General features: G+C 74.4%; 46 protein-coding genes and 2 pseudogenes (1 of these 48 running past the window's edge). 22 read left to right on the forward strand and 26 right to left on the reverse strand.

Annotated elements, in window-relative coordinates; translation table 11 throughout:
• The 6 genes and pseudogenes from QSK52_RS28430 to QSK52_RS28455 all read left to right on the forward strand — a co-directional run.
• Positions 1–102 (forward strand): annotated as a pseudogene (locus tag QSK52_RS28430) (IS5 family transposase); the annotation flags it as partial.
• A 91-nt stretch (positions 103–193) separates the two neighbouring features.
• Entirely contained in the window at positions 194–412 is a 219-nt protein-coding gene (locus tag QSK52_RS28435; protein ID WP_285739048.1) for an SDR family oxidoreductase, read from the forward strand.
• A gap of 37 nt (positions 413–449) precedes the next feature.
• On the forward strand, positions 450–881 hold the full coding sequence (locus tag QSK52_RS28440) for an NUDIX hydrolase (RefSeq protein WP_285739049.1): 432 nt from the start codon (positions 450–452) through the stop codon (positions 879–881).
• Between the two features lie 154 nt (positions 882–1035).
• Positions 1036–1938, forward strand: a complete 903-nt coding sequence (locus tag QSK52_RS28445) for a phosphotransferase (protein ID WP_285739050.1) — start codon at positions 1036–1038, stop codon at positions 1936–1938.
• 80 nt (positions 1939–2018) lie between these two features.
• Positions 2019–2486 (forward strand): NUDIX hydrolase, encoded by a 468-nt coding sequence (locus QSK52_RS28450; RefSeq protein WP_285739051.1) that lies wholly within the window; start codon positions 2019–2021, stop codon positions 2484–2486.
• Positions 2487–2535: 49 nt separating this feature from the next.
• Positions 2536–3456 carry a phosphorothioated DNA-binding restriction endonuclease gene (locus QSK52_RS28455; protein WP_285739052.1) on the forward strand — a complete coding sequence of 307 codons (921 nt, stop codon included), beginning with the start codon at positions 2536–2538 and terminating at the stop codon, positions 3454–3456.
• A 7-nt stretch (positions 3457–3463) separates the two neighbouring features.
• Here the strand turns inward: QSK52_RS28455 and QSK52_RS28460 are convergent, their stop codons facing one another.
• Positions 3464–6685 carry a hypothetical protein gene (locus QSK52_RS28460; protein ID WP_285739053.1) on the reverse strand — a complete coding sequence of 1074 codons (3222 nt, stop codon included), beginning with the start codon at positions 6683–6685 and terminating at the stop codon, positions 3464–3466.
• A 93-nt stretch (positions 6686–6778) separates the two neighbouring features.
• Between QSK52_RS28460 and QSK52_RS28465 the strand changes: the two genes are divergently transcribed.
• Complete coding sequence (locus QSK52_RS28465; protein WP_285739054.1) at positions 6779–6976, forward strand: hypothetical protein; 198 nt, start codon at positions 6779–6781, stop codon at positions 6974–6976.
• Positions 6977–7049: 73 nt separating this feature from the next.
• Positions 7050–7460: a hypothetical protein gene (locus tag QSK52_RS28470; RefSeq protein ID WP_285739055.1), complete on the forward strand. Its 411-nt coding sequence runs from the start codon at positions 7050–7052 to the stop codon at positions 7458–7460.
• Positions 7461–7652: 192 nt separating this feature from the next.
• On the opposite strand, the gene QSK52_RS28475 is transcribed toward QSK52_RS28470, so the two are convergent.
• On the reverse strand, positions 7653–7925 hold the full coding sequence (locus QSK52_RS28475; protein WP_285739056.1) for a hypothetical protein: 273 nt from the start codon (positions 7923–7925) through the stop codon (positions 7653–7655).
• Positions 7926–8219: 294 nt separating this feature from the next.
• On the opposite strand from QSK52_RS28475, the gene QSK52_RS28480 reads away from it, so the two are divergent.
• Positions 8220–9563: a GH1 family beta-glucosidase gene (locus tag QSK52_RS28480; protein ID WP_285739057.1), complete on the forward strand. Its 1344-nt coding sequence runs from the start codon at positions 8220–8222 to the stop codon at positions 9561–9563.
• Between the two features lie 75 nt (positions 9564–9638).
• A pseudogene (locus QSK52_RS39515) lies at positions 9639–9764 on the forward strand (family 1 glycosylhydrolase); the annotation flags it as partial.
• A 6-nt stretch (positions 9765–9770) separates the two neighbouring features.
• On the opposite strand, the gene QSK52_RS28485 reads toward QSK52_RS39515, so the two are convergent.
• The 10 genes from QSK52_RS28485 to QSK52_RS28530 all read right to left on the reverse strand — a co-directional run bounded on the left by QSK52_RS28485 (position 9771) and on the right by QSK52_RS28530 (position 17034).
• Positions 9771–10223, reverse strand: coding sequence for a universal stress protein (locus QSK52_RS28485; protein WP_285739058.1), 453 nt, complete (start codon positions 10221–10223; stop codon positions 9771–9773).
• Between the two features lie 433 nt (positions 10224–10656).
• Positions 10657–11505 carry a universal stress protein gene (locus QSK52_RS28490; protein WP_285739059.1) on the reverse strand — a complete coding sequence of 283 codons (849 nt, stop codon included), beginning with the start codon at positions 11503–11505 and terminating at the stop codon, positions 10657–10659.
• 143 nt (positions 11506–11648) lie between these two features.
• Entirely contained in the window at positions 11649–12089 is a 441-nt protein-coding gene (locus tag QSK52_RS28495; RefSeq protein ID WP_285739060.1) for a universal stress protein, read from the reverse strand.
• Positions 12089–13207 (reverse strand): CBS domain-containing protein, encoded by a 1119-nt coding sequence (locus QSK52_RS28500; protein WP_285739061.1) that lies wholly within the window; start codon positions 13205–13207, stop codon positions 12089–12091. The genes QSK52_RS28495 and QSK52_RS28500 overlap by 1 nt, the downstream gene beginning before the upstream one ends.
• Complete coding sequence (locus tag QSK52_RS28505; protein ID WP_285739062.1) at positions 13204–13449, reverse strand: hypothetical protein; 246 nt, start codon at positions 13447–13449, stop codon at positions 13204–13206. Before QSK52_RS28505 ends, QSK52_RS28500 begins: the two co-directional genes overlap by 4 nt.
• Before the next feature lie 155 nt (positions 13450–13604).
• Positions 13605–14351: an SDR family oxidoreductase gene (locus QSK52_RS28510; RefSeq protein WP_285739063.1), complete on the reverse strand. Its 747-nt coding sequence runs from the start codon at positions 14349–14351 to the stop codon at positions 13605–13607.
• Entirely contained in the window at positions 14351–15439 is a 1089-nt protein-coding gene (locus tag QSK52_RS28515) for a hypothetical protein (RefSeq protein WP_285739064.1), read from the reverse strand. Before QSK52_RS28515 ends, QSK52_RS28510 begins: the two co-directional genes overlap by 1 nt.
• Positions 15436–16101 carry a CBS domain-containing protein gene (locus QSK52_RS28520; RefSeq protein WP_352230320.1) on the reverse strand — a complete coding sequence of 222 codons (666 nt, stop codon included), beginning with the start codon at positions 16099–16101 and terminating at the stop codon, positions 15436–15438. Before QSK52_RS28520 ends, QSK52_RS28515 begins: the two co-directional genes overlap by 4 nt.
• A gap of 40 nt (positions 16102–16141) precedes the next feature.
• The gene (locus tag QSK52_RS28525) at positions 16142–16423 is read right to left on the reverse strand and encodes a dsRBD fold-containing protein (protein WP_285739066.1); all 282 of its coding nucleotides are present in this window, start codon (positions 16421–16423) and stop codon (positions 16142–16144) included.
• Positions 16424–16593: 170 nt separating this feature from the next.
• The gene (locus QSK52_RS28530; protein ID WP_285739067.1) at positions 16594–17034 is read right to left on the reverse strand and encodes a universal stress protein; all 441 of its coding nucleotides are present in this window, start codon (positions 17032–17034) and stop codon (positions 16594–16596) included.
• 397 nt (positions 17035–17431) lie between these two features.
• Between QSK52_RS28530 and QSK52_RS28535 the strand changes: the two genes are divergently transcribed.
• From QSK52_RS28535 to QSK52_RS28550, 4 genes are all read left to right on the forward strand, one after another.
• Positions 17432–18286 (forward strand): universal stress protein, encoded by an 855-nt coding sequence (locus QSK52_RS28535; RefSeq protein ID WP_285739068.1) that lies wholly within the window; start codon positions 17432–17434, stop codon positions 18284–18286.
• 509 nt (positions 18287–18795) lie between these two features.
• Positions 18796–18999: a cold-shock protein gene (locus tag QSK52_RS28540; RefSeq protein WP_285739069.1), complete on the forward strand. Its 204-nt coding sequence runs from the start codon at positions 18796–18798 to the stop codon at positions 18997–18999.
• Positions 19000–19236: 237 nt separating this feature from the next.
• The gene (locus QSK52_RS28545; RefSeq protein ID WP_285739070.1) at positions 19237–20697 is read left to right on the forward strand and encodes a DEAD/DEAH box helicase; all 1461 of its coding nucleotides are present in this window, start codon (positions 19237–19239) and stop codon (positions 20695–20697) included.
• 197 nt (positions 20698–20894) lie between these two features.
• Positions 20895–21275 carry a CBS domain-containing protein gene (locus QSK52_RS28550; RefSeq protein WP_285739071.1) on the forward strand — a complete coding sequence of 127 codons (381 nt, stop codon included), beginning with the start codon at positions 20895–20897 and terminating at the stop codon, positions 21273–21275.
• Positions 21276–21575: 300 nt separating this feature from the next.
• Here the strand turns inward: QSK52_RS28550 and QSK52_RS28555 are convergent, their stop codons facing one another.
• Both QSK52_RS28555 and QSK52_RS28560 read right to left on the reverse strand, forming a co-directional pair.
• On the reverse strand, positions 21576–21857 hold the full coding sequence (locus tag QSK52_RS28555) for a hypothetical protein (protein ID WP_285739072.1): 282 nt from the start codon (positions 21855–21857) through the stop codon (positions 21576–21578).
• 31 nt (positions 21858–21888) lie between these two features.
• Complete coding sequence (locus QSK52_RS28560) at positions 21889–22011, reverse strand: hypothetical protein (RefSeq protein ID WP_285739073.1); 123 nt, start codon at positions 22009–22011, stop codon at positions 21889–21891.
• A gap of 381 nt (positions 22012–22392) precedes the next feature.
• On the opposite strand from QSK52_RS28560, the gene QSK52_RS28565 reads away from it, so the two are divergent.
• Complete coding sequence (locus tag QSK52_RS28565) at positions 22393–22893, forward strand: DUF2231 domain-containing protein (protein WP_285739074.1); 501 nt, start codon at positions 22393–22395, stop codon at positions 22891–22893.
• A 180-nt stretch (positions 22894–23073) separates the two neighbouring features.
• On the opposite strand, the gene QSK52_RS28570 is transcribed toward QSK52_RS28565, so the two are convergent.
• The 3 genes from QSK52_RS28570 to QSK52_RS28580 are packed head-to-tail and all read right to left on the reverse strand — an operon-like array spanning position 23074 to position 27545.
• A complete protein-coding gene (locus QSK52_RS28570; protein WP_285739075.1) occupies positions 23074–24672 on the reverse strand; it encodes an N-acyl-D-amino-acid deacylase family protein in 1599 nt (532 codons plus the stop codon).
• 54 nt (positions 24673–24726) lie between these two features.
• Complete coding sequence (locus tag QSK52_RS28575) at positions 24727–26193, reverse strand: Na+/H+ antiporter NhaC family protein (RefSeq protein WP_285739076.1); 1467 nt, start codon at positions 26191–26193, stop codon at positions 24727–24729.
• Positions 26190–27545, reverse strand: coding sequence for a diaminopimelate decarboxylase (locus QSK52_RS28580; RefSeq protein ID WP_285739077.1), 1356 nt, complete (start codon positions 27543–27545; stop codon positions 26190–26192). The genes QSK52_RS28575 and QSK52_RS28580 overlap by 4 nt, the downstream gene beginning before the upstream one ends.
• A gap of 136 nt (positions 27546–27681) precedes the next feature.
• Here QSK52_RS28580 and QSK52_RS28585 point away from each other — a divergent pair, with 136 nt between their 5' ends.
• From QSK52_RS28585 to QSK52_RS28595, 3 genes are all read left to right on the forward strand, one after another.
• On the forward strand, positions 27682–28698 hold the full coding sequence (locus QSK52_RS28585; protein WP_285739078.1) for an Lrp/AsnC family transcriptional regulator: 1017 nt from the start codon (positions 27682–27684) through the stop codon (positions 28696–28698).
• Between the two features lie 321 nt (positions 28699–29019).
• Positions 29020–30369, forward strand: coding sequence for a ricin-type beta-trefoil lectin domain protein (locus QSK52_RS28590; protein ID WP_435053396.1), 1350 nt, complete (start codon positions 29020–29022; stop codon positions 30367–30369).
• Between the two features lie 256 nt (positions 30370–30625).
• The gene (locus QSK52_RS28595) at positions 30626–33247 is read left to right on the forward strand and encodes a glycosyl hydrolase (protein ID WP_285739079.1); all 2622 of its coding nucleotides are present in this window, start codon (positions 30626–30628) and stop codon (positions 33245–33247) included.
• A gap of 77 nt (positions 33248–33324) precedes the next feature.
• Here the strand turns inward: QSK52_RS28595 and QSK52_RS28600 are convergent, their stop codons facing one another.
• Together QSK52_RS28600 and QSK52_RS28605 are read right to left on the reverse strand one after the other, a co-directional pair.
• Entirely contained in the window at positions 33325–34041 is a 717-nt protein-coding gene (locus tag QSK52_RS28600; RefSeq protein WP_285739080.1) for an alpha/beta hydrolase, read from the reverse strand.
• A 110-nt stretch (positions 34042–34151) separates the two neighbouring features.
• Positions 34152–35162 (reverse strand): hypothetical protein, encoded by a 1011-nt coding sequence (locus QSK52_RS28605; RefSeq protein WP_285739081.1) that lies wholly within the window; start codon positions 35160–35162, stop codon positions 34152–34154.
• A 288-nt stretch (positions 35163–35450) separates the two neighbouring features.
• On the opposite strand from QSK52_RS28605, the gene QSK52_RS28610 reads away from it, so the two are divergent.
• The 3 genes from QSK52_RS28610 to QSK52_RS28620 all read left to right on the forward strand — a co-directional run bounded on the left by QSK52_RS28610 (position 35451) and on the right by QSK52_RS28620 (position 49698).
• On the forward strand, positions 35451–38672 hold the full coding sequence (locus tag QSK52_RS28610) for a glycosyl hydrolase 115 family protein (RefSeq protein WP_285739082.1): 3222 nt from the start codon (positions 35451–35453) through the stop codon (positions 38670–38672).
• 200 nt (positions 38673–38872) lie between these two features.
• On the forward strand, positions 38873–46954 hold the full coding sequence (locus tag QSK52_RS28615) for a hypothetical protein (RefSeq protein ID WP_285739083.1): 8082 nt from the start codon (positions 38873–38875) through the stop codon (positions 46952–46954).
• The gene (locus QSK52_RS28620; protein WP_285739084.1) at positions 46951–49698 is read left to right on the forward strand and encodes a serine/threonine-protein kinase; all 2748 of its coding nucleotides are present in this window, start codon (positions 46951–46953) and stop codon (positions 49696–49698) included. The genes QSK52_RS28615 and QSK52_RS28620 overlap by 4 nt, the downstream gene beginning before the upstream one ends.
• Positions 49699–49762: 64 nt before the next feature.
• Here QSK52_RS28620 and QSK52_RS28625 read toward each other — a convergent pair whose 3' ends face one another.
• Together QSK52_RS28625 and QSK52_RS28630 are read right to left on the reverse strand one after the other, a co-directional pair.
• The gene (locus tag QSK52_RS28625; RefSeq protein WP_285739085.1) at positions 49763–50398 is read right to left on the reverse strand and encodes a carbonic anhydrase; all 636 of its coding nucleotides are present in this window, start codon (positions 50396–50398) and stop codon (positions 49763–49765) included.
• 255 nt (positions 50399–50653) lie between these two features.
• On the reverse strand, positions 50654–50956 hold the full coding sequence (locus QSK52_RS28630; RefSeq protein WP_285739086.1) for a hypothetical protein: 303 nt from the start codon (positions 50954–50956) through the stop codon (positions 50654–50656).
• A gap of 234 nt (positions 50957–51190) precedes the next feature.
• Between QSK52_RS28630 and QSK52_RS28635 the strand changes: the two genes are divergently transcribed.
• Positions 51191–52084, forward strand: coding sequence for a class I SAM-dependent methyltransferase (locus QSK52_RS28635; RefSeq protein WP_285739087.1), 894 nt, complete (start codon positions 51191–51193; stop codon positions 52082–52084).
• 75 nt (positions 52085–52159) lie between these two features.
• Here QSK52_RS28635 and QSK52_RS28640 read toward each other — a convergent pair whose 3' ends face one another.
• From QSK52_RS28640 to QSK52_RS28660, 5 genes are all read right to left on the reverse strand, one after another.
• Positions 52160–52813: a YoaK family protein gene (locus QSK52_RS28640; protein ID WP_285739088.1), complete on the reverse strand. Its 654-nt coding sequence runs from the start codon at positions 52811–52813 to the stop codon at positions 52160–52162.
• A 128-nt stretch (positions 52814–52941) separates the two neighbouring features.
• Complete coding sequence (locus QSK52_RS28645; protein ID WP_285739089.1) at positions 52942–53385, reverse strand: hypothetical protein; 444 nt, start codon at positions 53383–53385, stop codon at positions 52942–52944.
• A 100-nt stretch (positions 53386–53485) separates the two neighbouring features.
• Positions 53486–55813: a SpoIIE family protein phosphatase gene (locus QSK52_RS28650; protein ID WP_285739090.1), complete on the reverse strand. Its 2328-nt coding sequence runs from the start codon at positions 55811–55813 to the stop codon at positions 53486–53488.
• Positions 55814–55943: 130 nt separating this feature from the next.
• On the reverse strand, positions 55944–57410 hold the full coding sequence (locus tag QSK52_RS28655) for an FAD-dependent monooxygenase (protein ID WP_285739091.1): 1467 nt from the start codon (positions 57408–57410) through the stop codon (positions 55944–55946).
• Positions 57411–57644: 234 nt separating this feature from the next.
• On the reverse strand, positions 57645–57671 hold the 3' end of the coding sequence (locus QSK52_RS28660; RefSeq protein WP_285739092.1) for a dihydrofolate reductase family protein. 546 nt of this gene lie beyond the right edge of the window; the window shows 27 of its 573 coding nt (coding positions 547–573); its start codon lies off the right edge, out of view; the stop codon is at positions 57645–57647.

Below are 57671 nucleotides of genomic sequence, written 5' to 3' on the forward strand. Positions count from 1 at the left end.
AACCGCCTCAAGCGCCACCGCGCGGTCGCCACGAGGTACGACAAACTCGCCGTTCGCTACGAAGCGACCGTGCTGGTCGCAGCCATCAACGAATGGCTGTGACCAGCACTTTCGAAACACCCCCTAGCCCGAGGCCGGGCTGATCGGGTTCACCAGGTCGCTGGCCAGGGAACTTGGCCCGGAGGGAATCTGCGTGAACACTATCCTCCCCGGGGCCATCCAGGTCGAGGCGGAGAACGACCTGCCCGCGCATCACCGCGCCCGGCCCGAGGACCAGATCCGCCGCCAGTGCGTCCAGCGCCGGGGCCGCCCCGAGGAGGTCGCCGCCGTAGCGGCCTTCCTCGCCGGCCCGAGCGCGTCCTTCATCACCGGCCAGTCGTTGCACGTCGACGGCGGCTGGATCCTCCACTGACCGCCCACCCGACCCACTGAGCCAGGAAGAGACCATCATGCAGCACCGCGTCCGAGCCGTCCTCCTCACCCCGAACAACACCACGCTGCTGATCAAGCGCATCCGCCCCGGCATCGACCCGTACTGGGTGATCGTCGGCGGCAAGATCGAACCGACCGACGCCAGCCCCGAGGACGCTCTGCAGCGCGAGGTCCGCGAGGAGGTCGCCGGTGAGGCCGAGATCGTCAGCCTCCTCCACACCATCGAGACCGACACCGACCACGAGGACTTCTACCTCGCCACCATCGACAAGTGGAGCTTCGAGGACCGCACCGGCCCCGAGTTTAGCCAGGAAGGCCGAGGCGAGTACCTCCTGGAGGAAATCCCTCTCACCACCGAAGCCCTCGACGCGATCAACCTCCTGCCCCAGGAGATCGCCTCCGTCCTCCGCGAGGCCGTTGAGCGGGGGGAACTCTTCGCAAGCAGGTAGCGCGAAGCGGGATGCGCGCTCGGCCGGACGCCTGCGAGGTGTCTGGCCGACCACGCTGGCGTCGCCGTGGACCGGCCCGAGGATGCTTGCTCGTCCAGGTGCGCACAAGCTTCATCTGCCCCATCCAAACTCGGCAGTGCGGAAGGATGGATGGATGAGTGACTGGGAGTTCGTGAAGGACAGAACCGCTACCGAGGGCGCGGTGTGGCGGTCAGCCGACGGCCTGCGTTACAAGCGGACCGGTGGCGAGGACCTACGGGCGGAGAGCGAGTTCCAGCAGCTGGCCGCCGGCCTCGGCTACCCGGTGCCGGAGATCGTCGACAGTGGCTCGGAGGACGGGCGCTACTTCGTCGTCGAGTGCGCCATCGGCGACACGTCGCTACACGAGGAGGCGCTGGCCGAAGCCGGGCGGGGCGGTCAGGTCAGCTACCAGGTCATCAGTACGGCGGCTGCCGTCGCGTCGAAGCTCCTGCAGGCCCAGGCTGGGCATCCCCTCCCCGCCACGCCGTGGTTCGATAAGGCGGCCTTCGCGGCAGAGGTGTTCGAGGAGAACCCGGACTTCGACACCCCGCGGGTCCATGAGGCGGTCAACCACGCCCTCGACCGGCTGGCCCGTCTCCCGATGGTGCACGGGCACCTGGACTACGGCCTGCCCAACGTCCTTCAGGCCGGCGTCATCGACTGGCAGCATCACGGACCGGTCCCGCTCGGCTACGACGTCTACCCCGCGCTCGACATCGTGGCGTTCAAGGGCGGCGGCAAGGGCTACAGCATCACCCCGGAACAACGCGCCGCCTACACCGCCGCCCTCGACGAGACCACCGCATCCCTGATCGGGCAGCGGGTGAGCGAGCACCTGGGCGACTTCCTGCTCGTCAAGTGCTTCTTCTTTCTCGCCCGCATGCGGCCTGCCGACCCCAGCCTGCACGACAAGCACATCAAGTGGCAGTACCGCCGTACCCTCTTCACGATGGGACTTGATCAGTATGAGTCGTCCGACAGGATCGACACTGGCACGTTCCCCACTCTGGAACGGTTCACCGCTGAACACCGGTAGGCGGGTACCCCCGCGACCGCGACTACTTGATGTGTCCTGAAGCGCCTCTTGAGCGCCCGACCATGAGGAGGCTGCCGCCCGTGGGCAGGATTGAGTACTACAACGATCCGAATTCGCCGAAGGCCAACACGCTCATCCCGGCCAGCAACCTGCTCGTTGTCGACGCCCAAGGCGCCATCCTGCTCCAGCGACGCCGCGACACCGGCCAGTGGGCCTTGCCTGGCGGGGCCCAGGACATCGGCGAGACCGCCGCCCAGTGCGCCGTGCGCGAGTGCCTGGAGGAGACCGGCGTCGTCGCCGAGATCACCGGCTTCCTCGGCGTCTACACCAACCCGAACCACATCGTCGCCTATACCGACGGCGAGATCCGCCAACAGTACGAGAACACCTACATCGGCCGACCCATCGGCGGCCAACCGACCATCAACGACGAGGCCGACGGAGTCCGCTTCATCCAGCCCGCCGACCTCGCCCAGTACGACATCCACCCCAGCATGCGCCAGCAGATCGGCGACTACCTCGCCGGCACCTACCCCTACCTCGGCTGATCGGCCAAAACGTGATTCGACGTTGGCACCGCGAACTACCCTTGCGGCCATGGATTGGTTCGAACGCGTGGCGAAGCTGAGGCGGTGGACGAACAACGAAGTCCGGGCTCCGCACAAGCCGTTGCTGCTGCTCTATGCGCTCGGCAGCTATCAGCAGGACGCCGACAGCGAACTGCGGTACAGCGTGATTGAGGAGGACCTCAAGCGACTGCTCGCCGAGTACGGACCGTCGCACCCAACGACCCCTGCCTATCCCTTCCACCATCTGGTCAGCGACGGGGTATGGGAAGTCAGGACTGACCAGGGGCAGGGGAGTCCCGGCAGCGCAGTCAGGATCCTTCGCTCCAGCGGAGCCACTGGCAGGCTTGCGCCAGCTTTGCGGGCCGCGCTCGCCAAGGAGCCGTCCTTGCTGGGCCGGCTGGTCAGGGTGCTTCTGGACACCCACTTTCCGCCATCCCTGCACATCGACCTGTGCGAAGCCGTTGGGCTCGACCTGGAACTCGCCGAGACCGCAGCTGTGAACGGCTCTGATGCCAGGGCTCGCCGGCAACGTGATCGACGGATGCGTGAACTCATACTCACGGCCTACGAGTTCCAGTGCGCCTTCTGCGGGTACGACGGGACGCTCGGCGCAAGCACGGTCGGACTGGAGGCCGCACACGTGCGCTGGTGGTCGCACGACGGGCCGGACGATGTCGACAACGGCCTGTGCCTGTGCTCACTGCACCACAAGCTCTTCGACAAGGGTGTACTGGGCCTTGGAGACGACCATCGAATCCTGGTCTCTCAACGTTTCGTCGGCCGCAGCCAGGCCAGCCGACAGCACGTGCTGGCTCTCGCTGGTCAGCCGGTCATTGGCCCGCAACTGGGCGTCCCGCCGGTCGCGCGGCAGCACCGCGAGTGGCACACACGGCAGGTCTTCCACGGCGCACCCCGCACGCCCGTCGCGCAGCCTGAGCGCTCACGTTGACAGCACGCTATCTCAGTTCGTCTCGGAGATCGCGCGCCTCCGTTATTACTTTTCGCTCAATGTCAGATCCTAGATGGAGGAACGAATCAAGATCAGGCCAGTCGAGGACTTCATTGAGCAATGCGACGGCGCGCATATCTCCAGATGCGAGGCCGACGGCACAGGCATAGCAGACGTTGCGAATCAAATCGAGGATGGAGGTGCGAAAGAGGCGGGGCGCGTCGTGGCTTTCCTTCCAGTAGCGCACTTCATCGATCGCCTGATCCCACTTCGCTTGCAAGGCCAGAGCCTCAATGAGTCGACGCCGTACCTCCGGGTCGACGGACCCTGAATGCTTTTCGCTGAGAAGCTCTCGACAGCACTGCTCTGCCTCGGCGTACCGATGCTGCCGGAGAAGATTCTCTGCCCTCTCGATGGTCCCGAAGGTGATGGAGTACGCGGTCGGAGCAATCCTCGACTCCAGATCGGTGAAGGCATCTCCGAGTAGCGTAAGCCTCGTTGACTCGGGCGCTGGAAAGTCTGAATTGCGAATAAGCGTCCGTCCATCGATTGCGAACTTGAGGGCCGCCTTGGGGTATTCATCCGCCCAAAGCCTCGCTTGATGCAGGACATACTCAAGATGTCGCACTGCTTCGTCGAATGTGGTTGTCAGTCTCGTATGTTGCGCAGTGCTGATATCTTGGGTCTGCAGGAATATTGTGGCCAGGGCGAATCGCGTCTGGGCGACGAGTGCGAGATTCGTGGGTTGCAGTCGAGCCAAGTGATCCAACTCGCGTAGCATTAGTTCTTCGGCGCGCAGGGCGTTGCCCTGAAGATAGTACGGGGAGGCGAGATTCCCATACATGAGGGCAACGCGCTCGCTCGTGAAGCCGTTTTTCTCGATGTGCCCGAGAAGAGTCTCGGCGTGAGATTGAAGAATCTGGACCCGCTCAAGTTCTCCCAGCTCCGAAGCTCCGCGCAGCCAGCGTTCGACATGCCCAGTCAACTGGTTCATGGCGCCTGGAAGCGCGGGATGGCCGTTGAGGCGATCCCGGATCAATGCCTGACTCACCGTATTGACGGTGATGGTTCGCTCAGCGCCCGGCAGGCTTTCGCCGTACGAGGGCGGGAGCGGAAGATCGTTCTTGATGAGAGAGAATCGATAGAGCTCGCGAAGGGCCTCGCCGAGGTTGGCCGTTCCAGTCGGCACCAGGACTGGGCCATGATGCCCGGGCTCAAGGGCTTCGATATCAGCAATTGCCGCCGCCAGAAGCAGGTGTGTGGGCATCTGGTGCGATGCCAGAAACGCGGACGCGAATAGCATCTGCAGGGCCACGGAAGGCGAGTCAGCTAGTACTTCGGGTCGGGTTCGAGCCTCAAGGCGATCGATGCAGAGGTTGAGCGCCGCGGCAAGCGTACGGGGATACCCGGGAGGGACCGAATCCTCGTCGGAGAACGAGCGGACTTTCAGCTCTTGCAGATAATGATCAGTGTAGTCGAGTCCCAGTCCCGTGCTATAGAGATAACCGGCCCCAAGCTCCAGTGCCAGCGGCCAGTCCCCCAATTCCTCGGCCAGGCGCTTCAGCGATGGCTGCCAGAATTCCCGCTCGTCTTCGGTGAGGTGAAGACGTCGGCTCAGTAGCTCAACGGACTCACCACGGCCCATCACTGAGACGTGAACGACGTCGCCGTTCCCCAGGTGGGATGCCGCGTTGAGGGTGGTGATGAGGGCATCGCCGCCTACCTTCGGGATCCACGGGTTGATCTCACGTGCAGAGTTCGCGTTGTCGCAGACCAAGAGCCAGCGGCCGGGCAGTTGGCCGAGCTCGCGTTGCACTGCCTGGAGGAGATCTTCGACCTGGGCCTCCGGCTGTTTGGCCGGCGAGTTCGGGTTGAGAGCGGCCACTGCGCGCTGGAAGGAAGCGCGCGTTGAGTACTCCGTCTCACAGTCGATCCAACCGACGAAGTCGTACGCGTCGGCACGGGCAGAGATGAAGAGAGTCGCGGCACTCGACTTCCCAATGCCGGACGGCCCGACCATCGTGGCCCGACGAGTCACTTGACTCTTCTTCAAGGGGAAGGATGCAAGCAAGCGGCCCAGAAGCTCAGGCCGGTCTACATCAGGGACTGTGGGAACCGGGCCCGCCATGGCTCCCCAGTCGCGCATCCCGATCGAACGCGCCAACGTTTCCCCGTCAACCAACACGAGCCTGCGTAGCTCTGCGACCGAGAAGCTCGCCCGCCGACCGCTGACGTCGGCGGCCCGGTCCAGGATCTCGGAGATCAGATAGCCGGTGAGCAGGCCAGCAGACTTCTCTCCTAACCCCTGGTGCGCATGGTTGCGGATGGTGCGGAGGGACTCGCGAAGCTGCTCGCGAATCTCGCCATCGTCGCGCGCGTCGTACTCCACCCTGCAACGTCCCAACCGCGCGAGACCGTTCTCGTTGAGTCCCTCCAGCTGGCTCCTTCGCTGAGGCGCATCGCGGAACAACTCCATGAGCCTGTCCCGCAACACCTGCGGCCCAGGCGTAGAGGCCAAGATCTCGTCAAGCTGGTCAGACTTGGGCCCGGGGCGCCCATTCGTCAGAAGACAGTAGGTACCCGCCTCGTGGTCGCCGTTGATCATCTCTAGAAGGATGCCCAGCGCGACTGCGGCGCTCATGGAGCCACCTGCAGCGCGGCTCTTGACCTGGGCCGCCAATCGAACGGCCCCCTCCAGATCAACCACGTCGAAGTCGACCTGATCTACCGCGCCCTCGCTTGCCGGAGGACCTTCCACGCGAACGCAGTCGATCCCCGGCTCGTCGAGCACCGTAACCAGCTGCTCGAGCGTGCGAAGGTACTGGTACTGAAACCCGCGTGCCGCTACGCGTCCCCCGTCCAAGGCCTCTCCCATCCGCCCCACCCAACGGAAGCCACTCTCACTCTGGGGTACAACCTTCCACACCTCGAGCCGATGCAACCCGCATACCGTGAAGATCGGGAGTGGGGACCCACCGCGGCTCGTGGTCGATCCGCCACCGCCCAGTGCGGAGCGGTCTTCGGCCGGCACCTCGACGAGCTGATGGCCGACCGACGCCGCTGTTTGTGTGATGCGGGCTTGGACGCCAGTCAGGAGGAAGGTCTGCGCGAGCGGACGGCGCAACACGTGCCGGTTCGAGCAAGATCGCGAATCACAAACCAGCGATCTGACCTGCGGTTTCATCGCCACGTGATCGATGCTGGCGCCAGCCATCATGATCACTCTCATGCTCGTGATGCGTAGGTTGCGGGTTCGAGTCCCGAAGCAAGGACAACGGAACCCGACAACACGGGCTCCCGGTTTGTCCAATCCGAAACTCCGATGGCGGGAGTGTGGGTGCCGGCCGACGGCAGCGCCCGGTGGTTCGTGGTCCCGCACGGGACGGACCAGCGGCTGCTGGTGGAGCGGCGGATCCAGCACGCGTTGCCCGCGTACGTGCCCGGCACGCTGACCCGCGCCCGCTCGACCCTGGTGCGCGACCCGGCGCTCGCCACCAACACCGAAGCCCGGCTGGTTTAGTCGATTCCCGGAGAGCAGCGCGCCCACGAGCAGCGGCAAGCCGAGCTGCATCTGCACCTCGACGCGTTGCGGGATGTGGCCGATGCGCTGCGCGGCGCCCTGCTGTTCGGCACCGGCCCGCCCGCTGGAGGACGCGGTGCACGATGTCTTTGTGGTGGCCGGTGCCGCGGTGACCCGCCTCGACGATGTGTACGGCACCGAGTCGGCGGACCTGCTGGCCGAGTACGGCGGCCGCCGAGTCCTTGTCGGGGTGAAGTCGGCGAACAACCGACTGCCGCACAGCCTGCCTGACAAGCTGCTCAAGCAGCTGAACACTTGGCCCCACCTGACCGACACCGAGCCCGTGGACGGCGGCATCTTGGTGGTCAACCGCCAGAGCAAGCTCCCGGCAGCGCGGCGGGACGCTGAGCTTTACACCGACCGGGTGTTCGCCGAGGCCCTGACCGTGCCGGTGATCGGAAGCACCTGTCCGTTCGGCTGGTAGCGCCGGGAGGAGTGAGAGGCCATCCGACGCGTCGTCTTCGGCGGCACCGACGAGGTGCAGCCCGCCGATGGCGCAGCCCCGGAAGTGGCGCGAAGCCGTCCGGGCCGTCCGGCTTGTTCGTGCGCCTGCGCGGATAGCCGGCGGCCGCCGGAGCGCGGCGGGCCTGTCAGTCCTGCTTCGACGTAGGCGACGTCACTGCCAGGCGTGCTCGGCTGCCGCTACCCATTGCGTCAGCTTGTCGGCGTCGACGGCCTCCTCCCAGCGGACTTCCCGGCCGGGGTGGGCGCCGCACTCCAGCCGGGCGAGGAAGCCTCCTTCTGGCAGCTGCTCCAGTCCGGCCGAGGGCTCGGCTGCGCAGCGGTCGTGCCGCGTAGTGGCGCGGATCCGGGCGGCGGCCAGCGCGGACAGGTGCCGGGGCGGAAGGGTGGTGGTGCGGCGGCTGTTGCACTCCAGCAGGTTTCGCACCGCCGCCCGTCGTTCCAGAAGGTCCGCCAGAGCCCGTGCTGCGAGCGTTCGGCCTGGTTGCAGCTCGCGCACACTGGCCGCGGACAAAGTTGTGTGCGGGCTCGACATCACGTCCAGCGTGGACGTTGTCGGCCGGACTACCTCCCCGCGCTTCCCGACCACCCACAACGACACCCGATCGCGCTGTCCGAGTCTGCTGCCACGTTTCATCGGAACGAGTGTGCGGCCTCTGGTGTTTCGACGGCCAGGCACTAACATGAGTATTCCTCATGTTTAAGGAGAGGGTGTGGCAAGGTGTCGAATCGGCGTGATTTTCCGGCGGGCTTCCGGTGGGGTGTCTCCACGGCGGCGTACCAGATCGAGGGAGCGGTGGAGGAGGACGGGCGTGGGCTGTCCGTTTGGGACGTGTTCGCGGCTCGGCCCGGGGCTGTCCTGGACGGCCAGAGCGGGAGGGTCGCCTGCGACCACTATCACCGCTATCCCGAGGACATCGCTCTGATGAAGGACCTCGGCCTGGACGGCTACCGCTTCTCGATCGCCTGGCCCAGGATCCAGCCCGAGGGCACCGGCCCAGCCAACCCCGTCGGACTCGCTTTCTATGACCGGCTGGTGGACGCCCTGCTCGCCGCAGGCATCACCCCGATGCCCACTCTCTTCCACTGGGACCTGCCCCAAGGCCTCGAAGATCGCGGCGGCTGGCTCGACCGGGACACGGCGTACCGGTTCGCCGAGTACGCCGAGCTGGTGGTGGACCGGCTGGGCGACCGGGTGCCGGCCTGGATCACGCTCAACGAGCCGTTTGTTCACATGGTTTACGGTTACGCGCTCGGCATTCACGCGCCCGGCCGTACCCTGATGCTCGATGCCTTGCCCGTAGCCCACCACCAGCTGTTCGGGCACGGGCTCGCGGCCGCTGTACTGCGCGAGCGCGGTCGGGAGGTGCTCATCGCCAACAACCTCACCCCGGTCTGGCCGGCGAGCTCCTCGGAAGCCGACCAGGCGGCCGCCGTCGCGTACGACGCCCTGCACAACCGGCTGTTCACCGATCCGCTGCTGTTGGGGCGCTACCCGGACCTGAGTGCGTACGGGGTTGGCGAGGACCTCGGCGGGAGTGTCCGTCCAGGCGACCTGAAGCTGATCGCCGGTCCGGGCCTGGACGGGCTTGGTGTCAACTACTACAACCCGACCCGCATCGCCGCTCCCACCGACCCCGGGCTCCCCTTCGCGGAGGCCGAGATCGAAGGCGTCCCGCGAACCGCCTTCGGCTGGCCCGTCGTTCCGGACGGCCTGCGCGAACTCCTCGTCGGCCTTCAGCAGCGCTACGGTGCCGCGCTGCCGCCGATCACCATCACCGAGAACGGCTGCTCCGTCACGGACGAACCTGGCCCCGACGGAGCCATCCTCGACCAGTCGCGGATCGACTTCTTGTCCGGCCACCTCGACGCCCTCGCCGCAGCGTCCACCCAGGGTGTGGATGTTCGTGGCTACTACACCTGGTCTTTGATCGACAACTTCGAGTGGGCTCAGGGATTCGAACAGAGATTCGGTCTGGTATATGTCGACTTCGCGACCCAGCGCCGGATTCCCAAGGCGTCGTACGCCTGGTATCGGGAGCTAATTTCCTCCCAACGAGCATGATTCAGCGGGTAGTTGGGCCACCATTGGAGGTGAGGTTGCTTGATCGGGATAGAATGACAGGGTGTTCGATGGGCTGAGGGCTACAGCCAGCGCTTCGGCCTGGTCCACGTCGACTTCGAAACGCAGCGGCGCACCCCGCGCGCCTCGTTCGCCTGGTACCGCGACCTGATCGCCGCCCACCGGTCTTCCCGCGCCGGGTGACGGCCGTCAGTCCTCGGCGGTGCGGACGATCACGACGGGGCAGGGCGAGTGCTGCACGCAGTACTGTCCGACGGAGCCCAGCAGGGCGCCTTCGAAGCCGCCGAGGCCGCGGTGCCCGACGACCAGCAGGGACGCCCGCTCCCGGGCGGCCGACAGCAGGACCCAGGCGGGAGTGCCCTCCTCGACCCTGAGCCTGACGTCCACCGGCGGCCGCGAACCCACCGCCTTCTCGACGTTCTCGGCCAGGACCTTCCGTGCGGCCCGTGACAGGTGCGCCTCCTCGCCGACCGGCACCGCGCTGCCCCACCCGGAGAACGGCGGCTCCCAGGCCATGACCGCCTCCACCACGCCGTGGGTGAGCTCGGCCTGCCGCACCGCCCAGCGCAGCGCCCTCCTGGACTGCTCCGATCCGTCCACTCCGACGACGACCTTGCCGCCGAGGGTCAGTTCTTCGGTCATGGTTCCGTCCTTCCGGTCAGGGTCGGCGGCGACGCCCGGAGGCGGCCGTTCGGCGAGAGCCCGTTCTGCCGTCCCGGGCCAGGTCGCCCCGGACTCCTCCTCAGGTGGCGTCGGCGACCTCCACTGCGTGCGGCTCTCGTCCTTCTTCCCCGCGGTGCGCTCGGCCTTCACCCGCAGCACGCCGTCCTCCACGCACTCCTCGACGCGGATCACGTGATCACCCGAGGACGGGCGGAGGTCGAACGGGAGGTCTTCCCCCAGCCTCGCGGTCGAGGCACCGAGCGGGCATGAGCCTCCCGGGGGCCGGCGCATGGGCCGATGGGCCCTGGCTGTGCGGGAACGGGGGCGCGGCGCGAGGGCTGCGGAACGTCCTCGACCCGCCGCCCCACCGTGAGCGGCCGATGTCGCAGGACGTCCCGCAGGCCGGGCGGGGTCAGTCGCAGGGGACCACGGCGAGCGGGCCGCGGACGTGGTGGACCGCTGCCTGGGTGACCGGCCCCAGGAGGGGGCCGGGCAGCGTGCCGCGGGTACGACGGCCGACGACCAGGCGGTCCGGGCGGTCCGCGGCCTCGACGAGGGTCCCGGCGGCACCGCCCCGGAGGAGGGAGGGCACCACCTCGACGCCGGGGTACTCCTCCCGCCACGGGTCGAGCGTGCCGGTGAAGCGCTGCACGGCTTCGGCAGCGGCGACCCGGACGAGGCTCGCGGTCACCGCCGGGACCAAGCCGCTGCCCCTCGGCGGCCGCCAGGCGTGGACCACCCGCAGCGGCGCCGCGCGCAGGGCGGCCGCCTCGAACGCGAAGCGGAGCGCCGCGTCGCAGCAGTGGTCGAGGTCCAGCCCGAGGACGACCTCGCGGGCGGGGCGCGACGCCTCCTCGTCGGCGCGGACCAGGACCACCGGACAGGCGGCCCGGCCGAGGACGTCCCGGCCGACCGCACCGACGAAGTAGCCGTGGAGCGCGCCCAGGCCCCGGGAACCCAGGGCCAGGACCACGGAGCGCTCCGCCGCCGCGAGGAGCACGTCCCGGGCGGGGCCCGACCGGTGCACGGCGGTCACGTCGACGCCGGGCGACCGGGCCCGCAGCCCGGCCTCCTGCCGCGCGAGCCACCTCCGGCTCTCGGCCACGGCGTCCGGGGTGCCGAGCAGGTGGGGGGCGGTCCACGGCCAGGCGAGCAGGAGCTCCACCCGCAGGCCCCGGAGGCCGGCCTCGCGGGAGGCCCACCGCGCGGCCGCGGCGCTTCCGGGCGTTCCGTCGTACCCGACGGTGATCAGGCCGTTCACGGTGACCTCCGAGAGACTCCGGGCAGTGACCCCGTTCCCCATCCTCGCCCGCTCCCGGTCGCTGCTCCCCGTGCCGACCGGCACCGGTCGGAGGACCGGGTGCGCCGTGCCGGGGAGCCCGGCCCGGGGCCGCGGGCCAGGCCTCAGGACAGGGGCGTGCGGAGGACGAGGACGGGGCACGTGGCGTGGTGGACGCAGTGGTTGCCGACCGAGCCCAGGAGCATGCCCGAGAAGGCGCCGCGGCCGTGGCTGCCGACCACCAGCAGGTCGGCGCCCCGGGCTTCCTCGGTCAGGACCGCCGCCGGGTGCCCCTGGACGACCCGCGGCACCACCTCCACGCCGGGGCGCTCGCCGAGGGCCTCGGTGACGCTGTCCTCCAGGACCCCGCGGGCCTGCCCCGCGAAGTCCGTGTCGGAGAAGTCCACGGGCATTCCGTAGGCGGGCGGCAGCTGCCACGCCAGCACCGGGCGCAGGGGCGCGCCGGTCAGCTCCGCCTGGCGGGCCGCCCAGCGCAGCGCCCGCTTGCTGGCGGCCGATCCGTCCACTCCCACCACGATCGGGCGGGAACCGCTCCCGGCGCCCATCACCGCTCACCTCCGTGCGCGGCGCCCGGTGCCGGGGCGTCCGGCCGGGCGGTGACGTCGACCGCGCCGACCCCCGGGACGGTGCGGACCAGGCGGGCCGCCTCGGCCGCTCCGAGGCCGGGCGGCAGCCGCCCGTCCAGGACGACCCGTCCCCCGTCGGCCCGGACGGACAGCCGGGAGAAGGCCTCCGGGTGCACGGCGGCCAGCAGGGCGAAGCGGACCCGGTCGGCGAGGTCGGCGGCGTCGCGGCCGACGGCGGCGAGCAGGTCCGCCCGGTGGACCGATCCGACGAGGCGGTCCTCGGCGTCGACCACGGGCAGCCGCCGCAGGTGGCGGTTGACGGCCAGGCGAGCGGCGTCGGCGAGGGCGGTGCCCGGGCGGACGGTGAGGGCCGGTGCCGTCATCAGCCGACGGGCCGTCAGGTGCGGGGGATCCCCGGTCACCCGGGGGTCCTGGGCGCGCAGCAGGTCCGCTTCGGAGACCACGCCGACCACCCGGCCGTCCCCGGCCAGCACCGGGACGGAACCGGTGCGCCAACGCCGCAGGAGGTCGACGACCTCCCGGAACGGGGCGTCCGCCCCGACGGCCACCAGGGCCCGGCCCATCACGTCGCCGACCACGGGGGAGTCCGGTCCGCCCGGGACCGGGGCGGAAGGGGAAGGGACGGAAGGGGCGGGGGAGCGGAAGCCGCGCCCGCCGTCCTCGCGCAGGACGCTGCCCGACACCGGCGCCAGCAGGTCGGCGAAGCGGCGCAGCGCGTCGATCAGCAGGTCGTCCACCGACAGCACGCCGACCGGGCGTCCGTCCCGCAGGACCGGCAGGCGGCGCACGCCCGTGCGGCGGAACAGCCGGTACGCGTCGTCCACGGTGCCGTCCGCGTCCACCGTCACGGCCGGAGCGGACATCACGGCGGCCACCTCGGCGGGCGGATCCCCGCCGGGGGCCGCCCGGCGCACCGCGAGGTCCCGGTCGGTGACCACGCCGAGCAGGTGCCCGTCGGAGGCGACCACGGGGAGGCAGCCCACGCCGGTGTCGGCCATCAGCCGCGCGGCCTCCGGGAGCGGGGCGTCCGGTGCGACGGTGACCGCAGGGGCGGACATCAAGGTGGTGAGCCTCACGGCGAGACCTCCCAGAGGGCAGCGTTCGCCTGCTCGGTCAGCAGGGTCGCCAGGCGCAGGGCCTGGGCCGGGGTCAGGACCGCCCACGGCTCCGTCACGTCGTACGGCGGGCCCGCCGCGCCCAGGGCGATCGCGGGGGTCCCGGAGGGGAAAGCCCGGTGGGCGAGTCGGGAGACGGTCAGGGCGCGGCCGCGTCCGGTGTGCAGCATGCGCTGGGCGTCCAGTGGTGTTCGCGGTGTCATGGCCGCCTCCCGGGAATCGGTTCGGCCCCCGGTTCCAGGACAGCGGACGGCGCCTGCGGTGCACAGGGCTCGGCGGGCCCCGGCGGGGGGCCGGACGGCCCCTCCGTCCCGGGCCGACCGGTGCCCGGCCCGTGCGGCGGGGAGCGCCGCCGGGCTCAGCCCTCCCGGGCGAGGAGCATGCTGCCGGTGGTCGCGCCGCCGTCGACGACGAACTCCGACCCGGTCGAGTAGGTGGCCTCGGCGGCGACGAACAGCACCATCGCGGCGACCTCCTCGGGCCGGCCGTAGCGCGGGATCGGCTGGTCGGCGGTCAGCGACTCGTCCATGCCCTCGGTCATCGGCGTGCGGATCGGCCCGGGGTGCACGGAGCACACCCGCACGCCGTCGGCGGCCATCTCCAGCGCGGCGGTCTTGGTCAGGCCGCGCAGGCCCCACTTGCTGGCCGTGTACGCGCCGAGGTTCGCGTAGCCCATCAGCCCGGCCGTCGAGGAGACGTTCACCACGGCCCCGCCGCCCGCCCGTCGCAGCGACGGCGCCACCGCGCGCAACCCCAGCCAGGCGCCGAACAGGTTGACGTCCAGCACGCGGCGGAACGCCTCCGGTGCCTGCTCCCCGATCGGGCCGACGTCCAGCACCCCCGCGTTGTTCACCAGCACCGACACCGGACCGAAGGCCTCCTCGGCACCCGCCACGGCGGTGGCCCACTCCTCCTCGCGCGTCACGTCCAGGCGTTCGAACCGGGCGGCGGTGCCGAGCCCGGTCGCCAGCTCCGCGCCGTCCCGGTCGAGGACGTCCGCGACGGTGACCGTCGCGCCCTGCTCGACGAACAGCCGGGCGACGGCGGCCCCGATGCCCCGGGCCCCGCCCGTCACGATGGTGTTCCTTCCCGTCAGCCGTCCCATCACGACGGCCCTCCTTCCGGTGTGCGCAGCAGCACGCCCACCCCGTCGGCGAGCGGCAGTTCGACGCGGGGGACGACGACCAGTTCGGCGCCGCCGCCGACCATCGCGCGCACGAGCGCGGCCCCCGTCTCCTCCGACCAGCCGGAGACGACTCCGTGCGCGGCCAGCTCGCGCTGCGTGAGGGCGATCTGCCGGGGCGTCACCCCGACGTGCAGCGGCAGGTGCGGGTCGAACAGCTCGTTGACGAGGACGGCGGCGACGCGCCCGTCCCGCAGCGCCGCGACGGTCGCGGCCAGGCCCTCGGCCGCGCCGTTCCGGCGGGCGCGCGAGGTGAGGAAGCGCCTCACCACCGCCCGGTCCGCCTCGGCCAGGCGCCCGCCGAGCAGGTAGTCGAGTTCGTCCTCCAGCAGGGTGCGTTCGTCCCGCGGGCTCCAGTCGTTGCCGCGGTGGATCCGGGCGGTGCGCCCGCGCAGCCGCGGGGGCAGTTCCCGGGCGATCGTGTCGCGGGCCCACCGGTCGCCGGACAGGACGATGACCTCGGCCCCGGTGCGGTCGGACAGTTCGGTCAGGTGCCGGGCCACCGTCGTGGCGGCCCGCCCCCGCTCGTCGGCCGGGACGCGCCGCCGCCTGCTGTTCCCGTCCGCGACCCGGGTGGCGGGCCAGCGGCCCGCCTGCCACGTGACCTCCATCCCGCGCCCGCCCGCACCGGTGTGCCGCACCGCTGCCGCCAGGTACGGGATGTCCGGCGCGCGTTGCAGGGCGAGCGGCATCACGTCGGGCAGCATGGTGAAGCGGGCGCTGTCCCGTCGCGGCGGCCGGGGCAGGGCCGCGGTCAGGGCCAGCCGCCCGTGCGCGGCGAAGACGGCGCGGCCCTGGTCGCCGGACGGGTCGAGGTCACCTCCGACCGCGCGGGACACCGCCCCGATGGTGGCGGGGTCGGCGCCCTGGGCGGCGAGGTCGGCCCGCAGGCGGGAGCGGCGCCGTTCGACGGCGCGGTCGGGGTCGTCGAGGTCGCGGGAGGTGTCGAGGTAGGCACACGCGTATGGACCCTGCCGGGCGTACAGCGGGCCCAGGAAACCCAGTTTCACGGCTGCTCCTCGGAGTTCGGCGTCGGGGGCGCGGAGTCGTCCGGAGGCCACCGGTAGCCGCCCAGGAGGGTGTCGTCCCAGGTGAAGGCGAGCGACTGCCGGACCTCGACGACGCCGTCCAGCGAGCGGCACATGGTCTCGACGAGCGGAACGAGGCTGCGGCGCTCGACCGTGCCGGTGAGCGTCACCACCCCGTCCCGGACGGCGACCCGCACCGCGTGGGCGGGCAGCCACAGGGAACCGAGCAGGACGTCGTCGACGATCTCCCGGCGGATCTCCTCGTCGTCGCGCAGCATCGGGCGCAGCAGGTCGGAGCGGCTGACGACGCCGGTCAGCCGACCGTCGCCGTCGACCACGGGCAGGTGCTTGAGCCGCCCGTGGTGCATGACCCGGGCGGTCTCGACCAGGCCCCAGTCGGGGCGGGCGGTGACGACGGGGCTGCTCATCAGCTGCTGGGCGGACCCGGTGCCGGCCCGCGCACGTCCGCCGCGGCGGGCGTGGAGCCCCGCCTCCTCGCGGACCAGGTCGGCCTCGGAGACGATGCCGACGGGCCGGTGCTGCTCGTCGACCACCGGGACGGCGCCGACGCGGTGGTGCAGCAGCAGTTCGGTGATCTCCTGGAACGTCGTGTCACGGTGCGCGGTGACCACGTCGCGGGTCATCACTTCGCGTACGGTGCGCGGTTGCACGGCGGGCTCCGGCTCAGCCGTGCAGGGCGGGTTCGTTCGCGGCGGCGTCGGCCGTGCCCGAGCCGATCAGCCGGCGGCCGAGGTCGACCAGGGCGCGGCCGGCGGCGTACTCGTCGCCGATCTCGGGCACCTGCGGGTCGTGCGGGTTGCGGCGGGACTCGGCGCGGCTCTCCAGCCGGTTGTCCCCCGTGTCGAGGACCGCGTGCACCTTGGTGGTGTCGCCCTCCTCGAACAGGTCCAGCCGGAGCGTCCACCGCTTGGTGCGCGGCTGCCGCGGGGTGGTGTTCTCGTCCATGGTCCGGGACCTCGGTCTCCGGCGGATCCGTGCGGGACCGGACCCGGCGGCCTCCGTCGTGCCCGCCGGGCGGGTCGGTTCTGCCCACCAGTCTCGTCCTGCCGAGGAGCGCCGCACCGGGGCCGATCGGCCCCGGTGCGTGGTCCGGGGGACCCCGTCGGTCGCCGCGGTCAGTCGGTCCGCACGACGACCACCGGGCAGCGCGCGTGGTGGACGCAGTGCTGGCTGACCGAGCCGAGCAGCGTTCCGGCGAACCCGCCGCGGCCGCGGTTGCCGACCACGAGCAGCTCCGCGCCGTCGGCGGCGGCCAGCAGCGCGGTCGCCGGGTGGTCCTGGACGACGCGCTGCCGGATCTCCACGCCCCCGTGCCGGGTCGCCACCGCCTCCACCGCCTCGGCCAGCGCCTGCCCGGCGGCGGCGGCGAAGTCGAACGACTGCAGCACCGGGGCGGGCCACCCGTAACCCGCCGGGTACTGCCAGGCGGTCACCGCGTCCACCGCGGCCCCGGTCAGTTCGGCCTGCCGCACCGCCCAGGCCAGTGCCGCCCGGGAGGAGGGCGATCCGTCCACGCCCGCCACGATCCGCGCCGGTCCTTCGTTCTCCGTGCCCATGCCGTCCTCCGGTTCTCGTGCCCCCGCACCACCATCCGCACCCCACCCGCGCCGGTCCACCGGAGGCGGTCCGGCGGGCGAGCGGGAGGAGGGCGTGCCGACCGGCGCGGGCCGCGGCGGGCGGGGCGGCGTCGGCGCGAGGGGACCGGTGGCTCCGGGGCCACCCGGCCCAGGGGAACGGGCCCGACCGGGTGGGAGGACGGACCGCTTGGCCCCGGGGGCGGACGGCGGGACGGCGGGAGCATGGAGGCGGCGCCCCGCTGGAGAGGGCGGCCGTGACACGCGTCCGGATCGCGGGGCGCTCGCCCCCGCCGGACCTGCGGACGCCGTGCCGACCGCGGGACGGGCGGCGGTCCGGCAGGGCGCCGGGCGGGTGGGGCGAGCGGAGGAGGCACCGATGGACGCGCCGATCGTGGTCGGTTTCGACGGCACGGACGAGAGCGCGGCGGCCGCCCTGTGGGCCGCCCGCGAAGCGGAACGGCGCGGCCTGCCGCTGGAACTCCTCCAGGCCTGGCCGTGGCGCGGCCCCCACGTCCTCGGCACCCCGGACGCCCAGCGGTGGGCGCGGCAGCGCCTGGCCAGACAAGAGGTCGAACTGCGGGCCGGGCGCTCGGGCGTCGAGGTGTCCGCCGTCCACGTCCCCGAGGACCCGGTATGGGCCCTGGAGACGGCGGGTCGCACCGCCGCGATGCTGGTGCTCGGGTCCCGGGCGCTGGGAGCGGTGCGCGGGTTCGTGCCCGGGTCGGTGGGCCTCGCCGTCGCGGGGCGCGCGGCGTGCCCGACCGTCGTGGTCCGCACCGCCGACCCGGCGGGCGGCGGGACGGCCGTCGACGGGCCGGGGCCGGTCGTCCTCGCCGCCGACCTGCGCCCCGGGGCCGCCCCGGCCGTCGACTTCGCCCTGGAGTGCGCGGCGCTGCGCTCCGCCCGGCTGCACGCGGTCCGGGCCTGGGAGCCGCCGACCGGCGCGGAGTACCTCGGCCCGGTCGAACTCGCGGAACTGGAGATCACGGAGCGGCGGCGGCTCACCGAGGCCCTGGAGCCGGGGTGCCGGCTCCACCCCGGCGTCCGGGTGACGGCGGAGACCGTCAGCGGACCGAGGACCCGGGCCGTCGTCGAGGCCGCTGACGGGGCGCAGCTCCTGGTGATCGGGCGGCGCTCCCGCCGGCTCCCGGTGGGTCCGCACCTCGGAGCCGTCGCCCACGCCGCGCTGCACCACGCGCACTGCCCGGTCGCCGTCGTCCCCTGCGACTGACGGGGGACGGGCCGACCGCGACCGGCTCCCGGCTCCTCGGTCCGGCGGTTCGGGCGCGGGCCCGGTGACGCCTCCTGAACGCGTGCGAGGGCCGGGACGTCGAGGGAGCCGCTCCCACCGAATTCGAATGCTGCGCGCGGGCCCGCGCCCGCCCGTTCCGGCTCCGTGCCGGCCGCATCTCCCGGCGGAGATTTCCGGGTGGTCGCGGTGGGCCGTCGTGCCACCGACATGCCTGGTGGAGTAGCGTGTCGCCCGCGTCGAGGGCACCGGGGGAGCGGGGCGGAAAAGCGAGGTTCCCGGGAGGCGGCGGTGAAATACCCGTCGCGGAACGCATCGGCCTGCTAGAGTCGTCCGTAGTTGCAGTAGTGGTTCCCATGAAATTTGTGTGCGCCTGCTGGTGTGTCGCAGGCGCATTTTGTTTTCCGGTTCTCTTCCGGATGGGTCATCATCGCGGCACTCGGAGTCCGCACGGTGCGGACTCCGGACAGCCCCTTGAAGGAGATTCGTTTATGACTAATGGCACTGTGAAGTGGTTCAACGCGGAAAAGGGCTTCGGCTTCATCGAGCAGGAGGGCGGCGGTCCGGACGTGTTCGCCCACTACTCGAACATCAACGCCAACGGCTTCCGCGAACTGCTCGAGGGCCAGAAGGTCGAGTTCGACGTCACGCAGGGCCCGAAGGGCCCGCAGGCCGAGAACATCCGCCCGCTCTAGTTTTCCTGCCACGGCACCCCGCCCGGCAGCGAGGGGCCCGCACCGCGTACACGCTCGGTGCGGGCCCCTCGGTCTTGTGCCACGACGCACACCCCGGCCGGTTCAGGCCCCCCTGGTTCCGCCACCGGCGGCCATCCCCGCCCGTTGCACTTCCGGCCCGTTCCTCGTGGTCTCCGCCCGGCGCCCCGCGCTGCGGAGCCTTCCCCGTGACGTGCCGCGCCGAGGAAGGTTTCCCGCATGAACCGCTCCAGTCGCTCCTCCTACCGGAGCACCGACCCCCGCCCCGCCGCAGGCTCCCGCTCCGGCCGCCGCACCCGTCAGGGACCCCCCGTGCAGGGCGAGTTCGCGCTGCCGGTGGGCACCACTCCGGCGCTGCCGGCCGTCGAGTCCTTCGGCGAGCTGGACATGCCGAAGGCGCTGCTGGCGACGCTGACCCGCCAGGGCGTCACCACGCCGTTCCCGATCCAGGCCGCGACGCTGCCGAACGCGCTGGCCGGCCGCGACGTGCTGGGGCGGGGGCGCACCGGCTCCGGCAAGACGCTCGCGTTCGGCCTCGCCGTGCTGGCGCGCACCGCGGGCCGGAAGGCCGAGCCCGGCCGACCGCTGGCACTGGTCCTGGTCCCCACCCGCGAGCTGGCCCAACAGGTCACCGAGGCGCTCACCCCCTACGCCCACGCGGTGCGCCTGCGCCTGGCCACGGTGGTCGGCGGGGTGTCGATCGGGCGCCAGGCCCAGACGCTCGGCCGCGGCGCCGAGGTCGTGGTCGCCACTCCCGGGCGGTTGGCGGACCTGGTGCAGCGCGGCGACTGCCGACTGGACTCGGTCGCCGTCACCGTCCTCGACGAGGCCGACCAGATGTCCGACGTGGGCTTCCTCCCGCAGGTCGTCCAGCTCCTCGACCAGGTCGCCGAGGGCGGCCAGAGGATGCTGTTCTCCGCCACCCTGGACCGCAACGTCGACCGCCTGGTCCGCCGCTTCCTGACGGACCCGGTCACGCACTCGGTGGACCCGTCCGCGGGCGCGGTCAGCACCATGGAGCACCACGTGCTGCACGTGCAGAGCTCCGACAAGGCCGCCACGATCGCGCACATCGCCTCCCGCGAGGGCGGCGTGATCATGTTCACCGACACCAAGCACGGTGCCGACCGCCTGGTGCGGAGCCTGCTCGCCGACGGCGTGAAGGCCGCCGCCCTGCACGGCGGCAAGTCCCAGCCGCAGCGCACCCGCACCCTGGAGCAGTTCCGCACCGGCCAGGTCACCGCGCTGGTCGCCACCAACGTCGCCGCCCGCGGCATCCACGTCGACGGCCTCGACCTGGTCGTCAACCTCGACCCGCCCGCCGACCACAAGGACTACCTGCACCGCGGCGGCCGCACCGCCCGGGCCGGTGAGTCCGGCACCGTCGTCACCCTGGTCCTGCCCGAGCAGCGGCGGGGGGCGGCCCGCATGATGGCCACCGCCGCCATCACCCCCGTCACCACCCGCGTCAGCGCCGGGGACGAGGAACTCGCCCGCATCACGGGCGCCCGCGTCCCCACCGGCGTGCCCGTCGCGATCCCCGACCTGGTCGTCGAACGCCCGCGCCGCAGCACCTCCACGAGCCGCAACCGGCGCCGTCGAGCCCTGCGTGCGGGCACTGCACGGGGCCTCGCGGACTCCCGCGGCACGGCACCCGGGCGCACCGCCCTCGCCGGCTAGCCGGCGAGGAGACCCGCAGGCCCGGACCGCGACACGGCCTGCCCGCCGCTGGTCCGGGCCCCGGCTTCCACGAACCACGGCCCCACCGCACGATCCGCGAGTCGGTGCTGGCCCGCGCCGGCAGACGCCGTCAGCCCGCCCCACCCGTGCCCGGAGCGCCGCCACCACCGGCGGCAACGACCCGAAGGACCACGCCCGTGACCATCAGCCTCGAACGCCCCGCGACCGCCACCACGGTCGGCGACCTCATGAAACACCCGGAACTGCAGATCAGCGACGACGTCACCGCCGACACCGCGATGGACATCCTGCACAGCTCCGGCGCGGACCACGTCCTGGTCCGCGCCGACGACGGCCGCTGCGCCGGGCTGCTGACCCGTCTCCACCTCGCACCGTTCCAGGCCCGCTCCTGGTACACCGAACGCACTCCCGTCCGTGACATCGCCCTCGACCGCGCCCCGTTCGCCACCGCCGACATGCCGGCCGCCGACGCCCTCGCCGCCATGCGCGCCCGCGGACTGGACACGTGGCCGGTGGTGGACCACGACGGCCACGCCATCGGCCTCCTCGACTTCTAGCGGGCGCATCTGGTCGTGATCAAGGGGTGGGCTCGTTGAGGCCTTCGATCCCGGTCATCGCGCCGCCAAGCCGGAGGCCGGCCAGGTGGCCCTCGGGCTTCTCGTCGTGGCGTGCGGCGATGCCTCGCCGGGCCCTCGGTCCGTTGATCAGGCGTTCGACGGTGCCGCGGTTCCTGCAGAGCTCGCGTCAGGCTTCCGGGGTCCCGGGTGCGGCCGGTGGCGGGAGGTGGCGCAGGGCGGCGGTGAGACCGGGGTGGACGGTGAACCAGTCGGCGAGCCCGGTGACGGCCAGGCGCTGGCTCAGGGAGGGGAGAGGGGGCCGATCAGTTCGGCGCCGTGCCGGTGGGCGTCGATCAGCAGGGCGAGGAACTCCTGGCTGCCGTGGTGGAGGGCGGCGAGGTCGACGAGCACGGGCAGGCCGGAGGCGGCGGCGCGGGCGAAGTCGGCGTCGAGGCCGTCGGCGGTGTTGTCGGCCGCGCCGCGCAGCAGCAGGACGTAGGCGCGGTCGAAGACGGCGTGCAGGACCAGCAGGTCCTGCTCGTCGTGGGGTTCCGGCGCACCGTGCGGGTGCGCGCTGTTCACGTCGTCGTACCGCGCCGTCCCGGGCCGGGGTTCAGACGGTCGTACGGTCGTCGAACGCGTCGGCTGCGCGGGCGGGAGGGTCGGCCGGGGCTCCGGGGCCGGTGCGGCGGCGCGGCTGGGCCACTGCCTCGGTGGCGTCGACGGCGCTGTGCACGATCGCCCCCTTCCTGGGGGCCGTGAGTCCGACGGGGTCGGTGCCCGCGCAGGGCGGGGCACCGACGGCGAAGGCGGACGTCGGGTGCCCGTGTGGGGGGGCGATTCCCGAGACCGGTGGACCGCCGCCGGGACGGGCTGCGGTCCACCTCTTGTCCGGTCATCCTCCCATGCTCCGGCCGCCCCGTACACAGGCCCCGGCACAGGAGTCGCCAGTGACTGGGGAGGCCGGTGAGCGCCGCGACACACCCACCTGAACACCGAGACCCACCCGCCGCAGCCACCGGGCCGCGTTCAGAGCAAGTTGACAGGTGCGCCTGCCAGGACGGCGCGCGTTCGGTCCGCGGTCGGCGCGGACCTCCCCGGACCGGAAGGAGCCCCGGTGAGCACGGTCAACGGGCTGCCCGCGCACGTCCTGCCGGTGCACGTCGTCCTGGTGCTCGCCCCCTTGACGGCGCTCGCCCTGGTCGTCCGCGCTCTCCGGCCCGCGGCCGCCCGGCGTCTCGGGGTGCTGCTCCCGGCGCTCGCCCCGGTCCCGCCGGCGTCCGTCCCACTGACCACGGACGCGGGGGAGTGGCTGGAGCGCCACGTCGAGAGCGGGCCGCTGGTGCGCCGCCACGCCGAACTCGGCGACGGCCTGACGCCCTGGGCGTTCGGACTGCTGGTCCTCGCCGCCCTGCTGCGGTGGACGGCACGCCGCGCGGCCACCGGGCAGCAGTCGCGCCTGACGGCGCTCCCGGCCCGGACCGTGGTGGCGGTGCTGTGCGTGGTGGTGGGCGCGGGCGCGGTCGTCGACGTCTACCAGATCGGCGACTCCGGGGCGAAGGCCGCCTGGCAGCACGGTTTCAGCAGCACCCCGGTGGGCCAGGACGACGCGCACTGACACCGCCGCCCCCGCGGTGCCCGTCGCCGTGGAAGCGGTGCCGGCGCCGTCACGCAGGACCCGTGGACGGTGCGGTCCCGCCCGGCAGGCTGAGCACCTCCGTCGGGGCCGGGGCGCGAACAGCGGGCGGCGGCCCACCGTCCGGGCCCCGGGCCGAGGGGCCGCCCGGCAGGGCCGGGTTCACGCCGACGGGCGGGCGCGACGCAGGACCGCTCCCGGACGGGCGCCGGTGAGTTCGCCGTCGAGGAGCACCGGTTCGCCCGCGACCAGCACGTGGGCGACGCCCGCCGCGTACCGCAGGGGGTGCTCGTAGGTGGCGCGGTCGGTGACGGTGCGGGGGTCGAAGGCCATCAGGTCGGCCACCCGGCCGACCGCCACCCTGCCGCGGTCGGCCAGGCCGATCCGGTCGGCGGGCAGCCCGGTCATCCGGTGGACCGCCTGCGGCAGCGTCAGCGGCCCCTCGCCGCGGGCCGCCGCGCCGAGGACCCGGGCGAAGGTGCCGAAGTGCCGGGGGTGAGGGTGGCCCCCGCAGGAGGCGTCGAGCTCCCAGCCGTCACTGGCCACCGCGGTGTGCGGACCGGCCAGCACCGCCGCGACGTCCGCCTCCGCCATCGCGTGGTTGACGATCAGCACCTCGCCGTGTCCCGCGAGCACCCGCAGGGCGGCCTCCGCGCCGCCGACGCCCTCCGCCAGTGCCACCTCGCGCAGTGTCGCACCGGTGTACCGGTCGTACGGCCCCGGAGCCATCGCCGCCAGCACGGTGCCCTCCGGGAGGAAGGTCCGGCCCTCCTTCACCGCCAACTCCCGTCCGATGCGCTCCCGTTGGACCGGATCGGCGAGCCGGGCCAGCAGCTCCGGGGTGCCGCCGTCCAGCGCCCAGCCGGGCAGCCGCGAGCTCAGCCGGGTCGAGGAGGCCGCGTACGGGTAGACGTCGGTCGCCACGTCCACGCCCGCCGCGCGGGCCGCGTCGATCAGCGCCAGCGCCTCGTGGACCTTGCCGTGGTTGGCGGGGCCCATCGCCTTCAGGTGGGAGACCTGCAGCCGCACGCCGGTCGCCCGGGCGGTGTCCAGCGCTTCGGTGAGGGCCGGCAGCAGCGCGTCGCCCTCGTCGCGCAGGTGCGTGCTGTACAGCAGCCCGTGCCGGTGCGCCTCGGCGGCCAGCGCCCGGACCTCGGCCGCGTCCGCGAACGAGCCCGGCGCGTAGATCAGGCCGGTGGAGAACCCGAAGGCGCCCTGCCGGGCGGCCCGGCCCAGCAGCTCGCACATCGCGGCCAGCTCGTCCGCCGAGGCCCGGCGCAGCGCGCTGCCGAGCACCGCCGCGCGGAGCGTCCCGTGGCCGACCTGGGCGGCCAGGTTGACCGCCGGGCGGGCGGCGGTGACCGCGGCGGCGAACGCGTCCAGGTCGACCGGCGGCGGGGCGTCCGGGCCCGGGCCGGGCAGGACGCCCGGGCCCGCCGCCGGGTCGACCGGGAACGGGGACATCCCGCAGTTGCCCGTCACCACGGTGGTCACCCCCTGCCGCAGGCAGCCCTCCGCCTGCGGGGCGCCGGCCAGGGTCAGGTCGGCGTGCGAGTGGAGGTCGACCAGCCCGGGCGCCAGCACCAGCCCGCGGGCGTCCACCTCCCGCCGGGCCCGCCCCACCAGGTCGCCGACCCCGGCGATCCGGCCGGAGCGGACGGCGACGTCGGCGCGGACGGCCGGCGCCCCGGTGCCGTCGAGCACCTCGGCGCCGCGGACGACCAGGTCGTAGGGGAGGGGGCTGGGGTCGTGCCGGGACATGGCGATCGGGCTCTCTCGGGAGTCGGGGCGGGGGAGGGGACGGCGTGCGGCCGGTCAGGTCAGTACGGTGAGCAGGAGGAAGTAGACCGCGGCGGCCGGCAGGAGCACGGACCAGCCGAGGAGCACCAGCACGCGCAGGCGGCGCGCTCCGGCGAAGCCGTGGGCGGCCAGCATGTTGGGATTGGGGAACGGGCCGTAGGTGTCGGCCTTGGAGCCCCACAGGTAGGTGACCGTCCAGGCGGCCGGGCTCAGGCCCAGGGAGTCGCCGAGCGGCCCGAACACCTTGTGCAGCAGCACCACGTGCGCGGCGGTGGCGCCCGGTACGGCCAGCCAGCCGAGCAGCGCGACCACCACGGCGAAGCCCAGCGGCGGGAGCTGGGCCGCGTGACCGCCGAAACGCTCCATCAGCACGTCGTACGGGCGCAGGAGTTCCACGGCGCGGAAGAACGCGGCCAGGGCGAGGAAGAGGACCAGGGTCGGCAGGCCCCGGCGGGCGCCGACGGCGAACCGGCGCGCCGCCGCCCCCGGCCGCAGTCCGCCGCCGAGCGCCGTGGCCGCGGCCATCAGCGGGAGCGCCGCCAGCGGGAACAGCGCCCCGGTGCGGGTGACGGCGGCGCCGACCACGCAGACCCCGAGCGCCGTGGCGAACGCGGTCGCGGCCCACCGCTCGCGCCCGCCCCCCGGAGAGGACGCGGGGGCGGACGGTGCCGGTGCGGCGTGCGCGGAGGACGCGGGGGCGGGCGGCACCGGGTAGTGCTCGTCGGGGCGGCGGTCGGTCCGGCGCTGGATCAGCGGCAGGGCGACGCGGGCCACCGCCAGGGAGACCGCGGTGAGCGGCAGGGCGCCGACCAGGAGGTAGCCGCCGTAGCTCGTCCCGGCGGCGTCCAGGACGGCGACGTTGGAGCCGGCGAACGGCGCCAGGGCGAGACCGGAGCAGCCGCCGAGGAACATGGCCGCGGCGGTGGTGGACCGGGTCAGGCCGGCCCGCGCGGCGACCGGGACGACCAGGGGCGCGGCCACCGCGAGGGCGCCGGCCAGGGTGCCGAGGGCGAAGACCAGGACCAGGCAGGTGCCCCAGACGGCGAGGGGGAGCACCCGGGGACCGCGCCCGGCCAGCGGGCGCAGCACCGCGCCGACCAGGGCCCCGGCTGCCCCCGTCGCGGCGAGCACCTCGCCGAGCGCCGTGCCGAGCAGGGCGACCAGGCCGATGAGGGCGACCTGGTCGGCGAGGCTGTGCAGGCCGAGGGAGAGCAGTTCGCCCGGCGTCGGACGGGCCATCAGCAGGGCGGCCACCAGGGCGGCCCCGGTCGCCCGGGCCATGGGCGTGCCGGCCAGCGCCAGCACCGCGTACAGCACGATCGGCAGCAGGCCCCATACCGTCGGCGGGCGCACGGCGAGACCCGCGGCTCCTGCGGCGAGCGCCCCGACGACGGCCGCCGCGGTGGTCCAGCGGCGCGCCGGGGCGCCGTGGGAAGCGGTCGGCGGCGCCGCCTCCGGCCGCCCCGGGACGACGGCGCTCACCGGGCCGCGCCCCCGTCCCGCACGTCGCGGCCGAGACCGACCAGGGCGTCGGCGTGCGCCCCGCCCGCCTCGGCGACGATCTCCGCCAGGGTCTGCTCGCGGCGCACCTCGGCGAACCGCACCCGGCCGTCCACGACGGTGGTGAAAGCGTGCACGGCCGGCCGCGGGACGCTGTTGTAGGCCCAGGGAGCGGAGGTGTAGTAGCCGCCGGTGTCCGGCAGCACCACCAGGTCCGCCGCTTCGATCCGCGGCAGCAGCCGCTCGCGCGCCACCAGGTCGCCCGCGAAGCAGAGCGGGCCCGCGACGTCGTGCACCACCGGCTCGGCGGTGCTCGGCGTGCCGTCCGGGCGTAGCACCTCCACCCGCAGCGGCCAGGAGTCGGGCATCAGGACCGTGCGGGTGGCGAGGTGCCCGCCCGCGTGGGTCAGGGCGACGCGGCGGCCGCCGACCTCCTTGGCGTACTCGACGCGGGCCGCCGTGAAGCCGTTCTTCGCCACCACCGAGCGGCCGAACTCGGTCACCAGCGCGTACGACCCGTCGAACAGGCCGGGGACGGCGGCGCGCAGGCCACGGGCGTAGCCGGCGAAGTCCGGGGACACCTCGTCGCTGCCGAAGTCGACGGGCAGACCGCCGCCGAGGTCGATGCTGGTGACCTGCCGCCGTCCGGCCCGGGCGTTGACCTCCTCCGCCAGCTCCCACGCCGCGCGCACGCCCGCCGCCATCAGGTCCGGCGGGCAGCCCTGCGACCCCACGTGCACGTGCAGGCGGGTCAGCCACGGGTGACGGTCGAACGCCGCCAGCACCCGTTCCCGGGCCCCCGGGTCCCGCAGCGGCGCACCGAACTTGGAGTGCGCGGAGGCCGTGCTCATCGCCCCGATCGTGCCCGCGCCGACCTGCGGATTGACCCGCAGTCCCAGGACCGAGGAGGTCGTCCGGGCGGCCCGCAGCGCGGCGATCCGGTCCAGCTCCGCCAGGTTGTCGGCGTTGACGGCGACACCCAGCTCCAGCGCCCGGGACAGCTCCCCGCCGGTCTTCGCCGGGGAGTCCAGCACGATCCGGTCGGCCGGCACCCCGGCCGCCAGCGCCAGTGCCAACTCGCCCGGGCTGGCCACCTCGCAGCCCATCCCCGCGTCCGCGACCAGCCGCAGCACCGGCACCAGCGCGCACGCCTTCACCGCGAAGGCGTGCAGCACCGGCGCGTCCCCGCCGAAGGCCGCCCGCAACGAGGCCACCGTGCGCCGCACGCCGTCCACGTCCAGGAAGCCCGCCGCCACCCGCCGCTCGCCGACCAGTCCGGCCGCCACCGCCGCCCGCACCACCTCGGCGCGCCGTTCCACACCCGTCGCCTGCACCGCCCACCCGCCTCTCGCTCGTCCTGTCCGACCAGCATCGGCAGGTCGGACCCCGGAGCGGACCCGCCGCCCGATACCGTCACGATGGAGCCCCACCGGCGCCTCATCCGCAGGAGCCGTGCGGCAGACTGGCGGAATGCCGCCCGAATCCGTCGACGAACTCGACCTGGAACTGCTCAACGCGCTCCAGATCACCCCCCGCGCCCCGTGGTCCCGGCTCGGCCGCGCCCTCGGCGTCGACCCCGCCACCGCGGCCCGCCGCTGGGAACGCCTGCGCACCCACGGCCTCGCCTGGACCACCTGCGCGCTCGGACCGGCCTACCACCACGCGTTCTGCCTCGCCTACGTCCGGCTGCGCCCGCTCCCCGGCGCGCTCGACACCCTCCTCGCCCACCTCACCGCCCGCCCCGAGGTGCTGTACCTCCACCAGCTCACCGGCCGCTGGCCGTTGCTCGCCGTGGTCGCCGCCCGCTCGCCCGAGGACCTCGCCGCCGTCCTGGCCACCGCCGTCGAGCACGCTCCCGGCCTCGCCCGCCACCGGGCGGACCTGCGCACCGCGGGCCACGGCGAACCCACCCGGTGGCGGTTGCGCGCCCTCGGACCCGCCCAGCGCCAGGCCCTCCAGCCACCGGCCGGCCCCGCCGCCGACCCGGCCCCGCCGCGACCCCATCCGCTCGACGAGCCGCTGTACGCCCTGCTCCGCGAGGACGGCCGCACGCCCCTCGCCGAACTCGCCGCCCGCACCGGCGCTAGCGAACCCACCGTCCGGCGCCGCCTCGGTCTGCTCACCGCCACCGACGCGTTGCGGGTGCGCTGCGAGGTCGCCCAGTCCGTCACCGGCTGGCCGGTCACCGCCGTGCTGCGTTGCAGCGTGCCCGCCGCCGAACTCGACCGCACCGCACGCGCCTTGGCCGTTCTCCCCGACGTCCGCCTCAGCTGCGCGCTCACCGGCCGGGCCAATCTGCTGCTGATGCTCTGGCTGCGCTCTCTGGACCAACTCCCTTCGCAGGAAGCGATTTTGGCGTCACGCCACCCCGAAGTGCGGATCGAGGAGCGCGAGGTGTGCCTGCGCACCGTCAAACAGCTCGGCAGGCTGCTCGGGCCGGGCGGCCGTGCCGTCGGCCACGCGGACGCGGGCCCCGCCGTGCCGTGACCGGTGGGTGCACCGCCCGGCGCGGGACGCCGGACCGTTGTGAGAAGGGTTGACTGTGCATGCGCAAGTGATGCAGGCTGCGGCCGTCGCCCTTGAGGCGTCCCGCCTGCACGGGGGAGCGTCTCCGCGTGATTGTTAGCGCTAACATGCCTGGCGGTCATCGGCCCCCACCCCTGGCCGGCCTTCGCGCACCGGGCGGCGTCCACCCGCGCGCAACACCGAGGTTCCGTCCCCGCTCGAACGGACCGTTTCAACCGACCCGCGGACGACCCGCAGGTCGGAGCCCTGAACTCCTGTCCACCCACAGTGAAGGAAGAGCCCGTGAAACGCAGTTCCCTGTTCACCCGTGCGTTGGCCCCGGTGGTGGTCGCCCTGGCGGCGTTCGGCACGGCGCTGAGCACCGGCCCCGGTGCGGCCGCCGCTCCGGGCACGGCTGCCGCGCAGGTCACCGCCACCGCGGCCAGCAGCGGCTGCGGCAAGGCGCCGCTGACGAGCGGCGCCCGCACGATCACCAGCAGCGGCCAGACCCGCAGCTACATCCTGCGGGTCCCCGCCAACTACGACCCGAACCGCGCCTACCGGTTGGTCTTCGGGTTCCACTGGCGGGGCGGCACCGCCAACGACGTCGACTCGGGCGGCACCGACGGGTACAACTGGTCCTACTACGGCCTGCGGCGGCTGGCGGACGCCGACAACAACGGCACCGTCTTCGTCGCGCCGCAGGGCTTCGACAACGGCTGGGCCAACACCAACGGCCAGGACGTCACCTTCGTCGACGACCTGACCGGGCAGCTCGAAGCCGGCCTGTGCATCGACACGACGCGGCTGTTCGCCGCCGGTTTCAGCTACGGCGGCGGGATGAGCTACGCGCTCGCCTGCAGCCGGGCGACGGTCTTCCGCGCGGTCGCGGTCTACGCCGGGGCGAACCTCAGCGGGTGCAACGGCGGTACGCAGCCGATCGCCTACATGGGGCTGCACGGCCTCCGCGACGACGTCCTGCCGATCTCCCTGGGCAGGGGACTGCGCGACCAGTTCGTCAGGAACAACGGCTGCACCCCGCAGACCCCGCCCGAGCCGGCCCCCGGCAGCCTGACGCACGTCGTCACCGCCTACTCCGGGTGCAAGGCCGGCTACCCGGTCGTCTGGGCCGCGTTCGACGGGGCGGGCCACGACCCCGGCCCGATCGACGGGTGCACCTGCGACGGCTGGCGCACCTGGACGTCCGGTGAGGTCTGGAAGTTCTTCGGCCAGTTCGGCTCCGGCACCTCCACTCCGCCGAGCACCGGCCAGGAGATCGTGGGCCAGGCCTCGGGCCGTTGCCTCGACGTCCCGGGCTCCGCCACGAGCAACGGCACCCAGACCCAACTGTGGGACTGCCACGGCGGCACCAACCAGCGGTGGACCTACACGGCGAACAAGCAGCTGGTGGTCTACGGCAACAAGTGCCTGGACGCCTCGGGCCAGGGGACCGGCAACGGCACCGCCGTCGTGATCTGGGACTGCAACGGGCAGAGCAACCAGCAGTGGAACGTCAACGCCAACGGCACCGTCACCGGAGTGCAGTCGGGCCTGTGCCTGGACGCCGCCGGCACGGGCACGGCGAACGGGACGAAGGTCCAGCTGTGGGCCTGCTCGGGCGCGGGCAACCAGCAGTGGAGCCTGCGCAACTGACCGGCCCCGAACCGCCCCGCCCCGCCCCGTCCCCGGCGTCGAGCCGGGGGCGGGGCTCCGCCAACTTTTACCAACTTCCTTCACTGTATTGGATTTTGACCTTTCGTTACGCCCCGCCCCTTCACGCCGTCCGTCGCGATCCGGGAGGCTTCGGCTGATTCTCGGCCGAGGCGCCCGGACCGGGTGCCCGGCCCTCCTGGGAGGAACCCGCACCGTGCCCGACAGGCAACGACGCAGACTGCTCGTGTGTGCCGTCATGCTGACCACACTCGGTCTGACCACCAGCCAGGCGCTCGCCGCCCCCACGCCCGGCGCGAAGCCGTGGCAGGTCCGCCACCTGACCGAGACCGGCCACCGGCACGCCGAGCGGATCGCGTCCGGTCCGACCGCCGCCGCCGCCGAGGGCGGCGGCGAGGACGAGGGCGACGAGGCGGAGAACTCCGCCGAGGCGACCGAGCAGTTCACCGAGGCGCGCACGGCGCCCGGCGTGGTCGCCCCCGGTGCGTACGGCGCCGCCTGGGCGCAGCTGCAGTCGATGCCGCACACCGGCGGCAGCTGGGACCACGTCACCGGCCTGCGGTACGACTCGGACGACCCGCGCTACCGCGACGTCGACTCGAACTCCAGCGGCGGCTCCGGCCTGGTGACCGGCCGGATCACCGGCATCGCGGCGGACGACGACGGCTACGTGTACGCGGGCGGCGCCAACGGCGGCGTCTTCCGCTCGTCCACCGGCGGCGGCCACTGGCGGGCCGTCTCCGACCAGCTGCCCTCGCTGTCCACCGGCGCGCTGAGCCTCGACGGCTCGGGCCGGCTCTGGTACGCCACCGGCGAGTCGAACACCGGTGCCACCTCGTACGTCGGCACCGGCGTCTACGTGCTGGCCGACCCGCGGAACGGCGAGTTCCGGCCCGGCGACCGGATCGGCGGGCCGGAGCTGGAGTCCACCACCATCCACGCCCTGCGCTTCGCGGGCGACCGGGTGTGGGCCGCCACCAGCCGCGGCGTGTGGAGCCACTCCACCACGGACCTGTCCGGCCCGTGGACGCTGGAGTTCGCCCCGAACCCCGGCTACCTGCCCGGCGGCGCCGACGCCAAGGCGCCCAACGCCCCGTACAAGAACATCGCCAACGACATCGCCGTCGACCCGAAGGACCCCTCCAAGGTCGTGGTCGCGGTCGGCTGGCGCGGTGGTGACACCTACAACGGCTTCTACAGCCGTGCGGCGGACGGCAGTTGGCAGCGGGTGACCTCGCTCGGCGAGATGCCGGCCGGCGCCGGTGACGTCGGGAACGTCACCTTCGCCCGCTCGAAGGACGGCTCGCGCTACTACGCGGTCCAGCAGTCGCCGACCAGGACGGCCACCGACCCGGACAGCGGCCTGCAGGGCGTGTACGTCTCCAAGTCCGGCTCCCCGTTCGGCCCGTGGACGTCGATCGCCGACACGGACAAGCTGATGGCCTCCGGCTCCGCGCTCCAGGACGAGGGCTACCGGCCCGGCATCCAGTCCTGGTACAACCAGTTCCTCCAGGTCGACCCGAACGACGCCGACCACGTCTACCTCGGTCTGGAGGAGGTCTTCGAGACCGAGGACGGCGGCGCCCACTGGACCACCCCCGGCCCGTACTGGAACTTCGGCTTCGCCTGCTGGTCCATCGACCCGGCCCGGCAGACCGGCGACTGCTCGCCCACCACCCACTCCGACCAGCACGCGGTGGCCGTCGGCAGCCGCGGCGGCAAGCCGTACGTCCTCGTCGGCAACGACGGCGGCATCTACAGCCGCCCGCTCAACGGCACGCTGGACGCCTACGGCCACGCCAAGGACTGGAAGTCCCTCAACGACGGCACCATCGACACCCTGCAGTACTACTCGGTGGGCGTCGGCAAGGACCCGGCCGACCCCTCCGGCCGGGGCGTCGTGGTCAGCGGCGGCCTGCAGGACAACGGGCAGTCCGTGCTGCGCTCCCACGACAGGGTGATGGGCTCGAACTTCGGCGGCGACGGCGCCGACACCATCGTCGACCCGGACAACGGCTGCAACATCGCCGAGGAGTACGTCTACCTCGCGGTCCAGATCACCCGGAACTGCGCCGTCAACGACGGCTCCTGGATCGACGACCCCGCCAAGGCCACCAGCTACTCGGTCGCCCCGCCCGACAACGAGACCGGCGCCGCCCGCTTCATCGCGCCGATCACCACCGACCAGAAGGACGCCAGGAGCTGGGTCGCCGGCGGGCAGCACGTCTGGGTGCAGCACAAGGGCTTCGCCATCCGCAGCGGCGAGGAGTGGACCTCCGCCTACGACCTCGGCGCCGGTCACGTCGCCACCGCCCTCGCCTCCTCCGGCGGCCGGGTGTACGCGGGCTGGTGCGGCCCGTGCAACAACAGCGGCTTCACCCGGGGCATCGCGGTGGGCAACGCCGACGGCACCGGCTGGCACCAGCTCGACCTCCCCGTCGGCGGCGCCCTCCCCAACCGCTACGTGTCCTCGCTCGCGGTCGACCCGGCCGACGCGCAGCACGTGTTCGTCGCCTTCAGCGGCTTCTCCCGGGCCTGGACCGAGGGCCCCGGCGCGGGCGTCGGCCACGTCTTCGAGAGCCGGGACGGCGGCACCACCTGGGTCGACGTCTCCGTCAACCTGCCGGACGTCCCGGCCGACTCGCTGCGGCTGCTGCCGGACGGCGGCCTCGCGCTCGGGACCGACCTCGCCGCCTTCCACCGCGCGCCGGGGGAGAAGGACTGGAAGGTGCTCGGCAGCAACCTGCCCACCACCACGGTGATGCAGCTGAGGTCCGGCCCCGACGGGAAGCTCTACGCCGCCACCCACGGCCGCGGCATCTGGTCCGTCGACCCGCGCCGCCTCGACGCCCGGGGCTGACGGAGTCCGCTGCCACGGAGCGCAGGTGCCCGGTCCGCCCGACGAGCGGACCGGGCACCTGCGGTGGGGCGGGTGGCTCAGTGGTCGGCGGCGCCGCGGGTGGCCAGCTGGTGGAGCAGGTCGACGGTCTCCCGCGCGTGCGAGGCGAAGGCGCCGTGGTCGCTGGGCCAGGTGAGCGCGCGGGTCGCGCGGGCGGCGAACCGGCGTTGCAGCTCGGGGTGCACGGCCCGGTCCTCGGTGCAGACGACGTAGGTGCTGGGGCGCCGGCGCCAGGCGGCGGCGGTCGTCGGCTGGTGGCCGGGGGCCATCGTCTGGGGGACGAGCCGGGCGGTGTGGTGGGCGCGCTCCCCTGCGTCGAGCCGGCCGTGGAAGAGCTCTCCCGCGACCTGCGGGTCGATCGTCGTGGTGCCGGCCGGGTCACCGACCATGCCGGACGCCAGGGCGGTGGGCGGCGCACCGGCGAGCAGGCCGAGGACGGTCTCGCCGCGGTCGGGCATCATCGCGGCGAGGTACACGAGGTGGTCGACCTTGTGCGGCGGGAGGCCGGTGATGACGGCGCCCCCGTAGGAGTGGCCGCACGCGACGACCGGGCCGTCACCGCCCAGTCCGTCCAGGGCGGCTTCGGCCGCGGCCGTGTCGGCGGCCAGCGACCCGCGGTGCAGTTCGGCGACGGCCACGGCCACCCCGCGCGCCCGCAGTCCGGCCGCGACGCCGTCCCAGGCGCGGCCGGTGTGCCAGGCGCCGTGCACCAGCAGCACCCCTCGGGGCGGGACGGAGGGCGGGGAAACGGTCACGAGGGGCTCCCGGGGTTCGGGCGGTGCGCCGACTGCGCAGCCGCTCGACCACAAGAGCCGCTGGAGCGGGAAAAGGATTCAGCCCGCGCGGGGGGACGAGGTCGGCGAGGTCACTGCATGACCTCGAGGTGCGGGTGGTCGAAGGAGGCGGGGCAGACGTAGATCTGCATGTCGTAGCCCCGGCCGATCTCCACCATGGGCGGGTTGGAGGGGCGGCGCAGGCCGGTGCGCTCCGGAGGGACGCGGTCCTCGAGGGGGATCCAGCTGCCGCTCCCGCCGTCCCACTCCCCGCTGCTGACGGTCAGCAGGGGCCGGTACGCGGTGCCGCAGCTCGGGCAGGGCATGGGCCACGGGTCGCGGAAGCTCCACGGACCCCAGCCGCCGACCTTCCAGCCGGGGGCGACCGAGAGCTCGTACTGGTAGGAGGCGCCGCCGTGGCCCTGCTCCTGCTCCTCTCCCCAGTCGTGGAGGCGGTCGGCGAGTTCCTCCGGGAGTTCGTGCGGCGCGGGGTGCTCCGTGACGACCTCGGGGTGCAGGACGCAGGGTTCGGGAACGTAGTGGCCGTAGTGCTCGACGTCGGCGGGCTCCGGCGGGTCGGTGAGCAACGCGCCGACGTCCGCGGCGTTCCGCCAGACCAGGCGGGCCGCGGGGAGCACTTCGCCGTCGTGGTGGAGGGGGCACCAGAGCACCTGCAGGAGGTCGGCCCCCTCCGGGCCCGTCAGCCCGGGGACGTCGCGGAAGTAGAGCTGGGCGACCGGCAGCAGGGCGTTCGGCCCGGTGTGGGGCGGGTGCCCGGCCTTGAGCCCGTCGAGGTGGGCACGCTGCTCGGGGGTGAGGAGGTTCTCGCCCGGCTCGCGGTGGCGGAGCCAGGCGGCTTCGAGTAGCGCCCGCCCGCGGCGGACGTCGTCGAGGGAGACCGGCGGCTCCCAGTGGTGGTGCTCCTGCGGGCAGGTCGGCCACTCCTCGTCGGCGGGCCACAGCAGCGGCCCGCCGACGGAGCTGTCGTGGACGGACGGCAGGCCCGCGCGGGGGTGGAGGCGGACGGCCTGCCGGGCCAGCGGCGCCAACTCCGGGAACAGGGAAGCGATGTCCACGGGGCGGGGCGGGGTGGTTCTCGGCATCGTGCTCCTCCGGCGGCCGACTGCGGGTTTCCGGCGGACCCTACTCGCGGGTGGTGACAGCCCCGGAGGTCCGCTTGCTCCGGGCTCCCTCCGGCGGCGTCAACTCCCTTGCCTGTAGCGGAAGCCGGCCGCCGTGCGGTGGCGCGCGGGGCTCCGGCGGGTGCGGTCCTTCCGCAGATTCCCGGTGCAAGGGGGTTGACCCCCGGTCAGGTCGTACCCAAAGGTGGCTCCGAAACATAAAGGTAACGTTTCGAAATTTTCGAAACCTCGGCCGTCGGGAGAGCCGTCATGAACCGACCAGCACCGCAGTTCACCACCGGGCGCCGGGCCGCCCTCGGCATGGGGCTGGGGCTCGGCCTCGCCGCCACCCCGCTCGGCGGGGCCCTCGGCCTGAGCGCCGAGGCCTGGGCCGCCGCCTCCTCCTCCGGCAGCAGCGACGGCAACCCGGAGGGCGGCGACGGCAGCGGCCCGCGGACCACCGATCCGGGCGGCTGGATCTCCTTCACCCCGCGCCCGGGCAGCCTCCCGCTGGTCGAGGACGGCCGCGCCGCCCCGCTCGTGGTCAGCGGCGCGGACCACCCCGGCGTGGTGCGCGTGGTCGGCGACCTGGCGGCCGACCTGGAACGCGTCACCGGCGTCCGCCCCGCGGTGGTGCGCGACAGCGTCCCGGCCGGCCGCACCGCGGTGATCGTCGGCACGATCGGCCGCAGCCCGCTGGTCGACCAGCTGGTGGCCGCCGGACGGCTCGACGTGAGCGGCGTCGCCGGCCGCTGGGAGACCTCGCTGCAGGCGGTCGTCGAGCACCCGCTGCCGGGGGTCGACCGCGCCCTGGTGATCGCGGGCAGCGACCAGCGCGGCACGATCTACGGCGCGTACGACGCCTCCCGCGGCATGGGCGTCTCGCCCTGGTACTGGTGGGACGACGTCCCCCCGCAGCACCGCGACGCGGTGTACGCGCTGCCGGGCCGGCACAGCCAGGGCACGCCCGCGGTGAAGTACCGCGGCGTGTTCATCAACGACGAGAACCCGGCGCTCGGCACCTGGGCGCCCGCGTTCTTCGGCCCCGGCAAGGCGCCCGGCTTCCCCGGCGGCTTCAACGCCGACTTCTACGCCAAGGTCTTCGAGGTGATGCTGCGGCTGCGCGCCAACTACCTGTGGCCCGCCGTCTGGGGCCGCGCCTTCGCCGAGGACGACCCGCTCAACCACGCCACCGCCACCGCGTACGGCATCGTCATGGGCACCTCGCACGAGGCCCCGATGATGCGCGGCATCGAGGAGTGGAACCGGCACGCCACGCCCGCCGTCCGCGACGCCGCGGGCAACGTCACCACCCCCGGGCGCGACCCGTACGGCGGCACCGGCGAGTGGTCGTTCCGCCGCAACGCCGAAGCGGTGAAGGCGTACTGGCGGGACGGCGTGCGGCGGATGGTCGAGCAGGGCATCGAGGGCGTGGTCACCCTCGGGATGCGCGGCAACGGCGACGTCAGCCTGCCCGACGGCGACGGGATCGAGCTGATGACGGAGATCATCGCCGCCCAGCGGAGCATCCTCGCCGAGGTCACCGGCCGCGACCCGGCCACGATCCCGCAGGTCTGGACGCTCTACAAGGAGGTCCAGCGCTACTGGGACCGCGGCCTGCGGGTGCCGGACGACGTCACGGTGGTGCTCACCGACGACAACTGGGGCAACGTCCGCAAGCTGCCCGCCCCGGCCGAGGGCGCCCGCGGCGGCGGGTACGGCCTCTACTACCACTTCGACTACGTCGGCGTGGGCCGCAACTACAAGTGGGTCGACACCACCTGCCTGCCCAACCTCTGGGAGCAGCTCCACCAGTCGTACGCCTACGGCAACCGCACGCTCTGGGTCGCCAACGTCGGCGACCTGAAGGGCAACGAGCTGCCCACCCAGTTCTTCCTCGACTACGCCTGGCAGCCGGAGAGTTGGCCGCTGGAGCGGCTCACCGACTGGGAGGCCGAGTACGCCCGGCAGAACTTCGGCCCGGCCCAGGCCCGGCAGATCGCCGAACTCCTGTCCAGCTACGGCCAGTTGCAGTCGATCCGCAAGCCCGAGCTGCTCAACCGCAGGATCACCGTCGACCCGGCGAAGGACCCGGCCACCGACCCGTCCGCCATCCGCTACGACGACCGGGCCACCCCCTTCTCCCTCACCGACTACCGGGAGCTGGAGACGGTCACCGCCCGCTGGCAGGAGCTGGCCGCGGACGCCGAACGGATCGGCCGCCGCCTGCCCGCCGCCGTCCAGGACGCCTGGTACGAACTCGTCGGCTACGAGGTCGCCGCCACCGCCAACCTGTACGCGCTGCGCTCCGCGCAGTTCACCAACCTGCACTACGCGCCGCAGGGCCGGGCCCTGACCAACGACCTCGCCACCGCGGCCGAGGCCCGGCTCGCCGACGACTTCGCGCTCGCCGAACGCTTCAACACCCGCGTCGCGGGCGGCAAGTGGAACGGCTTCCAGACCCAGCCGCACATCGACTACGGCGACGTCGACCGCTACGGCCCCAACGCGCCCTGGCAGCAGCCGGAACGCGACAACGTCGCCATCCCCGACGTGCTGTTCCCCGCCGTCGCCCGGATCGAGCTGCCCGACACCGCCGAGCTGGGCGTCGCCGTCGACGGCTCCGACGCCTGGTGGCCCCACGAGCAGACCCCCGCCGTGCTGCCGGAGTTCAGCCCCTACCAGAGCCAACCCGCGCAGTACGTCGAGGTGTTCAACCGCGGCAGGCGGCCCTTCGACTACCGGGTCACCACCGGGGCGCCCTGGCTCACCGCCGACCGGCCGACCGGGCGGATCGACAAGCAGCAGCGGGTGGTCCTCACCGTCGACTGGGCCCGCGCCCCGTACGGCACCACCGAGGTGCCCGTCACCGTCACCGGGCCGGACGGCGCGAGCGTGGTCGTCAAGGCCGTGGTCAACCGTCCGAAACTTTCGAAGAGCATCCGGGTCGGGCACGTCGAGGCCAACGGCTACGTCGCGATCGACGCCGAGCACCACACCCGGGCCGTCTCCGCGGGCGGCGTCTCCTGGCAGACCGTCCCCGGCATCGGCCGCACCACCGCGGGCGTGACCCCGGTGCCCGTCACTGCGCCCCGGCAGGTGCCCGGCGGGTCCGGGCCGCGCCTGGAGTACCAGGTGACCCTGTTCACCACCGGCCCGGTCACCGTCTGGGCCTACCTCTCCCCGCGCAACGACGCCCTCGCCACCGGCGGCCCGGCCTACGCGGTCTCCTTCGACGACCAGCCCCCGCAGACCGTCGAGACGACGGCCCGCAGCGGCGCCGACTCCGGCACCATGAACGTCCAGTGGGCCTACGGCACCTCCGACAACGTCCGCCGCAGCGCCACCGTGCACACCCTCACCACCCCCGGCCGGCACCGCCTCACCTTCTGGATGGTCGACCCCACCGTCGTCCTCCAGCGCCTGGTGATCGACACCGGCGGCCTGCGCCCGAGCCTGCTCGGCCCGCCGGAGAGCCACCGCCTCGGCTGACGCCCGCCGGGGAGCACCGGCCCGGCCGCGGGGGTCGCCGGTCCGGCCGCGGGGACGCCGTCCGGCCGTTCCCCGCAGCCGGGCCGGCGGATTGCGTCGACCCGGGGAACTGGCGCACGACGTTCCGATAGGGTTTTCCCCGTGGTGGTCTGACGTGGCGTCAGGCGTTCGCCGGACCTTGGGTTCCTGGGGGTGCACGGGTGAGTGACGCTGTCGCGTGGCCGTCGGCCGTCGAGGGGTGGGCGGCCTCGATCGCCGCCGACGGCCCCGGGGAGCGGGGGCTCGCGACCGTCGCCGCCCCGGTCGCGGTGGTGGTGGCGCGGGAGGCGATCTTCCACGCGCACGCGGTGGCGCCGGAGAAGTCGCTCGCGGTGGGGCACGTCGAGTCGCTGGCCAACGCGTTCACCGCCGCCGACCCCGACGGGGTGGGGGCGCTGCTCGACTTCTGGCACTTCGCCTGGACGGGCCGGTTCGCCACCGGGGCGTTCCTCTCCGACGAGGCGCTGCCGCACGCGTTGAAGCTGCTGCTGCAGCCGATCGTCTCGGCGGGCGGCCGACCGGCCCTGCAGGCGGCGCAGAGCGGGCTGCTGCACGAGGCGCGGCGCCGGCTCACCGCGGAGGTGCAGGAGGCGGCGGCGGCCAACCGCGTGATGGGGCGGGAGCTGTTCCTGCGGCCGCTGCAGGCGTTCACGGAGGAGGGGCCCGAGAGCTGCCTGCTGCTGGTCAGGTCGCCCGCCGACGCGGTCAAGTCGATCAACAACGCCCTGCTGAAGCCGCTGACCATGGGCGGCGTCCGCTACCAGCAGACCATCGACACCGCCGCCCGGGTCGCCGCCCGGATGCGCGAGGTGGTGGACCTGACCGACCTGGTGCGGCAGTCCCCGCCCCCGGCGGCGGTCCGTCCCGGCGCCGACGAGACGGACCGACTCCCCTCGCCCGCCCGCGCGTTGCTGCCCCTGGTGCTGCTCGACCTGGCCGAGGGGGAGCCCGTCCCCTTCGACGTCCAGCCGGTGCTGGACCTGCTGGAGGAGCACCTGGCGCCGCTGGACACCGAGGAGGCGCTCCGTCCCGCGCTGGCCCTGGGCGAGACCGGCCGCACCGGCGGCGTGGTGGCCGAGGCGCAGACCCACCTGGCGTCGATCCGCAGCCGCCTCGACGGCGTCGCCCGGCACGTCGGGGACAGCCCCGAACTGCTGGAACTCCTCGAGGAGGTCCGGGCCGAGGTCGTCCGCGGCCGGACCGGGCAGGTCGAGTCGTTCCTCGAACTCGCCCGCCCGCTGGTGCAGCGCGGCCGCCGCCTGGAACGGACCAGGGCCCTCAACGAACGGCTCGCCGAACTGGGCGCGGGCGGTGCCGAGCCCGACGACGAGGAGCAGGGCGGCGAGGCGGGCGCCGCGGCGGCCCGCCTGGCGGCGATCGTCGACACCGCGCAGCGCACCCCGGACGAGGAGGCCGCCTCCCAACTGCTGGACATGGTCGAGGAGATGGTCCAGCAGCTGGCCCCGGTGCGCAGCGCCCGCCGCCCCGCCGCGGGCGGCGCCGCCTCCTTCAAGGTGCCGCCCGTCGTGCTGCAGGTGGAACTGCTGGAGGACCCGTGGCACCCGATGCTGGCCCGGGCCCTGCGCAGCGCCGCCGACCCGAGGCGGGCCGCCGAACTCTTCGAGGAACTGGCCGCCACCGGCTCCGGACCGGTGCACCGGGCCGGAGCGGTGTGCGCCCTGGGCTGGTCGGTCCTCGACGGGCGCCCCGAGGACGCCCTCCGGCAGCACGGCCGGTTCGCCGGGCTGCTCGGCCGCTCGGCCGCCTCGTACTGGAACGAGGGCTGCGCCCGCGCCGCCCTGGGCGACCTCGACGGGGCGGTGGCCGCCTTCGACGCCGTCGCCCGGCTGGGGGACAGCCCGCCGCACCTGGCCGTGCAGCCCGTCCTGGACCTCTACCGGGCCGCCGGGCACCCCTGCCCGTTCCGCCCGCCGCCCAAGGGCGGGACCCCGCCGGACGTCCGGATCGACGTGCTCACCGCGCAGCGCTTCGAGGTCACCGCCAAGCAGCTGAGGCTCAACGGCCGCACCCCCGACGCCGAACTCCTCCTGGAGGCCCTCACCGAGGTGGCGCCGATGGCGCCCGGCCGTTCGCTGCTGATGAAGATCTACCGGGAGGAGCACCGCCTGGGCGACGCCGAGCGCTTCGTGGCCCGGATGAGCGCCCGCGGCGCCGTCGACTGGATGCTCGAGTTCGACCTCGCCCTGGTCGCCGTCGACAGCGGCGACACCCGCCGGGTCGAGGAACTGCGCGCCCAGCTGGCCCGCTCCGGAGCCCCCGCCCAGCACCTGCAGCAGCTCGACCGCCGGATCGCGAACTCCGGACGCCCCGCGAGCGCCCCCGTCCCGCCGCCCCGGAGCGGGCCCGCCCGCGCGCAGGACCCCGCCCTGCCGCCGGTCCTGCTGCACGAGGACCTGCTGCTGCCGGCCTCCGACACCCTGCCGGAGGGGCTGCGGGCCGCCCTGGTCCGCACCGACAGCCCGCTGGAGGCCGCGCACGCCTTCGCCGCCTGGTCCGCGGACGCCCCCGGCCCCGCGGCCCGGGCCGCCGCCGCGGCGTGCGCCGTCGGCTGGGCCTGCCGGGCGGGCGGCGCGGACCTGGCCGTCGACTGGGCGGACACCCTGCTGCCCCCCGACCCGTCCGGCTGGATGCTGTGGAACCGGGCCTGCGCCCTCGCCCTGTCCCAGGACGCGGAGGGGGCCGCCCGGGTCCTGGAACAGGCCCTCGACGGCGGTGACCAACCGCCCGCGGCCGTGTGGCCGCTGGCGGCGAAGTTCCTCGCCGCGGCCGGCCGCCCGGTGCCGCCGCCCGCCCACGGCGCCACCGCCTCCGGCCCCCGCCCGCTGGTCCGGATCGCCAGCAGCACCGTCCAGCAGTACGAGTCGCTGGCGAAGAAGCTGCACACGGCCGACCGCCGGGCCGACGCGGAGGCACTGCTGCGCGCCCTGGTGGAGGCGGCCCCCCGGGCCCCGGGCCGACTGCTCCTCATGCGGATCTGGCGCGAGGCCCGCCGCCTGGACGACGCGCTCGACCTGGTCGCCCGGCGCCGCGCCCTCGGCGAGGAGGACTGGCGGCTGTGCTACGAGGCGGGCCTGGTCGCCGTCGCGGCCGGACGGCAGAGCACCGCCCTGGACATGCGCCGGCGGGCCGTCCTGCTCGGCGGCCCCGTCGACTGGATCGCCCAGCTGGACCGGCGGATCGGCGTCCCGGGCGGCCGCCCGGTCGCCCCGCCGACCGCCGGCAGCCACACCCCGTCGCCGGAGCAGCGCGTCGTCCAGTACGCCCTCAACGGCCCGCAGTACAAGGCCGCGCTGCTCGAAGCGGTCCGACGGCTGCTCGACGAGCAGGGACCGGCCGCCCTGCTGCGGGTGGCCCGGCAGTTGGAGCAGACCGCCCCGTGGGCCTGCCTGACCCTCCTCGGCCTGGTGGTCGACCGGGTCGCCGAGCAGCCCGACCACGAACTCCCGGCCGGACTCGTCGAACAGACCCTGGCCGGCGGGGACGCCAAACTGGCCGAGCGCCTGGCCGCCGTCCTGGAGGAGCTCGGCGACCACGCGGAGGCCGCCAGGCTGCTGACCGAGGCCGCCGAGTGGTGCCGCCCCGCCCAGCTCCCGCGGATCTGGCACCGGGTGGTCGGGCTGCTGCGCGCCGCCGGACAGCACGGGGAGGCGGAACGGCTGGCCGCCGCCACCAGGCCCCCGCTGCCCGACCTGCCGGTGCGGCCCGCCCCGGACCGGTCGGTGCCGCTCCGGCCGCGGCTCACCCACCTCGTGCCGTCCGCACCCGCGGACGGCGGGACGTCCGCGCTGCACCGGGCGCAGGAGAGCGAGCAACTGCTCGGCCCCGCCGGGGCCGCCGACGCCTGGTGCGCCGCCGTGGAAGCGGGGCACGTGGTCGCCTACCCGCACGCCCTGGGGGCCCTGGTGCTCGGCGAGCGGGCCGAAGAGGCCCTGGAGCTCTACCGGCGCCACGCGGACCGGCTCTGGATCGGGGCCGCGTCGGCCTGGAACGTCGCGGCCGCCTACGCCCGGCTGGGGCTGCTGGAGGCGGCGGCGGACACGCTGGAGCTGCAGGCCAGGATCAGCCACTGGACGGCCCCCGACCCCGAGGAGAAGGCCCAGCTGGAGCAGATCTTCCGCGCCCTGGGGCGGCCCTCGCCCGGCGGCCTGATCGCCGGGCGCAACGCCTCCACCCCGGTCGGCACCGCCCCGCCCGCGGCGCCCCGCCCGCCGGTCCGGGAGAGTCCGGAGCGGCCCGCGGACCCGCCCGCCGGCCCGCCCGCGGACCCGCTCGCCGACCCGGCCCGGGAGGCGCCCGCCGCCCCCGCCGCCCTGCCGCCCCGGGTCAAACCCGGCGAGTGGGAGGACCGCGCCACGGCCGAGGCCCTGCGCAGGAGACTGGTGCTCAGCGGCCCCGGATCGCCGGGCTTCGCGGAGCTGATCCGGGACGTGCGCACGCTCTGCTCCCCGCTGGTCGACGGCCTGGCCGGTGAGGCCGAGCGGTTCGTCCACCCCGCCGTGCGGTCGATCACCCCCGAGCACCTCGACCGGACGGTCCCCGCCGCCCGGGCCGCGTTCGTCGCGGGCCTGGAGGCGGCCGGGGCGGGGCGCTGGCACGAGGCGGAACGGGCCTGGCGCACGGCGTACGACGCGCAGCCGCGCAACGAGGTGATCGCGGCCGACCTCGCGCTGGCCCTGCTCCGCACCGGCCAGCCCGGCCTCGCCCGGCAGCTCGTCGACGGCTTCCTGTTCAGCACCGTCTTCATCCGCCCCCGCACCGCGACCGCCCACGCCCTCGGCGGCAGCACGGCCGCCGTCGAGGAACTCGCCCGGATGCGCACCGAGGACCTCGGCCTGGGCCGGACCGAACTGGCGCTGGCCCAGGCCGGACTCGAACTCCACCACCTGGAGGACCCGGGCGCCGCCGCCCGCACCCTGCTGTCCGTCGCCACCGAGCGCCCGCCCGGCCTCGGCCGGATGTTCGCGGTGGTGGCCCTGCTGCTCGGGCACGACGCCGGCGACGGCCCCCTGGTCGAGCAGGCGCACCGGTGCCTGGTCCGCCAGATGCCGCACGTCAACGAGATCGTGCACCACGCGCTGCAGGCCCGCCGCCCCGACCACCTGATGCTGGTCCCCGGCCTGCTGCGCGGCGCCCACCTCGACAAGGTGGCCAACGCCCGCTCCGAGGAACTGCGCCGCGACCAGCCCTCGCACCGCCGGCTGCGACTGATGCGCTCCCTGCTCGAACAGCGCCGGGGCACCTCGCCGGAGGCCCGCTGGCTGTACGCCCGGATGCTCTGGCAGGACGGGGACAGCCAGCAGGCCGCGCAGGCCTACCGGGAGGTGGCACTGGAACTGTCGGTGCGGCCCGGCCGGCCGAGGCTGGCCACCGCCGTGGAGGAGTGGATCCAGGCGGCCCGCGGCAGCGGCGACCCGGCGGCGCACCGGGACGCCCTGGGCACCAAGCAGGACCTCGGCCTGCCCATGCGCACCCGGGAGCTGGAGATCCTGCGCGGCGACGACGTCGCCCACGAGAGCCTGCTGCTCGACCTGAACGCGGAGGTGGCCGCCCTGGAGGCCGCCGACGTGGTGCAGGCGCCGCTGGAGACGGGGCACCGCCTGGAGCGGGTCGCGGAGTCGCTGCGCTCGGTGGCCCACGGCGGTCAGGACGTGGGGAACGTCGACCGGCTCGTCGAGGTCTGGAACCACCAGCTCGCCCAGGACATCACCGACGAGGAGGGCCGGGGCCGGCTGATGGCCCTGCGCCGACAGGCCCTCGACCTGTGCGGCCGGGTCGGCGACCCGACGCTGCGCGAGGTGGTGCGGCGGGTCAGCAAGGTCACCTACCGGCTGTGGGAGGAGTCCGGCCGCCTGCTGCTGCCGGCCCGGGTCGAGGCCGCGTTCACGGTCTCCGAGGCCGAGCTGTGGCGTCACGGCGAGGGCCCGCTGCACGTCCGCCTGACGGTGGAGCTGCAGGAGGACCACGGCCTGCTGCGGATCGACTGGAACGGTTCGCTGGACGTCGAGGTGGAGCTGCTCCGCGGCCGGCAGCAGGTCGTCTTCCGGGTCGACGAGCTGTGCGGCGTCGACCGGGTGGAGCTCGACCTCGCGCTCTTCCGCCCCGGCGAGGACGCCCCGGAGAGCCTCAAGGTCGCGTACCCGGTGGAGGTCCGCTCGGAGCGGGGGCTGGGCGAGCACGGGTTCCATCCCAGCATCCCCGCCGACGAGCGGATGCACGTCCCCCGGGAGAGCGAGCTCGCCGAACTGCGCAACAACTACAGCAACCGGCGGGCCGCGACGGTGCGGTTCCTGCACGGGCCGCGGCAGGTCGGCAAGACCACGCTGGCCCGCTCGCTGACGGCCCACCCGCTCCCGGCCGACCCGGCCGAGTGGCCGCTGCCCGGCGTCGTCGCCGTGGACGTCAACGGGGAACTGTGGATCCCCGGCGAGAGCCCCCCGCTGTGGACGTGGCTCGCCGAGGTGATCGCCGACCAGCTGGAGAAGTCCTGGCCGGCGGGCGTCCACCGCCCCGAGCGGCTGCCCGACAGCGGCCACGGCTTCCGCAAGTGGCTGACCGGGATCCGGTTCGAGGGCGTGGCCGAGTGGCGGCTGCTGCTGATGATCGACGAGTTCCAGCGGCTGCTCGACCGGGTGAAGGAGGCGGGGAAGTCGATCGCGCACCTGGGCGACCAGCTGCGGGGGATGGCGGCCGACCCCGCCGTGCCGTTGCTGCTGCTGACCCTGGGCTCCTGCAGCTTCGAGAGCCTCAAGGCCAGGCTGGTGCCCCACGACAGCACCCTCACCGACGAGATCAAGGCGTTCGCCGTCGGGTTCATGGAGCCCGACCAGGCCCGGATGATCTTCCGGCGCGGCTTCGACGACAGCATCCTCATCCAGCAGGCCGCGGTGGAGCGCCTGGTGGCGTACACCGGCGGCTACCCCTTCCACGTGCACTGCATGGGCGAGCGGCTGGCGACCCAGCTCGCCCACCGCAGGGCCTCCATCCTCACCCCGGAGGACGTGGAGTTCGCGGCCCGGCTGCTGCTGGAGGACCCCGACGTCATCCGGCCGATCGCGGACCTGCAGGGCGAGCCCGGCATCGAGCGGGCCGTCTCCCACCTGCTGGAGCACGAGACCGTCCCGGACGAACCCACCATCGGCGACGACGCCGTGGAGATGGACACCGACCCGGAGGTCGACCGCGGCCTCGACCGGATCAAGGAACTCGGCCTGATCCGGCGCGACGGGCACAGCGACTGGGTGTGGTCCAACCTCCTGATCTACCGGTGGCTCAAGGAACGGCACGCCCGCCAGCAGCTCAGGGCCCGCCGCCGCGCCGCCGAACCGCCCGGCCCCGGCACCGCGCCGGAGCCGGAACCGCACCGGGACGAGGACCCGGCCGAGGCCCTGCGCCGGGCCGGTTTCGTCCTGGGCGAGGCGCTCGGGCACCAACTGGTCGACGGCTTCGCCGCCGCCCGGAAGGTGACCCTGAACGGCCGCGCCGCGGTGGCCAAACTGCTCAACCCCACCGGCGACCCGGACACCCGCGAGGCCCTGCAGGCCAGGTTCGACGCCCTGCAGGAGAGCGTGAGCAGCGGCGTGCCCCGGCTCCTGCGCGAGTGCGGCACGGTGCACGACAGGTGGTTCGTCTTCGAGTGGACGGAGGGCACCACCCTCGGCGACCGCGTCCGGCAGTACGACCGCCTGCGCTACGAGTGGCGGCAGGCCGTGGGCTGGGTGGTCGAGGCCGCGGACATCGTCGCCCGCGCCTACCGCGAGGGCGGCCTCACCCACGGCGACCTCAAGCCGGACAACCTCGTCCTGGCCCCCGACGGCCGGGTGACGGTGCTGGACTGGGGCGGCGGCAACCTCGGCGGCCGGGTCAGCCCGGTCTTCGCCACCCAGTCCTGCGACGAGAACTACGCCTCCCCCGAACAGCGGACCCTCGACCTGGGCGAGCCGCGGGGCGTGCTCGCCGCGGACGACGCGTACCTGCTGGCCGCCACCCTGTTCGAACTCGTGCACCCCGAGCGCAGGCGGTTCAGCCACTGCCGGGACGAGCCCCCGGACCCGTTCGAGCCGGACGGGCGCCCCCCGCTGGACGACCACTTCCGGGCCATCCGGCGGAACGCCGCACTGTCCCTGTCCGCGATCCTGCGCGAGGCGTTGAGCCCCGTCCCGGCCCACCGCTTCGACAGCGCCGAGGAGTTGGCCGCCGAACTGAGGAGCGTGCTCCGGACATGACCGCCCCCGCCCCCCGCCCGCTGCCGGGTCCCCGCCCCGGCGCCGGGGCGGGCACCGGCTGGCCGGCCCGCCTCGCCGCGGCCCTGCCGCCCGCCCCCGACCGGATCGTGCTGCCCCACCACTCGCCGTCCGGCGATCACGAGTCCTACGCGTACCCGACCGAGGACGACGCCGTCGTGCTGCTGCCCGGCCTCGCCGTCGTCGTCCACCTGCTGCCGGCCTCCGGCGGCCGGGTGCTGGGCCACTCCGCCGCCTACCACTGGCACCACGAACGGGACGCCGTCCGCACCGTGGTGCCCAACCCGTTCGCCCGGATCCGGCACAAGCAGTCGGTGCTGCACAGCCGACTGGGACGGCAGGTCGAGACCCGCGGCGTGGTGGTCCACTACGAGGACGCCGACGTCACCCCGGTGCGGCTCGGCGCCCGGGACGCCCTGGTGCCGCTGGGCGCGCTCGGCCGCTGGCTGGCGGGCCTGGTCCCGGTCCGGCCGACCCCGCACCCGCGGGAGGTCCGACACCGGTTGAACCCGCGGCTGCCCAGGACCTGGCCGGAGAACGGTTACCGGCAGGGCCGGGTGCTCACCTACCAGGACAGCTGGGTCGTGCACGAGGGCGTCCACACCGACCCCGCCGGGCACCGGCAGCGGGTCGCGCTGCTCATCGGGCCGGTCGGCGCCGGGACCGCCCGCGACCACGACGTCGCGCACCGCACCTCCCGCGGACCGCTGCTCGCCCCGTTCACCGTCGAGAACGGCACCCGCCTCGTCGTCCCGTCGCCCCTGCCGCCCGGCGACAGCCTCGCCGCCCGCCTGCGCACCGGCCCGGGCACCGACGAGGCGCTGCGGCACTCCCTGGCGCTGCTGCGCACCCTCGCCGACCGGCACGCCCTGGGCGTCGTGCACCAGTCGATCCGGCCCGAACTGGTCTTCCCCGACGAGGACGGCCGCACGGTCACCCTGGTCGGCGCCGTCCACGCCCGGATCGGCGGCCGCAGCGGCGGGACGGACCTGCTGCGCACCGAGGTCCACAACGCCCACGTCGCCCCCGAGATCCGGCAGGGCCGGGAGCGCACCGTCCCGCAGGCCGCCGACATCTGGTCCTGGGCCTCGGTCACCACCGCCCTGCTGCGCGGCAGCGACCCCGAGGAGCACCCGCCGACCGCCCCCGCGCCCCTGCCCGCCGACCTCCCCGACCGCTGGCGCCGGGCCCTGCAGCGTGCGCTCGGCGACCAGCGGCAGCGCCCCACCGCGGCCGCCCTGCTGGCGGCCCTCGACGGCGGGCCCGCGGCCCCCACCGCCGCCGCGACCCCGCAGGTCCCGCCCCTCCCCGTCGCCCCGCCCGTCCCGGCCGCACCGACGGTGTCCGCCGCCGCGCCCGCCCCGCGCGGCGCCAGGCTCCACCAACTGGGCCCCTACCGCACCGAACAGGAGCGCCGGGTCGCCCACACCCTGGCCAAGGGCCTCGACCCGGCGGACGCCGTCATCGTCGCCGCCCGCGCCGACCGCCGGGGCCGGGACACCGACGTCGACTGCGTGGTCCTGCGCGGTGACCTGCTGATCGCCGTCGAGTGCAAGAACTGGCAGCTCCCCGAAGGGCTCGACCCGGCCGCCGACACCTGGCCGCCCGGCCCCGGCGTCACCCGCGCCTACACCACCCACTCGCCGCTGCCCCTGCTGCGCCAACTGGCCCCCGCCCTGCAGCGGCAGATCGGCTGGCCCGGGCGCAGCGCCTGCCTGCTGGTCGTCCCCCGGGTCCCCGCGCTCACCGGTCCGACCTCGGACGCCGCCGCGACCCTGGTCTCCCAGGAGCCGCGGGAGCTGCTGGCGCGCGTCCGCGCCCTCGCCCCCGGGAACGACCGGCCGCCGGAGTTCGAGGCGTGCCTGCGGCGCCTGGTCGGGGAGATCGCCACCCCCGAGGTCCTCTCCGGCTTCCGGCTGGAGGCGCTGCACGCCATCGGCGACGGCTGGCAGGCGTACCGGGCCGAGGCCAACGGCCTGCCGTACCACCTCAAGGTCATCGGCGAGAACATGACCACCCTGCCGCGGGACGAGGCGGTCCGGCTGCGCGGGGCACTGAGCGAACGCACCCACACCGTGGCCCGGACGCTCGCCGACCGCCCCGCCCTGGCCGCCAGGGTCTTCCGGCCGGTCCGGCTGCCCCGGGACACCTCCGAGGTCGAACCGCACCTGCTGATCGCCTACGCTTGGGAGCACGACCACCCGCTGCGCCGCCTGCCCGCCCCGCTGCCCGCCGCCGGGGCCGTCGGCCCGCTCACCGCGCTCGCCGCCGCGGTGACCGAGCTCCACGGCGCCGACGTGGTGCTGCGCCACCTCTCGCCCGACTCCGCGTACCTGTGCCCGCCGCCGCCCGGCGCCCCGCCGGGGCCCTACGTCAAGGTGTCGATGCTGGAGTGGATGCGGGTGCCCGGGGCGACCACCGCCGCGGTCTCCCGGCTGTTCTCGCACGACCCCTCGCCGTACGTGGCGCCGGAGATCCGCTCCGGCGACACCCGGCGCAGCCGCGCCGCGGACCTCTACTCCCTCGGCGCGGTCGCCCACTGGCTGCTCACCGGGCAGGACCCGACCCACCTGCGGGCGCACGAGCGGGCCGCCCCCCTGCTCCTGGAGCACGGCGCGGGCCGGGGGCTCGCCGCCCTGGTCGCCGCCGCGCTGCGTCCGTGGGAGGCGCGGCCCGGGTGGAGCGCCGCCGAGTTCGCGCGCCGGGTCGCGGCGGCGGTCGGCTGAACGCACCGCCGCCCGGCCGGAGGGGTCCGGCCGGGCGGCGGTGGCGGTGGCGCTCCTGCGGAGGTCAGGCGGCCGCGGGGAGGTCGAGGCCGCGGGTGGTGACCAGGTGGGCGGTGCCGTCGACGAGGCGGTAGGAGAGGCCCACCACGGCGGCGGTGCCCGCGGCGACCGCGGCGGCGATGGTGTGGGAGCGGTCGAGCAGCAGGGCGACGGTGTGCCGTATGTGCTCGTCGATGAAGTCGGAGTTCTCGGTGTAGCCGGCCGCGTTGGCGGCCAGCACGCTCGGGGTGACCCGCTCGATCACGTCGCGGACGAAGCCCTCGCCGCTGGCGCCGACCGCCACCGCCTCCCGGGTCGCGCCGACCGCGCCGCAGGAGTCGTGGCCCAGGACGATCACCAGCGGGGTGCCGAGCACGCTCACGCCGTACTCGATGCTGCCGAGCACCTCGGGGCCGAGCACGTGACCGGCGGTGCGGACCACGAACAGGTCGCCGAGGCCCTGGTCGAAGATGATCTCGGCGGCGAGCCGGGAGTCGGAGCAGCCGAACAGTACGGCGAACGGGGTCTGGGAGGGGGCGGTCTGGGCGCGGCGGGCGGCGTCCTGGTTCGGGTGCTGCGGAGTACCGGCGACGAACCTGCCGTTGCCCGCCAACAGCATCTCGAAGGCGGCCTGGGGAGTGAGGTGTGCGGCGTCAGTCATGCTCGCAGATTACGTGCCCGGGCTGCCGCCGGTCGCGCCCGGGCCACCCCCTGGACCCTCCGGCACCGGCAGCAAGCCATGATCAAACGGGTGATAGCGGCCGAAACCGTCCGGTTGCCGGTGCCCGGAGGTCGATAACCGCACCGATTCCGGGCAGCTGGTACGAATACCACCGACCCGGGTCGCCCGCCGGACGGCCGTTGACCGGCGAGGGGGAGCAGCGGGGACGGCCGTCCGGCGGTGGCCCGGGGGCGGTCAGTAGCAGCGGTACTCGCGCGCCGGCAGGGTGGACTTGACGCCCGCCGAGTTGTGGAAGACCACGCTGTAGTCGCCGTACTGGAGCCCGTTGGGAGCGACGAACTTCTTGATCAGGGTCTGGGTGTACGTGCCGCCGTCGGCGAGGTTGCTGTAGGAGGACGGGCAGCCCTTGCCGGTGAGTGGGGGGAGCCGGTGGCAGAGGGGTCGGGAGTGGACGTGGCCGCTCCGTCCCCGGCACGAGTGATCCTCCGTCCACGGCCCGATCACCGTCAATGGTCTAGGCCAATCGCGGGCAATCATGGCCGGATCCCGCCCGCCCGACCCGCGTCCGAACGGCCCCGATGACACCCCGTCACGGCCGGATGGCCGGATCCGCGCCCGCTGACCGCACATGCGACGCATCGTCGGAAAGCAGTGGCAAGAGGGCGATCGGTGCAATCAGGGGACGCACCGGACGGCGGCCGTGCCAGGATCGGGTGCGGCCGGGTCCGAGCGGCCCGGGCGGAACGGTCGGAGCGGGCGGCGGAGGCGTGCGTGGTCGAGGGCGGCTGGCAGTGGGACGAGACGCTGTTCCAGGGGGCGGCCCCGCACTACGCCCGCGGCCGCCTCCCGTACGCGCCCGGGCTGGCCGAGGCGCTCGCCGTGGCGCTGCGGCTCGACGGCACCGGGCGGCTGCTCGACGTCGGCTGCGGGCCCGGGACGCTCGCGCTGGAGCTCGCCGACCGGTTCGCCGAGACCGTCGGCGTCGACGCGGACGCCGGGATGATCGAGGAGGCCGCCCGGGCCGCCGCCCGCACCGGCCTCGCCGGGCGGACCCGCTGGCTGCACGCCCGCGCCGAGCAACTCCCGCTCGGCCTCGGCACGTTCGACGTCGTCGCGTTCGCCCAGTCCTTCCACTGGATGGACCGCGACCCGGTCGCCGCCACCGTCCGCGCCATGCTGCGCCCCGGCGGCACGCTGGTGCACCTGTCCGACCGGAAGGACGAGCCCCGCCCCACCGGCCCGCTCCCGTACCCGCCGGTGCCGCAGGCCGGGATCGACGCCCTGGTGCGCCGCCACCTCGGCCCGGTCCGCCGGGCCGGGCGCGGCGTCCTGCCGCACGGCACCCTCGGCGGGGAGTCGCTGGTCTACGCCCGGGCCGGGCTGCTCGGCCCCGAGAAGCTGGTCGTCCCCGGCGGCGGCCTGCTGGAGCGCGGCACGGACGAGGTGGTGGCCGGGGTGCTGTCGATGTCCTCCTCCGCGCCGCACCTGTTCGGCGCCGACCTGCCCGCCTTCGAGGCCGAACTGCGCGCCCTGCTGCACCGAACCTCGCCCACCGGCCGGTTCTCGGTCCGGCAGCCCGGCAGCGAGGCCGTCCTGTGGCGCCGCCCGGACGCGGCCCGCCCGGACGCCGCCCGCCCCGACGCCGGCCGCTCCGACGGCAGTTGACCCGGCGTCCGATCGCGGCGGCGGCGCACCACCGCCCGGAGCCGGAGCCGTCGCCGAGGCCCGGCGGCGCCCGGCTCAGTCGCGGTGGAGCGCCGCGGTCGCGCCCGTGAGCGCGGCCGCGGCGACCAGCGCCCAGCCGGTCTGCCGGTGCAGCACCAGCACCGCGCCGGGCACCACCCCGGCCAGCATGGTGAGCGCGGCCAGCACGCGGCGCCGCCGACGGGGCGAGCGGGGCTCGGCGGCGAGGCCGGTGAGCGTCATGGTCAGGACGGTGGTGGTCAGGTCCGGCACGCCGAGGCTGCGGACCGTCGCGTTGCGCAGGCCCATCGCCAGGGCCAGCAGCCCGATCACCCCGTACTGGACGGCCCCGCCGGTGCCGACCGCGCCGGTGCCGACCCCGAACACCACGGCCGCCGCCGCGAGGTGCAGCACGCCCTCCGCGACCAGCGCGGGCCGCAGCCGACCGGCGGTCAGCCGCCCGGCGAGGGCCGCACCGAGCAGGAACGCCGCCAGCGCGGTGGTCGACCCGAGGACGGAGAAGCCGGGCGCACCGGCCAGGCCGAAGCCGATGACGACGACGTTGCCGGTCATGTTGGCGGCGAAGACGTGCCCGAGCCCGAGGTAGCTGACGGCGTCGATCAGCCCGCTCACCACGGTCAGCCCGAACAGGGCGAGCGCCAACGGGTCGCCGTCCCCGGGGTCCGCCCCGACGGCCTTCGGTGTGCTCACGGCGCTCCTCCCGGACGGCTGCTGACGCCTGTACGGCAGTGTGCCGGACCCGCCGCGGTGGCGGCGGGTCCGGCGGGGCCGGGCGGGGTCCGACCGGGTCGGGCGCGGCGGCGGGCGCGGGCCCGGCGTCAGCAGCGGTGCGGTGCCGGTGCCGGCGCCGCTGGCAGCCCGATGGCGTGCCGGGCCTGGGCGAGGGCGCTGCCCCAGTCACCGGTGAAGCGGACGGCCCGGTCGTCGATGTAGACGGCGGCGCCGAGCTTCTTGTTGGTCACCAGCAGGCAGTCGCCCTGCCAGTAGGCGCGCTCGGGGTCCTCGTCGACGAGCGTCTCCAGACCGGAGTGCTCGCGCAGCCAGCCCGCCACCGCGGGGTGGAAGCGGCGCGGGCGGGCGGTCATGATGAACACCGAACGGACCCGCTTCAGCGCGTGCAGCGACTCGATCGCCCCCGGGACGGGCTTGCCGTAGATCCGGCCGTCCTGCCAGCCCTCGTCGTGGGCGACCAGGGTCTGGTCGAAGTCGATGCCGACGGCGTGCGAGGCGGGCGAGGCGGGGTCGAGCGGTACGACGGTCATGGAACGGTTCCCTTCGGGTGCGGCGGCCTGGTTCCGGCCGGCTCGCAGGAGGGGAGTCGCCCGGGCCGCCGCGCTTACCCGCTTTCGCCGCACTCCGTGATCAATGCACTCCATGGGGTGACGGTGCGGGCGGCTCCGGGGTGAGCGCGATCAGCGCGACGTCGTCGGCCAGGTGGTGGCTCCAGTCGCGCACGTCCCGCTCCAGGAAGGCCAGCACCTCCGCCGGGGAACCCGGACCGGCCGGGCCGAACGCCGCCGACAGCCGCTCCGCCGCCGGGTAGAACTCGCGCGAGGCGTTGCGGGCCTCGGTCAGCCCGTCCGTGTGCAGCAGCAGCACCTCCCCGGCGGGCAGCGGCACCCGCCGCGGCACCGGCACGTCCCCGCCCAGCACGCCGAAGCCCAGCGGCAGCAGCGCCGGGGCCGCCACCTCGCGGGCCCCCGCGGGGGCCGGACCCAGCGCCAGCGGCTCCAGGTGGCCGCAGTTCACCACCTCGACGTACCCGTCCGGGACCCGGTGCTGCAGCAGCAGGGCCGTCGCGAACAGCTCCTCGTCGCCGCGGGCCGCCGCGCTGCGCGCCGTGTGCCGGTCCAGCCGGGCCGCCAGCTCGCCCAGGTCGTCCGTCTCGTGCGCCTGCGAGCGGAAGCACCCCAGCAGGTCGGTCACCGTCTGCACCGCCTGCAGGCCCTTGCCCCGGACGTCCCCGATCAGCACCCGCGTCCCGTGCGGGGTCTGCACCGCCTCCAGGAAGTCCCCGCCGATGCCCGTCCCCGCCGTGGCCGCCTGGTAGCGGGACGCCAGCCGCAGGCCGCCCAGGCGCTCCGGGATCGGGTGCAGCACCGCCTCCTGCAGCGCCGCCGCACTGGCCCGGCTCGCCGCCAGCCGCTCGCTCCGCTGCCGCCGCCCCCACACCGCGAGCCCCGTCACCACCCCCACCGCCAGCGCCGAACCCTGCGCCAGCGGACGCTGCGCCAGCTCCGGACCGGCCAGCACCCGCACCAGCAGCCACTCGCCCGCCGCCGCCCCCACCACCCCCAGCACCACCACCGGCAGCCCCGCGATCAGCGCGCCCGCCGCCACCACCGCGGCCGCCACCCACAGCACGTTCTCCGCCTGCCGCCCGCTCGCCCCCAGGCTCACCGCCGAGGTGGCCGGCAGCGCCTGCGCCGCCGCCGTCCCCAGCAGCACCGACACCGGGTGGAACGCCGACGCCGTCCCCAGCCGGCCGCGCGGCAGCGCCGACAGGAACCACGCCATCTGCGGCACCTGCGCCATCATCACGCCCAGCCCCGTCAGCACCGCCGCCACCGTGCCCAGCAGCATCCCGGTCGCGGTGCCCGTCGGCAGCACGTGGCACAGCGCCAGCCCGGTCACCGCCAGCGGCAGGCCCAGCGAGCAGCCCGTCACCGGCGAGATCCGCCGCCCCCGCACCAGCAGGCAGCCCGCCACCCCGCCCGCCCCGTACGCCGAGACCATCAGCGCCGTCGCCGCCACCCCGATCCCGGACGCCGCGGTCAGCACCGGCAGCGCCAGCAGCAGCGCGACCTGGGTGAACCCCACCGCCACGCCCGTCGCCAGCGCCATCGAGGCGATCCGCCGCGGCATCGTGAACCGGTGCCGCCGCCGGCGCCGACCCGCCACCGCGGCCGCCACCGGCAGCAGCGCCAGCAGCGCCACCGTGCGCGGATCGGCCCAGCCCCACACCGGGCCGACCTGCAGCGCCGCCACCGCCGCGGCCAGCGCCACCGCCAGCGCGCCCAGGAACAGCCGGTCCAGCGGCGCCGGCGGATCGGCCGCCTCCGGCAGCCGCCGCAGCACCGCCACCAGCAGCCCCACCGCGACCACCGCCCCCAGGCCCGCGCTCACCCGCAGGCCCGGCATCGACGGCGCCCGCGGGATCAGGTTGGCCGCCGCGAAAAACGCCGCCGACATCACCGCCAGCCACCCGCCCAGCGCCTGCGGCATCCGGCCCGGCGGGTTCAGCGCCGCCACCGAGGCCAGGCAGCCCGCGAACACCGCCGAGACCCCGACGACCACCACCGTCCGGCCCAGCAGGTACGACCAGTCCGAGAAGGCCGCCGTCTCGACCGCCAGCCCCGCCGCCAGCACCCCCAGCGACCAGGCCAGCACCCGGCGCCGCCCCCACGCGTCCCCCGCCCGGCCCGCGGCGAACAGCGACAGCACCGTCAGCGCGCCGCCGCCCACCTTCATCGCCACCACCTGCTGCGGGCCCAGCCCGAACCGCACCCGCACCGCCGGGAGCGCCGCGCCCTGCAGCACCGGCGACACCACGTAGAACACCGCGGCCGCCGCCAGCAGCACCCCCACCGCCCGTCCGCCCCCCACCCGCCCGAGGGCGGACGGGGTGCCCACGGGCACGGGCGCGGAGGACGGGGACGGGGAGGGGGAGGCCGTGGGGTTCGCGGCCATCGGGAACCTCGATCTGCTCGGCGGGCGGGAGGACCACCCCACTGTGCCAGGTCGAACCGGGCAAACCCGAACACATCGGGACGGAAGCCCCGGCGCGGGAGCGCCGGGGCCAACCGCGCCGACCGGCGCCCTACCCCGCCGGACGCCCCGCCGGGTGCCCCGCCGGACCGAACCAGCGCGCCAGCGCCTCCTCCAGGCCCTCCCCGGCCCCCGGCTCCTCGCCCACCCACGCCACGTGCCCGTCCGGACGCAGCAGCACCGCCGCGGCGCCCAGCTCCGGGCAGCCGTCCACCAGCACGTCCACCCGGTCCTCCCGACCCGCCGCGGACAGCAGCCCCGAGCGGTCCAGCAGCAGGCCCCGCCCCGCGTGCATCCGCCCGTACAGCCGCCCCGGCGGCGGGGCGTCGACCAGCTGCACGTCCCGCTGGCGGCGGCCCAGCAGGGCCGGGCCCGGGCCGAAGTCGTACCGGACGTCCACGCCCGAGATCACGCCCGTGACGTACCGGTTGACGTCCGGGAAGTCCATCAGCCGGGCGAACACCCCGCGCAGCGCCACCGCGCCCGGGGAGGTGCCCAGCAGCGTCATCTGCGCCCGGGTGTGCGCGATCACCGCCGCACCCACCGGGTGCCGCTCCGCGTGGTACGTGTCCAGCAGGCCCGGCGGGGCCCAGCCGGCCACCTCGGCGGCCAGCTTCCAGCCCAGGTTGAACGCGTCCTGCACGCCCAGGTTCAGGCCCTGGCCGCCCGTCGGCGGATGGACGTGCGCCGCGTCGCCCGCCAGCAGCACCCGGCCCGCCCGGTACCGCTCCGCCTGGCGCGTCGCGTCCCCGAAGCGGGACAGCCAGCGCGGCGAGTGCACCCCGAAGTCGGTGCCCGCCACCGCGCGCAGCCGGGACCGGAACTCCTCCAGCGTCGGCGCCGCGCGGTCCTCCGACACGCCCTCCGCCGGAACGATCACCCGGTACACCCCGCCGCCCTCGTGGTGCAGCCCGAACCGCAGCTCCGTGCGCCGGACCTCCGCCACCACCTCGGCGATCCGCACCGGATCCTCCGTGGCCTCCATCTGCCCCAGCAGCGTCTGCACCGTCGCCGGTTCGCCCGGGAACGCCACGCCCGCCAGCCGGCGCACCGTGCTGCGCCCGCCGTCGCACCCCACCAGCCAGCGCGCCCGCAACCGCGAGCCGTCCGCCAGCTCCGCCGCCACCCCCTCCTCGTCCTGGAGCAGGCCCACCACCTCGCAGCCGCGCCGCAGTTGCGCGCCCAACTCCTCGGCCCGCTCCCACAGCAACTGCTCCGTCACCGGCTGCGGCGTCGCCAGCCCGTACGGATGCGCCGTGTCCATCCCCTCCGGCCACTCCCGGGCCTCGCCCGCGAACAGCCCGCCGACCCGGAACTCCTTGCTCACCGCCCGGAACCGCTCCAACAGCCCGCGCTGGTCCATCACCTCCACGCTGCGCGCGTGCAACCCCTGCCCCCGGGACTCCCCGGTCGGTGCCGTCAACCGCTCGAGGACCACCACCTCCACCCCGTGCAGCCGCAGCTCGCACGCCAGCATCAACCCGGTCGGCCCGCCGCCGACCACCAGTACGTCGATCATCAACCCTCCGAAAACGCCCGAAAAGTGATTTTCCGTCAGCTTGCGGGCGAATGACCCGCAAAGCTCCCGTTCACGCCTCCGAGCGGACATTCTGGGCCACCGACCGGCCCTTGCGGCAAGGCCCCCGGGGCGCGCTACCTTGGAAGTGGCGGGAGGGGCGGGCCGGGGGCGGAAAAGCAGTCGCCTCCCGCCCGGAGGAACCCCGGGACGGGAGGCGGGTGCGACGGGTCCGGCTCAGCGGACCACGTCGAAGACGTTCTT

Source organism: Kitasatospora phosalacinea (assembly GCF_030268885.1).
GTDB lineage: Bacteria > Actinomycetota > Actinomycetes > Streptomycetales > Streptomycetaceae > Kitasatospora > Kitasatospora phosalacinea_C.

What these genes read in the sequence shown, in the direction of transcription:
- QSK52_RS28440 (WP_285739049.1), top strand. Translation starts at nt 450, where the DNA reads ATGCAGCACCGCGTCCGAGCCGTCCTCCTCACCCCGAACAACACCACG.
- QSK52_RS28445 (WP_285739050.1), top strand. Translation starts at nt 1,036, where the DNA reads ATGAGTGACTGGGAGTTCGTGAAGGACAGAACCGCTACCGAGGGCGCG.
- QSK52_RS28455 (WP_285739052.1), top strand. Translation starts at nt 2,536, where the DNA reads ATGGATTGGTTCGAACGCGTGGCGAAGCTGAGGCGGTGGACGAACAAC.
- QSK52_RS28460 (WP_285739053.1), bottom strand. Translation starts at nt 6,685, where the DNA reads ATGAGAGTGATCATGATGGCTGGCGCCAGCATCGATCACGTGGCGATG.
- QSK52_RS28465 (WP_285739054.1), top strand. Translation starts at nt 6,779, where the DNA reads ATGGCGGGAGTGTGGGTGCCGGCCGACGGCAGCGCCCGGTGGTTCGTG.
- QSK52_RS28470 (WP_285739055.1), top strand. Translation starts at nt 7,050, where the DNA reads ATGTGGCCGATGCGCTGCGCGGCGCCCTGCTGTTCGGCACCGGCCCGC.
- QSK52_RS28485 (WP_285739058.1), bottom strand. Translation starts at nt 10,223, where the DNA reads ATGACCGAAGAACTGACCCTCGGCGGCAAGGTCGTCGTCGGAGTGGAC.
- QSK52_RS28495 (WP_285739060.1), bottom strand. Translation starts at nt 12,089, where the DNA reads ATGGGCGCCGGGAGCGGTTCCCGCCCGATCGTGGTGGGAGTGGACGGA.
- QSK52_RS28505 (WP_285739062.1), bottom strand. Translation starts at nt 13,449, where the DNA reads ATGACACCGCGAACACCACTGGACGCCCAGCGCATGCTGCACACCGGA.
- QSK52_RS28510 (WP_285739063.1), bottom strand. Translation starts at nt 14,351, where the DNA reads ATGGGACGGCTGACGGGAAGGAACACCATCGTGACGGGCGGGGCCCGG.
- QSK52_RS28520 (WP_352230320.1), bottom strand. Translation starts at nt 16,101, where the DNA reads ATGACCCGCGACGTGGTCACCGCGCACCGTGACACGACGTTCCAGGAG.
- QSK52_RS28525 (WP_285739066.1), bottom strand. Translation starts at nt 16,423, where the DNA reads ATGGACGAGAACACCACCCCGCGGCAGCCGCGCACCAAGCGGTGGACG.
- QSK52_RS28530 (WP_285739067.1), bottom strand. Translation starts at nt 17,034, where the DNA reads ATGGGCACGGAGAACGAAGGACCGGCGCGGATCGTGGCGGGCGTGGAC.
- QSK52_RS28535 (WP_285739068.1), top strand. Translation starts at nt 17,432, where the DNA reads ATGGACGCGCCGATCGTGGTCGGTTTCGACGGCACGGACGAGAGCGCG.
- QSK52_RS28540 (WP_285739069.1), top strand. Translation starts at nt 18,796, where the DNA reads ATGACTAATGGCACTGTGAAGTGGTTCAACGCGGAAAAGGGCTTCGGC.
- QSK52_RS28545 (WP_285739070.1), top strand. Translation starts at nt 19,237, where the DNA reads ATGAACCGCTCCAGTCGCTCCTCCTACCGGAGCACCGACCCCCGCCCC.
- QSK52_RS28570 (WP_285739075.1), bottom strand. Translation starts at nt 24,672, where the DNA reads ATGTCCCGGCACGACCCCAGCCCCCTCCCCTACGACCTGGTCGTCCGC.
- QSK52_RS28585 (WP_285739078.1), top strand. Translation starts at nt 27,682, where the DNA reads ATGCCGCCCGAATCCGTCGACGAACTCGACCTGGAACTGCTCAACGCG.
- QSK52_RS28595 (WP_285739079.1), top strand. Translation starts at nt 30,626, where the DNA reads ATGCTGACCACACTCGGTCTGACCACCAGCCAGGCGCTCGCCGCCCCC.
- QSK52_RS28605 (WP_285739081.1), bottom strand. Translation starts at nt 35,162, where the DNA reads ATGCCGAGAACCACCCCGCCCCGCCCCGTGGACATCGCTTCCCTGTTC.
- QSK52_RS28610 (WP_285739082.1), top strand. Translation starts at nt 35,451, where the DNA reads ATGAACCGACCAGCACCGCAGTTCACCACCGGGCGCCGGGCCGCCCTC.
- QSK52_RS28620 (WP_285739084.1), top strand. Translation starts at nt 46,951, where the DNA reads ATGACCGCCCCCGCCCCCCGCCCGCTGCCGGGTCCCCGCCCCGGCGCC.
- QSK52_RS28625 (WP_285739085.1), bottom strand. Translation starts at nt 50,398, where the DNA reads ATGACTGACGCCGCACACCTCACTCCCCAGGCCGCCTTCGAGATGCTG.
- QSK52_RS28630 (WP_285739086.1), bottom strand. Translation starts at nt 50,956, where the DNA reads ATGATTGCCCGCGATTGGCCTAGACCATTGACGGTGATCGGGCCGTGG.
- QSK52_RS28645 (WP_285739089.1), bottom strand. Translation starts at nt 53,385, where the DNA reads ATGACCGTCGTACCGCTCGACCCCGCCTCGCCCGCCTCGCACGCCGTC.
- QSK52_RS28650 (WP_285739090.1), bottom strand. Translation starts at nt 55,813, where the DNA reads ATGGCCGCGAACCCCACGGCCTCCCCCTCCCCGTCCCCGTCCTCCGCG.
- QSK52_RS28655 (WP_285739091.1), bottom strand. Translation starts at nt 57,410, where the DNA reads ATGATCGACGTACTGGTGGTCGGCGGCGGGCCGACCGGGTTGATGCTG.